Below are 57671 nucleotides of genomic sequence, written 5' to 3' on the forward strand. Positions count from 1 at the left end.
CGGTCGAAGTCACGTTTGCCAATGGCAAGCGGTATCGGGGCAAGGTGATCGGGCGGGACGGGCGCACCGACCTGGCGATCGTCAAGATCGAGCCTGACGGGCCGCTGCCGATACTCAAACTGGCGAAGTCGTCGCGCTTGCCGCTGGGGGCCAAGGTCTTTGCGCTGGGCAATCCGATGGGCAACCGTTTCTCGGTTACTTCCGGGATCATAAGTGGTTATGACCGCGCCTATGACGTCGCATGGCCGGTGAACTTCATCCAGCATGATGCGGCGCTCAATCCGGGTAACAGTGGGGGGCCGCTGATCACCGAGGAGGGGGAAGTGATCGGGATCAATACGGCAACGCCGCCTGAAACCATCTTTGACATCGGTATCGGCCTTGCGATTCCCGCCGAACTCGCGGCGAAGATCGCTGCCCAGCTGGTCGCCGATGGCAAGGTCGTGCGCGGTCGTCTGGGCGTCACCGCCAGCAGCGCGGACGCGGGCATGGCCGAGGCGCTGGGCGCGCCGGGCAAGTCCGGCCTGATCATCGATGCGGTCGGCGACGGCGCAGCGGCGCGCAGCGGCCTCAAGATTGGCGACCTGCTGCTCAGCGTCGGCGGGCGCAAGATGGAGGTGGTGCGCGACCTGTCGATGGCGCTGATCGACAGCAAGCCGGGCGACAAGGTGAAGGTCGAGATCGTTCGCGACGGCAAGCCGCTCGCGCTCGCGGTGGCGCTGGAAGCGGACGACGATCTGGCCGGCGAGCGCGGCAAGGTCGCGGCGCTGGCAATGGACATGAGCGGCACCGCGGGCGGCGCCTATAATCTTGGCTTCGCGCTGCGTGGCGATGGCGGGCGCGTGCTGGTCGGCAAGGTCGATGAGGCCTCGATCGGCCAGATGTACGGCCTGTACGAAGGCGACGAGCTGCTGGCGGTCGACGGCGTGGCGCCGCGCGATGCGGCGGCGGCGATGGCGGCGATCAGGGCATCGAAGCGCGATGTCGCCGTGTTGCGAATTCAGCGCGCGGGGCAGGGCACGCTGCACGTCGCGCTCCCCCTGAGTGCCGAGGCCGCGAAGGCGCGGCGCCCCGGCGTGCCGCGCCGCTTTCCGCGGGGGCCGCTATGACGGAGATGATGACGATGAACCTGTTGAAGCTCGATGCCGAGGCGGCGCAGAATATCGCCGACACCTTTGCCGGGTGCCGCGCGCTGATCCTGGAGGATGAGATCGGCCCCGAGATGAAGGCTGCGCTGGAAGCGGCAGGATGCGAGAGCGTTGATCTGGTCGAGACCGGCGACGCCGCGCTCGCGGCGCTTGAAGTCAATGCCTATGACGTGCTGGTGCTCGATCGGATCAATCCGGGGATCGAGGGGCTGGAGGTGCTGGATCGCGTACGCCGCCGGCCCAATGGCCTCAAGACCGATCCCGATGTTCCGGCGCTCGTCTATTCGCTGCTGGGTGGCGAGGATCAGCGCATCCACGGCCTGATCGCGCGCGGCGCGGACGATTACGTGCCCAAGCCGGCGACGAGCGAGGAACTGGTGGCGCGCGTTGCCGCGCAGCTGCGCCGCCGCAAGCCGACGATGCGCAGCAAGGGCTGGACCTGCGCGCCGCTGGAGGTGGATGCGGATACCAAGGACGTGCGCTGCAACGGGCGGTTGCTCCAGCTAACCAGCCGTGAGGCGGACATCCTGGTCGAGCTTTACAAGGAGCGCGGCAATCCGCTGAGCCAGTCGATGCTGTGGGACCGCTGCTGGATCGGCAAGGGGTGGAGCCACTTCCCCGAGGAGTTCGCCAACACGGTCGATCAGGCGATCAAGCGGCTGCGCAAGTCGCTCAAGCGGCAATGTCCCGACATTCCGGACGATTTCCATCCGCTGGTGACCAATATCTGGGCACAGGGGTTCGCGCTGCGCAACCTGGCCGGCATGGAGGGTGGTCGCTAGCTCGCATGCTCCGCTGGCTTCCGCTTCGTACGACGTTGGTCATCGGCGCGCTTGCCGCCGTGGCGCTGGTCGGGCTGACGCTCGGCCTGCTCCAGATGGTGTCGATGAACGCGCGTGAGGTCGCAATGGTGCGGGCGCAGGCCGATGCTGCGGTGCTGTCGAGCAAGATCGACAGTTTCGCGCCCGGCCTGTCCGCCGAGGAGCGCGACGCCGAAGTGCTGACCATGGTCGCCGCGCGCGCGACCGAGGCGACCGATGGCGGGCGATGCGACAGCGGCGAGCGGGCGCGGGCGCTGTTCCTCTATCGCGCCGCCGACGGCACGCTCACGGGGACGCCGAAGCTCGACTGGCCGGCGGGGCGGGGAGAGGTGCGGTTGCGCGTCCCGGCTGGGACCGCCTGTCAGCGGGCGGAAGCGACCGCAGTCGGCACGATCGTCGATCTTGGCGACGGCCGCGCGTTCCTGAGCGCGCGGGTATTCAGTCCCGATCCCCGCCTGGTGACGCGCGCCTATCTGCTCGCGGCGGGGGTGGGCATCGCGTTCCTGCTGCTTGCCGGGCTGCTCGCCTGGGCGCTGATGCGCGGGTGGCGGTCGCGGCTCGATGCGTTCAACGCCTTGCTTGACCGCGCGGATCGCACCGGCTTTTCCGAGCGCGCTCCGGTCGATGACGGTCAGCCGGAGTTTCGCCTGCTCGCCCAGCATCTCAATGCGCTGCTCGCCCGGTCGGAGGATATGATCGGCGGGCTGCGGCGGCTGCACCGCCATGTCGCCCATGATCTGCGCGGGCCGGTAATGGTGGCGCGCAAGCATCTCGAGGCGCTGGCGGCGAAGGTGCCGGACGAGTCGCTGATCGCCGATGCCGATGCCAAGCTGGTGACGATGGACAAGCGCTGCCGCATGCTGCTCGGCATCATCGACGCAGAAGTGTCGCGGCGGCACGAGGCGGACAGCGTCGACCCCGGCGCGCGCATCCGCCAGCTGATCGACGACATGTTCGTTTATCTCGGCGACGACAAGGATCTGGAGTTCGCGCTTGAGGCGGTCCATGCGCGGGTGCGGGTCGCCGGCGATCTGTTCGACCGGATGGTCGAGAATATCCTGGGCAATGCGGTCAAATTCGCCACGCCCGAATCGACGATCCGCTGCGCCGTGACTCGATCCGGCGACAGCGTGACCGTCGCGGTCGATAATGAGGGGCCGGGGATCGACCCTGCCAAGGTCGAGCGTATCTTCGAGCCGGGCTATTCAAGTGGCGGCGCGGACAGTCACGGCTTGGGGCTCGCCTTTGTGCGCACCGTAGCGCTGCGCGCTGGCGGGAATGTTCAGGCATGCAACCGCGCGGGCGGGTTTCGGATCGAAATCACGCTGCCCGCGCAGGACGATCACAGCGCGAATGACAGGGAAAGGGGACAAGATGAGGTCTAGTATTCACGGGCGGCTGCTCGCCGGAGTGGCGGCGATCGCAATGCTGGGTGCACCGGTGCTGGCGGCGAGCGCGGCGGCGCAGACCGCGCCCTATGACAGCGAGCGGGGCGTCTACAGCTATGCCCGCGACCTGAAGGCGGTCGCGCCGAGCGTGGTCAAGGTGATCGTGCTGGGCCAGAAACAGGCAGAGGGTGAGCGCACCGCGTCGCGCGAAGGACAAGACGACCCGTTCCGCGGTCAGACGACCTCGGCACAGGCGGGTCCGCAGGGCCAGGCACCGCAGGGCGCGCCGCAGCCGATCGGCAGCGGATCGGGCGTGATCATCGATGCCGCGCGCGGCGAGATCCTGTCGAACAACCACGTCGTCGAGAAGGGCACGGCGTTCAAAGTTCAGCTCTATGACGGCCGCGTGGTCGATGCCGAAGTGGTCGGACGTGATCCGCAGACCGACATCGCGCTGCTGCGCATCAAGGCAACCGGGCTGCGCGCGATCGAGGTCGGCGACAGCGGCAGGATCGAGGTCGGCGACCTAGCCTTTGCCATCGGCTATCCTTTCGGGTTCGACCAGACGCTGACGATGGGCGTGATCTCCGGCCTGGGGCGGACGGGCATCGGCGACGGATTGCAGGATTTCATCCAGACCGACGCGGCGGTGAACAGCGGCAATTCGGGCGGCGCGCTGATCGACAGCCGCGGGCGGCTGATCGGCATCAACACCGCGATCTGGTCCAAGTCGGGCGACAATAGCGGCATCGCCTTTGCCGTTCCGATCAACATGGCGATGGCGGTCGCCGACCAGCTGCGCCGCAACGGCAGCGTCAAGCGCGGGCGGATCGGTGTCACTGTCGGCCCGGTCACGGTCGAGGCCGCGGGCAGCGGATCGACGCGCGGCGCGCTGGTCGCCGAAGTTTCGCCCGACAGCCCGGCGGCGCGCGCGGGACTCAAATCGGGCGACATCATCATGTCCGCCGACGGGCGTGCGATCGAGGGGCCGGGCAACCTTACCGCGATCCTCGGCGTGCTCGAACCGGGCAAGACGGTGGCGCTGGGCTATCGCCGCGGCGGCCAGACCGGGACGGCACAGGTGACGGTCGAAGCGCCGCGTCCGGTACAGGTGACGCGCCCGGCCACCGGCGGCGCAGGGCTGGCGGCACTGGGCGCGACCTTCCGCGACGTCAACGCCGGCGACAAGGTGCCCGAGCAGTTGCGCGGGGCGGTCGTCGCCAGCGTCCAGCCGGGTTCGTCGGCGGCGCGGTCGGGGCTTGCGGTCGGCGACATCGTGGTCGGGGTCAACGGCGAACAAGTGCAGAGCGCCGCGGAACTTGCCCGCGCCTTCCAGAATGTTGCCGGTGGTGCAGTATTGTTCGTGGCGCGCGGCAACAGCCTGATCCAGCTCAAGCTGGAACGGTAACGAGGAAGGCGCCGGGGCAGTCCCGGCGCCTTTCTTCATCTTGGGTAACAGCTGTTACCGAGTCCACGTTCGTTACGCGGATAATACGTAAGTAGTCGGCGGATGGGCGCGCAGGATTCGTCAAGAATCAGGGACTTCGCGCCAAGTTAGATATGGAAACGAAGACTGAAACTGTTAGTGTCGCGCGGGCGGGGGCCACATTAAAGACGAACCTGCCTGATCGAGGGATCAGTTCGCGAGGCCGGCTTGGGAGCAGGCCCGGAGAGTGAGGAGACGAAGGTAATGGTTACGCTCAACAAGAAGATGGCGATGGCGCTGGTTGCTGCAAGCATGCTGGCTTCGCCGTCGATCGCGCAGGACAAGAAGGGCACGAACCTGAGCGAGAAGGAAGCTGCGGCGACCGACAGCTCGAAGGCTGTCGATACCCTGGCGCTGGGCTACAAGCTCGCCGACTATGCCCGCACCGCCAAGGATGCGCGCGCGATGATCGTCGCCGCCAAGATGGTCGATTCGGTCACCGTCAAGGAAGGCACCGACAAGGGCAAGATCGAAGGCACCGGCAAGGGCACCGGCACCGCCAAGGTGACGACGTCGGCCGACCTGTTCGCCGAAGCCAAGACGCTGGCAGCTGGTGATGCCGACATCGTCGCTGCGGTCGAGGCGGCGCAGGCCGAGGCCTCGCGCGGTGTCGTCGGCGGCGCAATCCGCACCGTCCAGTATGTCCCGGGCAACACCGTATGGACCGTCCGCTTTGCCGCCCGTGGCGGTGAGCCGCTGGTCGTCGGCGTACGCCGTGACTCGGCGACCCCGGTCGGCCTGAAGATCTTCGACGAGAACGGCAACCTGGTGTGCCAGGACATGTCGGGCAACGTGACGCTGTATTGCCGCGTCAACCCGATCTGGACCGGCCCCTTCTCGGTCCAGACGATCAACTATGGCGCCTATGGCACCGGCGCTGCGCTGGTGACCAACTAAGCGAAATGGCCGACTGCCCCGGGATTCGGACGCATCCCGGGGCGGCGGTTTTTCACGGCGCAGAGGTATCGCAGACGCGCCGATGGGGAGGACATGATGCGCTCCCGGATTACCACCACGTGCAGGTTTTCGATCGCCACAGCGATGCTGGCTGCATCGATTTCCGCCGCCGGAACGACGGCGGCGCAGACCCGGGAAGGCGCGGATTCGGCGCAGAAAATTCTCCCGGACACCGATAATTCCAAAGCCGCCGAAGCACTTTTGCTCGGCTATCGCCTCGCCGACTATGCGCGCGCCACCAAGGATGCGCGCGCGATGATGGTCGCGGCAAAGATCGTCGAAGCGGCTCCGGTCAAGGAGGGGTCGGACAAGGGCACCCTCGATCGCGAAGCGAAACCGGGCGCGACGCCCAAGCCGCTTACCGGCGCGGATCTGTTCGACGAAGCCGCCAAGCTCGCGGCCGGCGACGCGGATCTGGTGGCCGAGATCGAAGCCGCCCGCACCGAAGTGGGCAAGGGCGTCGCGTGCCCATGCAATTCGCTGCGCGTCGTGCAGTATGTGCCGGGCAAGACGACGTGGACGGTCCGCGCATCATTTCGCGGGGGCGAACCCAAGGTGATCGGCGTGCGCCGCGATTCGGCCACGCCGCTGGCGCTCAAGGTCTTCGACGAGAATGGGAGCCTGATCTGCCAGGACATGTCGGGCAATGTGACATTGTACTGCCGGATCAATCCGATCTGGAGCGGCCCATATGTAATTCAGGCGATCAATTATGGCGAACAGGGCACCGGCGTCGCGTTGGTGACGAGCTGATGATGGGGAGCAATTGATGTCGCGCAATCATCGACATGCAAGGTTCAAAAGCGTGCTTGCGCTTCCGCTGGCTGCGGTCCTGCTGTCCGCCCAGACCACGCCCGACATCAAGATCGAACCGGTCCCGTCGCCCGATGTGCTGCGGTCGGAGGCGTTCGAGGCGGCGCAATATGCGCAGATTTCCGGCGCCGCCGCGGCGCTCGACCGTACTACGGCGCGCTTTGCCGCCGGCGGCGGCCCGCTCGCCGTGCTGGAGCAGGAGCGCGACAAGAAGCTCGCCGAGATCGAGGCGGTCGATCGCCAGTTCAGCGCGCTGATCGAGCGCGGCGCGCAAGTGCCCGAAGAAGAACGCCGCGCGCTGACCCAGCGCCGCGCCGCGCTGCGCGCCGAGGTCGAAGCGATCGAGGCCAAGATCGCCAAGGATTTCCCGCAATATTTCGACCTGACGCGCCCGAAGGCGCTGGATATCGCGGCGGTCCAGAAGCTGCTCAATCCCGATGAGGCGATGGTCGTCATCCTCGTTTCGGACGATGCCAGCTACACCTGGGCGGTGACGCGCGAGGGATCGACCTGGTCCCGGTCGGAGGCGATGAAGCAGGATGCGCTCGCCGCCAAGGTCAACACGTTGCGCGCCAGCATGGAGGTGGACGGCGCGCGCGGATCGGGCCGCCAGCCCCCGCCCGGGGCGGGCGCAGCTGCCGTCGCGCCGCAGGGCAAGGCGTTCGACCGCAAGCTCGCGCATGAGATTTACAAGGAACTGATCGCGCCGGTTGAAGGCGTTCTGAAGGGCAAGGAGGTGCTGTTGACCAATGTCAGCGGCCCGCTGACTTCGCTGCCCCTGGCGCTGCTCGTGACCGCGCCGCCGCAGGGGGCCGACACCGATCCGGCGGCCGTCGCGACCAGCCCGTGGCTGATCGACAGATTTGCTCTGGCCGAACTGCCGTCGGTTTCGGCGCTGCGTTCGCTGCGGTGCCTGCTCATCGAAAAGCCCGCCGATGCGCACCCCGGTTGTGACACGAAATCGGGTTCGGCCAGCTACGCACAGGTGCGCGGCGGCGGGGTCGCGCTGGCGGCCTATGGCGCGCCGACACTCGCCGGCGCCTATACGCCCGAAACCGGGCGCAGCGTGACACCGGGACTGGCGGGGCAGATGTACAAGGGCAAGCTTGCCGACCCCGAAAAGCTGCGCGCGCTCGCCTATTTGCCGCAGGCCAAGGCCGAGCTGGAAAGCCTGCAAAAATCGTTCGGCACGCAATCGACGGTCGTGGTCGGGGATGCCGCGACCGAGGCTGCGGTCAAGGCCAGCAAGGCATTGCCGTCGGCGCGGTTCGTGGTGTTTTCGACCCATGGCCTGCTTGCGACCGAAGTGGGCGACAATGCCGAGCCTGGGCTGGTCTTCACGCCGCCCAAGCAGGCGAGCGAGCTGGACGACGGACTGCTGACCGCGTCCGAGGTATCGCAGCTGAAGATCCCGGCCGACCTCGTCGTGCTGTCCGCATGCAATACTGCGGCGGGCGATGGAAAGAGCGCGGACGGCCTGTCCGGCCTTGCCAAGTCGTTCCTGTTCGCGGGCGCACGCTCGCTGCTGGTCAGCCATTGGGCGGTCAGCGACGCTGCGACCTCGCTGCTGATGCAGCAGACCTTCGGCAATATCCAGAAGGGCGATGTCGCGGGGCGCGCGCGTGCGCTGCAGGTCGCGATGCAGACGGTACGCAGCGAAGGCACCGGCCAGTTCGTCAGCCCGAAATATTGGGCGGCGTTCACGCTGGTCGGCGAACCGGGCAAGTGAGGTGTCGGCGCGGCGCTCCCGTCCCACGCTGTTGAGGCAGGTTCGGTCGCCCGTGTCAGAGACTGTCGGTCGCGCCGCAGTGGCGTCGCGTCCACATTGCACTGCATTCGAACCGGCAGGAAACCCGTCTTTGTCATGCGTGTAATGCTTCCCCTTGTCCTCGCCCTTGCCGCCCAACCGACGGCAGCCGCACGACCCGTGCACGACGGCCACGACGCGGTGTCGGCGCCCGATGCGGTGATCGAGCGGGCCGAGCTGGTGCGCGACCTGATCGCGCGGGCGCGGGCGGATCGGGATGTCGACATGATGATCGTCGCCGCGCGGATGCTGGCGACGGGGGATTTCGTACTCGTGCGCGCGGAGAATGCGCCGATGGTGCTGGGCCGCGCACGCACGGGCGAGGAACTGCCCGTCACCGCGCCCTCGGCCTTGCTGATCGAGGCACGCGGCTGGGCCGGTGGCGACGCTGCCCAGCTGGCCGCGATCGAGGAAGCACTGGCGGAGGCGAGCAGGGGCATCCTGCCTGCCGCGATCGTCTACACTCACGACCTGCCCGCCGACCGCGCGCTGACGATGCGCGCGCGGGCCGAGGGCGGACGCCTGGCGCTGGTGCGGGTGCGCGGTGATGGCGATGCGGCGCTGGAACTTGCGGTGACCGATGCCAGCGGGCGCGTGGCGTGCAGCGATCGCCCGGCGGTGACGTCGGGCATCGCGCGCCGCGACCTGATGTGCCGCTGGACGCCGGGGCGCACCGAGGAATTTCGAATCACGCTGAAGAACAAGGGCCGCGTGTGGACGCGCGCCATTTTGGTTTCAAACTGAAGGGGACGGACGGTGCTGCGGCAGATCATGCTCATATTCGGCGCGTTGAGCCTGGTTGCCGCGCCGCTCGTCCCGGCCTCGGCTACCGCGACGCCCCCTGCGCCGGAGGCAAAGGGCCGGATCCGTGCGGTGATCGTCGCGGTCGCGGGCTATCGCGACGGCATCGCCTCGCCGCTCCTCGGCACCTACAATGACGCGGTGCTGATCGCCGAGACGCTGATGCGATCGGGTGCGAAGCGCGACGATATCATCCTGCTCGCGGACAAGCCCTCGCCTGAACTGCTGGCGTCCAAGGGCAATCCGCGACTGCGCGCGACCAGCCTCAAGATCGATGCGCTGGCAACGCGCGAGAACATTCTGGGCGCGCTCAAGCGGGCGGCGATCGACACCAAGCCGGGCGACGAGGTGCTGCTGAGCTTCTCGGGCCATGGCGTTCAACAGGCCGAGGCGGTTGCCGGGTCGGAGCCGGACGGACGCGACGAGGTGTTCCTGCCCTATGACACCGGGGCGCCCGATGCGAACTACACCAAGGTCGAGAACGCTATCCTGGACGATGAGATCGGCGCGGCGATTGACGCGATCCGGTCAAAGGGCGGCAACGTCACCTTCATCGCCGACTTCTGCCACTCGGGCGATTCACAGCGCGACGCGAATGCGCCGCCGCCCGAACCGATCGAGGCGAAGCTCAAGCTCCCTCCGCGCAAATTTATCGCGGTCAGCCAGGCGGGGTTCGTCCGCGATCTGGCGGGGGAGACGAAGAAGGGCGGCACCGGATGGGGCGCTTATGTCGGAATGATGGCCGCGCCATCGGCGGTGCAGGCGCGGCAGGCGATGGCCCCTGCCTTTGCCGACCCCGCCGAACAGGCGCCGCACGGGCTGCTCACCGTTTATGCCATGGCGAACTGGAACAACCCGCGTGTCTATTCCTATCGCGACCTCGCCAACCGCGTGACCGCCGGTACCGACAAGCATCCGAAAGCACCGCGCCCAGAATTTGACGGCGATATCGACCGGCCGCTGATGGGCGGGCTGGTCAAGAGCGGCGCGACCGCCGGAACGGGAAGCTGGGCAGTATACAAGCCCGCGCGCGCATTTACCGCCGAAACCAAGTCGACCGATCCGGTGAAGCTCGACCGGCTGGAGATGAGCGCCGGCCAGTTGCAGGGGGTGGTCGAAGGGACGATCATCGGCTTGGCGCTCGCCGCGCCGACCGGTGACAAGGTGATCCTCTATGGCCGGGTCGAACAGGCCGATGCGTACAAGGCGATCCTGGTGCCGACCGCGTTCGGCGACATCCCGGCAGAGGCATGGAACGACGTCCGCGACATCGACGGCAAGCCGTTGTCGCGCGAGGTGCGGCTGATCGCGACGATCGAGCAGCAGCCGGTCCAGCTCGACTATCGCATCGCACTGCCCGCCGCCCCCGCCAGCCCCAGCGCGGCGCAGGCGGCGGCGCTGGCGGCGTTCAAGGAATTCAAGCCTGCCGATATCGGCGCAACTTTCGTCCAGCCGGGCGAAGCGGCGGATTTGGTACTCACGTTTCAGGGCGACAAGCTGGCGCTGACCCAGCCGCCGGGGCAGGTGACCGCCGATTTTGGATCGATCGATTTGGCCGCCGAAATGGCCAAAGGCGGCAGCACCCCGACGATCCGCGTGCGCTTCGCGATCGGGGGCGCGCTGGTCAAGGCGACGCGGTTCAGTCGACTGCAGCGCGTGCTGGCGAGCCCGGCGCTGGCGAGCGGAGAGCCGGGGGAGGATCCGGCTAAGAATGTCGCGGTCGAATTCTATGTCGCTCGGCCCAAGGCGTTGGCGGCAGGTGCGGCGTGCCCGGATACCACCGCCGACTATTATGCGGTGGCGAAGGATGCACAACGCATCGGTGGCGACGGCAGCGAAGCGGGCGGCTTTCGCTTTCAGCGCTGCGACTGGTTGTTCATCAAGGTGACCAACACCGGCAAGACCGACCTCTATGTCAACCCGCTGATCTTCTCTCCCGATGGCGGTATCCTGTTGTTCGACGGTCAGGATGGGCGGCTCCAGATGAAGGCCGACAATCCGACCCGGCTGCGCGCGGGGGAAAGCGGCGTGCTGCAATACAGCCTGACCGACGCCAGCCCCGGCGGCGCCCTGCGTGACGATCTGGTGCTGTTGGTCAGCGACGTCACCGATGGCGTGCCGCTGAGCTATGCGCGGTTGGCGCAATGCCCGGTGGTGCCGGGGCCGGAGGACGGCGCGGCCTGTGCCGTAGCTGCCGGACCGACGCTGGCGGGAACGCGCATGCGCAACAATGGCGGCGTGGGCACGGGGATCGAGGAACTGATCGATTCCGCGCTGGTCGGATCGACCACGCGCAGCGGACCCACGAAGAAGCCGACCGCCGTGTCAGCGTTGCGGTTCAGCTGGCAGACCGAACTCATGGGCGGGCAATGATTGCACGTGTCGATTGATTAGGGCAGCTTGCCCCCATCACTGGACGGGGGGACGCAGTGGTGAGGGGGAAGTTGGTTTTCGTGGCGCTTGCGCCCGCACTGGTTGCGGTGCCTGCTGCTGCGCGTGACGACGGGCCGAACGGAGCGTCGGCACCGGCCGCCGCCGCGACGATTGCAGTCGATGCGCGCGGGATGCTGATGGCGGAATCGGCAGTACATGGGGGCGACGCTGCGATGCACGCGCGCGGCGTGCCGCGGTTGCCGGGCCTGGACGTGCGTACGCTGCGCGCGCTGATCCCGGCCGACGGTGCCTCGCTGGAACCGCTTTACGCACTGCCCAGCATTTCCGCGCCGCCATCAGACTGGACCGTCATTCTGCAACTGCCGCGCAAATCCCGGCTCGACGCCGCCCCGATCGAGCGGATGTCGCTTGAAGGAACGGCGGATTACAGTCGTTCGCGCGACTTCGGGATGGACGCGCGCCTGGAATTATCCATCGACGGTCGCTCTGATAGCGCGATGGTGCGGCTTGGCGGGCGTGTGGCCGGGATGCTGCGGACGCTGGAACGCCGCTGAAGCATGAGTTCGCCGGATCGGCGGCTACCGCGCAATGTCGGCGCTGCGGTGCCGATTTTGCGCGCTCCCGGCCGCGGGCCGAGCGGGCGCAGGCCTCAATCGGGCCTTGTCCTGCGGCGGCGGATCGGAACCGCGCTGAAGCGCGGTGCCATGGCGCTGGCAAAATTCACGTGCCGTGATAAAAACCTGCCAGGGGCTGTTGCGCGCGCCGTGCCCCGGCTTTGCCGTGCAGATGCCGCGCGATGACCGTTCGTTCGAAGCCCGTTTTTCAGTCAATCGCGAAGTGATGGAATGCCCAAGGCGCTAAAAATCGCCCCGCCCGACGATGTGCTGACGATGCTGGAGGCTGGCGTGGCGGGCGACCGCGTTGCGTTCGACGGCGGGTCCGTGCAGCTGATCGACGCGGTAGAACGCGGTCACAAGGTGGCGCTGCACGCGATCGAGCGCAACGCGCCGGTGCGCAAGTTCGGCTTCCCGATCGGGCGCGCAACCCGTTCCATCGCAGCGGGCGAACATGTCCATGTCCATAACCTGCAAACCGCGCTGGCAGGTCAGCACAGCTACGCGTTTGACACCGGTGCCAATGTCGTAACGCCGCTGCCCTCGACAGCGACTTTCATGGGCTATCGCCGTGCCGATGGCCGTGTGGGCACGCGCAATGAAATCTGGGTCCTGCCGACGGTTGGCTGCGTCGCGCGAACGGCGGAGCGGATCGCGCGCCAGGCGGAGGCGCGCGTCGCGCATCTGGTCGACGGTGTGCATGCCTTTGCGCATCCGCATGGCTGTTCGCAGCTGGGCCATGATCTGGACGGCACGCGGGCAATCCTGGCCAGCCTGGCCTGCCACCCCAATGCCGCAGGCGCGGTGATCGTCGGCCTGGGGTGCGAGGAGAATCAAGTCGCCGCACTGCTGGAGCGAATCCCGCAAGCGCGGCGCGGGTCGATTCGCTTCCTCGTCGCACAGGCAAGCGCCGATGAAATGGCGGAGGGGGTGGCGCTGGTCGAGGAACTGGCACGGGCCGCGATGGCAGTGCGCAGTCCGGCCGGGCTCGACGCGCTTGTGCTGGGCGTCAAATGCGGGGGGTCGGACGGGCTGTCGGGGCTGACCGCCAATCCACTGGTCGGGCGGATGGCGGATCATGTGACGGGCGCGGGCGGCAGTGCGATCCTGACCGAGATACCCGAGATTTTCGGGGCCGAACATCTGTTGATGGCGCGCGCGGCGTCGCGTGCGACGTTCGATGCGATCGTCACCCTGGTGAACGGGTTCAAACAGCATTTCATCGACCATGGCGAGCCGGTGTCGGAAAACCCATCGCCTGGAAACATCGCGGGCGGGATCACCACGCTCGAGGAAAAATCGCTCGGCGCGGTGCAGAAGGGCGGGACGAGCGCTGTGGTCGATGTGATCGATTATGGCGTGCAGGTCAGGGCCCGTGGCCTGACCGTGCTGGAGGCGCCGGGAAACGACGCCGTGTCGTCGACTGCGCTGGCGGCGGCGGGGGCGACCGTGATCCTGTTCACCACCGGGCGCGGGACCCCGCTCGGCTTTCCAGTTCCGACGGTCAAGATTGCGTCCAATCACGACCTTGCCGTGCGCAAGCCCGGCTGGATCGATTTCGACGCCGGCATGGTGCTCGACGCGGGGATGGACGCGGCCGATGCGGCGCTGTTGCAGCGGATCATCGCCATTGCCTCGGGCGAGGAAACCGCCGCCGAACGCAATGGCGAGCGTGAGATCGCGATCTGGAAACGGGGCGTAACGCTGTGACCATCCTGTCCCACGCCAGCCTGTCCAGCCTGCCCGCCATGGTAGAGACACCGGCGGGGCGGCCTGCGCTGGCCACCGGCATTGTCCATTTCGGTCCCGGCGCATTTCATCGCGCGCACCAGGCAGCCTATATCGACCGGCTGCTGGCCGAGGATCCGCGATGGGGGATCGCCGCGGTATCGCTCCGGACGCGCGGCACGATCGATGCGCTGGCGGCGCAGGATGGCCTGTACACGCTGGCGATCCGCGATGCGGTGCCGTCGCTGCGGGTGATCGCTGCCCATAGCGCGTTTCTGGGGCCGGAGGATGCGGTGCAGACCGCTGCGCTGCTGGCCGATCCGCAGGTGCGGCTGGTCACCTCGACCGTCACCGAAAAGGGCTATTGTCTCGCTTCGGATGGCACGCTCGACCTGGCGCATCCGGACATCGTGCACGATCTGGCGGGCGCGGCGGCGCCGCGTTCGGTAGTCGGCTGGATCGTTCAGGGGCTGGCGGCGCGCCGCGCTGCGGGCGTTACCCCGTTTACGGTGATGCCGTGCGACAACCTGGCGGACAATGGCCGCAAGCTGCACGCTGCTCTTATCGCCTATGCCGGGCGGGTCGATGCCAAACTTGCGGCATGGATCGGCGCGGAGGTGGCGGTGCCATGTACCATGGTCGATTCGATCACCCCTGCAAGCGACGCCACTTTCCTGTCCGATCTTAAGAATAAGCTGGGCGTCGAAGATGCGGCGGGGGTGCAGCGCGAGGCCTTTGCGCAATGGGTGGTCGAGGATCTGGGAGTCGATTTCGGTCCGGACCTCAAGGCCGCCGGCGCGATCCTGACGAGTGACGTGTCGGCGTGGGAGCGGGCCAAGCTGCGCATCCTCAATGGCGCGCATTCCAGCGTCGCCTATCTTGGCCTGTTGCGCGGGGCGGCATCGGTGGCGGAGGCGATGCGCGACGCCGCGCTGGCGCGCTTCGCCGAAACCATGGTGCGCGACGAAATCCAGCCCTTTGTCGGCACCGTACCCGGCCTCGATCTCGACCGGTACCATGCCGATGTGATGCAGCGGTTCCGCAACCCGGCGATCCTCCACCGGCTGGAGCAGATCGCGATCGATGGTTCGCAGAAGGTCCCGTATCGGCTGGGCGATTCGCTCGCGGCGAACCGGGCTGCGGGTACGCTCCCAGTCCACATCGTCACCGCGCTCGCCGGGTGGATCGTGTTCCTGCACGCGCGTGCGCGGGCGGGCACCTCGATCGCCGATCCGCATGCCGCGGTGATCGCGGAGCTTGCGGTCGCGCATGACGCCCCGACCTTTGCCCGTGCGCTCGCGGAGCGGGACATCGGCCTGAGCCATGCGATGCTGGCCGACCGCCCACTGGTGGCCGCGCTGGAAATGGCGGTACGCGACGTTGCCGATCGCCGGTGGGAGGCAACGCCGCTGGCTGGCTAGCTCAGCCGGGAACAGGCTGGTCGACCGATCCCGTGCGCGGATACGGCGCACGGCACCCTGCCATCGTTGGAAGCACTTCAGGCAGACCGGCGCTCGCCGACTTCGGTGACGGGGGCGGGATGACCAGCGTCTGGCGTCACCGTCCCGATGTGTCCGGGCTGCCTTAAACAAACAATCTTGACTGCTGGTAAATGCAATAGCACGATGCGCTGGGCTGTCCGCCTGGTCGTCGCGCAAACGTGTCGATCTGAAACAGGAGAGGAATATGACTGCGCTTCGATACGCGCTGCTCGGCGGCATTTGCTCGGGCGCCTTCCACGGTGCCGCCCTGGCGCAGACATCGACGCCCGTCCCTGCCCAGCCTGCGTCGGAAGAGCGCGAGATCGTCGTGACCGGTTCGCGCATCCTCCGCCGCGATTTCACCGCCGAAAGCCCCATCACTACGGTCGATCAGACCTTTATCCAGGACAGCGGCCCCGCAACGGTCGAGCAGACGCTCAATGCGCTGCCGCAATTCCAGGCGTCGCAGAATGCCCAGACGTCGAGCATCAGCACCTTTGGCGCGGGCGCGTCGGGCGCCCGGTCGAGCGCCAACCTGCGTGGCCTGGGGCCGTCGCGTACGCTGGTGCTGTTCGACGGGCGGCGGCTTCAGCCGTCGGATGTACAGGGGACGATCGACCTCAACACGATCGCGCCGGCGCTGATCGGATCGGCCGAAGTCATCACCGGCGGCGCGTCGGCGGTCTATGGCTCCGACGCAGTCGCGGGCGTCGTCAACTTTCGCTTCAACGACCGGTTTCGCGGCCTTGAGCTGCAGGGCGAACTGGGCGTGTCCGAACAGGGCGACGCGAGCAGCCGCAGTGCATCGATCACCTGGGGCGGGAGCCTTGCCGACGACCGCGCCCGCGTCTTCCTGTCGGCGTCCTATCTCGGTCGCGGCACCGCGTCGCGGGATTCGCGGTCGTTCTTCGACAACAGGCTGGGGACCGCAACGCCATCCAACGGCCTGATCGTGCTGGAGGGCGCCAATCGCTTCGGCGGGGGCGCCGCACCGGCAGTCGCGGCGTACCGCAACCTGTTCCTCAACACCTATCGCACGGCGGTCCCGGCGGCGGCGAGCAGCCTGCTCCTCAATCCGGACGGCACGCTGATCGGCAATACTGGCGCCATCAACCTGCGGCCCGATCCCAGCACGGGCTATGTCATCGGAGCGACCGGGACGGTGACCCAGCGAGCGCTGCGCGATGCGACGCTGCAGCTGCCGCTCGAGCGCTATTCGGGCTTTGCACGCGCCGAGTTCGACATTTCCGACGCGGCGACGCTTTACGCGCAGGCGATATACACCTGGTATCAGAGCGACCAGTTGAGCGACGCGGGCGTCACCCAGTCGGTGGTCGATCCGATCCGCATCCGCGCCGACAATCCCTTCGTGACGCCCGACTTGCGTATCGCGCTCAACTCGCGGCCCAATCCGGCGGGGTCGTTCGTCTATTACTTCAACACCTCGCGCATCGGGCTGTTGCAGGTGCAGCAGGAATATGAAGTCGCCCAGGGCATGGTGGGGTTGAAGGGCGGGATCGGCTCGTCCTCGCTCCGCTATGATGTCTATGCCAGCTTCGGTCGCACGCTGGAAGACGAGCGCGCAATCAACTCGGTGAGCCGCAGCCGGCTCAACACCGTGCTCAACGGCGTGGGCGCGAACGGGCTTGCCGATGGCGGCCGATCGCTATGCAGCGGCGGATACGACCCGTTCGCCTTCGGGCCGGTGTCGCCGGAATGCGCCGATTATCTGACGATCGATACGATCAACCGTTACCGGTTCGAGCAAACGGTGGTGCAGGCCAACCTCACCGGCGACCTGTTCGACCTGCCCGGCGGAAGCGCCGCATTCGCAGTGGGCGCCGAGTATCGCAGCAACAGCTATCGCGCCGATATCGATCCGCGCAACAGCCCGACACCGACCGCAACGCCGGGCGTTACGACGTCGCCGGACGCATTGGGCACCTCCGGCGCATTCTCGTCGCGCGGCGACATCAACGTGCGTGAACTCTATGGCGAGCTGGCGCTGCCACTGCTGCGGGATCGCGCGTTCGTTCAGAATCTCGATCTCAGCCTCGCCTATCGCTTCTCCGACTATAACCGCATCGGCGGGACGCATACCTACAAGGCGAGCGGCAACTGGTCCCCGGTCCGGGGCGTGAGCGTGCGCGGCGGCTATTCGCGCGCCATCCGCGCGCCGTCGCTCGGCGACCTGTTCTCGCCGTTGTCGGGGGCGACTGGAGTGATCGGGCTGGCGTCGTCGGGGGCGGGGGATCCCTGCGATTCCACCGGCTTTGCGCGGACCGGCAAGATCGCAGGCGTCGATCCGGCGAAGGTCGCCGCGCTGTGTGTCGCAACCGGCGTCCCGTCCGCGACGCTCGCCACCTACCGCTATAGCGGCACCGCCAATGCGGCGCAGCGCATCGGCAATCTCAACCTCAAGGAGGAGACCGCCGACAGCTACACCGTCGGCCTCGTCGTCGAGCCGGCATTGGCAAAGCCGTTCTTCCGCGCGCTGTCATTCTCGATCGATTATTACGATATAAGGCTCAAGGACGCGATCGGTTATGTCACCAGCCCGATCGCCCTCAACCAATGCTTCAACTTCGGCGGGCTCAATCCGAATTACGAGGCGAGCAATTTCTACTGCCAGCTGATCACGCGCGATTCGGCGGGTGTATTGGCCACGATCCGCGAACCGCTCTTCAACCTTGGCGCGTATCGCACGTCGGGGATCGATCTTCAGGCGAACGCCGCCATCGAGATCAATGGCCTGGGCGCGCTGCTGCTCAACAGCTCGGTCACCTATGTCATCGATTACAAGATCCAGAACCTGTCGACCGAGCCGTTCAACGATTATGCCGGGACCATCGGCAATGCGCAGATCGACGGCTTTTCCTCGACCCATCCGGCCTGGAAGCATGTGACCAGCGCCAGCCTGTCGGGGAAGAATGGCGGGTTGACGCTGCGCTGGCGGTTCATCGGGTCCCAGTCCAACAGCGCGAATGTCGGCAATCCGACCGGCACGGCACCCGGTGTCCCGGCGGTCAATTATTTCGACCTGATCGGTCGCGTGCGCGCGAATGACCGGTTCGAACTGCGCGGAGGGATCACCAATCTCACCAACCGCCAGCCGCCCGAATTCGGCGGCCCCGCGTCCACCGCAACATCGGCCTACGACATTATCGGCCGCCGCTTCTTCATGGGCGTGACCGCGCGCTTCTGATGCCTTTTTGGGGGAACAACGGATGACCATCGATTTGAACGTCTCTCGCCGCGGCGTGCTGGGCGGAATGGCAGGACTGGGAGCGATCGGCATGGTTGGAGGCACGGCACGGCCAGCACGGGGCGCGACGCAGGATCGACCGATCTTCGTGACGGTCGAGACGCGTACCGGCAAGGTCGAGGGGATCGACAATGTCGGGATCAAGCAGTTCAAGGGCATCCCCTATGGCGCGGATACCGGCGGGGCCAATCGCTTCGCCCCGCCGCGCCCGCCCAAACCCTGGGTGGGGGTGCGCAACTGTATCGGCTATGGTCCGATCAACCCGCAATTGCCGGCCGACCTGCGCAGCGACTATGCGATGATGATCATGTGGGATCGCCATGTCGGCGCCGGGTCGATGGGCGAGGATTGCCTGAACCTCAATATCTGGACCCCGGGAGTCAATGACGGCGGCAAGCGCGCCGTGCTGGTCTGTTTCCATGGCGGCGGCTTCGCCAGCGGATCGGGCAATGGTCCCGGCTTCGACGGTGCGCAGCTGGCGCGGTTCGGCGATGTCGTCGTCGTGACCGTCAACCATCGCCTCGGCGCATTCGGTTACACCCACCTCAACCAGCTGACCCGGGCAAGCGACATGGCGGGTGCGGGCAATGCCGGCGTCATGGACATGGTCGCCAGCCTCAATTGGGTGCGCGACAATATCGCGCAGTTCGGCGGCGACCCCAATTGCGTGATGATCTTTGGCCAGTCTGGCGGCGGCGCAAAGACCAGCGTCCTCTATGGCGACCCGCGGGCCAAGGGGCTGTTCCACCGCGCGGCGGTACAGTCGGGATCGATGCTCAGGCTGACCGATCCGGAGGTCGCGACGAAGCAGGCCGTGGCGCTGCTGGAAGAGCTGAATATTGCCAAGGAACGCGCCGGAGATCTGCGCAAGGTGCCGTGGCAGGCGTTGCTGGCGGCGCAGGTGCGCGTGATGCGCCGGCCCGGGATGGCCTGGTCATTTGTGCCGGTGCTCGACAACAGCTATTTCACCGCGCACCCGTTCGATCCGGCGGCACCCGAATTCTCGCGCGACGTTCCGCTGATCGTATCGACGACGCTGGAGGATGGCGCGATCCGCCTGTCCAATCCGGACCTGACCCACGACCAGCTCGCCGAGCAGCTGACCACTCGCTACGGATCGCGCGGACGCGAACTGCTCGCCGCCTACCGCCGCACCTATCCCGACAAGTCGCCTTTTCTGCTGCAGGCGGTAATGACCACCGATGCGAGCGGGCGGAAGATGGCGATCAAGCAGGCGGAGGTGAAGTCCGCGCAGGGTGGCGCGCCCGTCTATATGTACCAGTGGAACTGGGCGACCAGTGCCTATGGCGGGCGCTATGGCGCGATCCATGGACTGGATGTGTCGGCGACCTTCCACAGCTACCGCGACCAGACGCTGGACGTCGGCAGCCCGCGCGGCCGCCGCGTCGCGGATGAACTCGCTTCGGCGTGGGTGGCGTTCGCCAAGACGGGCGATCCCAATAACCAGCAGATCCCGCGCTGGGACCCATATGAACCAGGCCGGCGCGCGACGATGATCTTCGACGACAAGACGCGGTCCGAGAATGATCCGGGCAGCGGGTTCCGCAAGCTATGGGCAGCAATCCCGACACCGACTGCGGGGTGAATCCCGATCGGCTGATGCGGTTCGGCCCCGCATCAGCCCGATCAACCGGATGCGATCGCGGGCGTCGTCGATCGACTACGCCCGCTGCGAACGCCGCGCAGCACCAAGCCCGGCGTTATTGGCCGCGGCTGACGGGAAGGTTTTCGAACAGACGGCGCTCGACCGGATCGGGATCGTTCATCACGCGCGGCGTCGTGTCGAAGATCATCGTCGCGCGCCGCTGAACATCGTAGCGCGGCCAGGTGGGCAGGGCCTTGGTCGCCGGATTGCCGGTTCGGGCAAAGGCGATCCACGCGTCGCTCATCAGGTCAGCCATGCGCTGCTGCGCCGGACCGCTGCCCGAGATCGAGGTCGAGCGGGCGACATTGTCGAACACGAACGCGATGTCGAGCGCGTGCGGCGTGCGCCACTTGCCGCCATCGACCGGCGTTTCCCAGTCGAGCCGGTACATGAAGACCGGCGCGCCGCCCCCCGTAACCTTGCGCTCGGCCTGGGTGATCGCGGTGCGGCGATATTGGCGCTGGGTGGAGATGCGGAAGAAGATGTCGCTGGCACTTTCGGCGGGATAGGCGGCGCGCAGGCCGGCAATGATCGCCGCCGCGTCCCCGCCCGCCAGAAACGGTGCGGCGCGGGCAGGCAGGGCGTCCCAACTGAGGTTGAACACGCCGGGCGCGGCGGCGCCGATCAGCAGCGTCGTTTCGGTGCGGTTGGTACCGACCAGCAGCGGCACGTCGCGGGATACCGGGGTCGCATCGGGATCGAAGGGCTGGCGCGGCATCGACCGGCCATCGGGAACGGGGCGGAAGTTCGCGCCACGGCTGCGCGAAGCGCGCATCGCCGTCATGAAGCTGTCGAGCGGCATGGTGGCGAGCGTGTCGATATCGGTTGGAGAGAGCTTGGCAGTCGCGATCAGGTCGCGTGCAATCGCGGTGCCGACCTCGGGCGTGAATCCGGACAGCGACATCGATCCACTCTGCCCGATCGCCTTGTGGAACAGGCCGCGCGCGCCCGGCATGGCCATCAGCGTCGCGACCTTGGCTGCGCCACCGGACTCGCCGAAGATCGTGACATTGCCTGCGTCGCCGCCGATCGCCGCGGCATTGTCGCGCACCCATTGCAGCGCGCGAATGATGTCGAGGCTCCCGACATTGCCGGCATCGGCATAGCGCGGATCATTGGTGATGCCGGACAGATGCAGATAGCCGAACGCATTGAGCCGGTGGTTGATCGTCACCAGCACCACATCGCCGCGCCGCGCGAGGCGCACGCCATCATAGCCATTGGCCGCGCCCGAGCCGGTGACATAGCCGCCGCCATGCAGCCAGACCATGATCGGCCGCTTTTTCCCGTCGTTCAGACCGCGCGTCCACACGTTGAGGAACAGGCAGTCTTCGCTCGCCGGGCGCTCGTTCTTCCACGACTCGAACAGGTGCGTGTCGCCCCCGGCGACCTGGGGGCATTGTGCTGCATAGTCGGTTGCGGGCAGCGGCTGTGCCCAGCGCGCCGGCGCGGTCGAGGGCTGAAAGCGCCGGCCCTCGGTGCTCGCTGCATAGCGTACCCCCTTGAAGACATAGACCCCCTGGTCGCGCAGACCTGTCACGGGGCCGTAGCTGGTGCGGAGCAACGGGGCGGGGTCCGGCCGCGCGGCTACCGCCGTCATGCCGACCGCCGCCAGGGCAACGCCCACCATCGGTTTCATCCACCACGCCATGCCATCTCTCCCGATCATTTCGATATAAGCTCGGCGACAACTTACCGACAGTCAAGATTGTTTCTTGATCGGACCCGTATCGCTGGTTAGCCTGGGGTCGAACCGGGAGCATCGAATTCCCGGACAGCGATGGAGGATGACGTGGGCGATCATGGCATGAAGGCGAGTCGGCGGGGTGTGCTGGGCATGGGGGCCGCGCTTGGCGCCGGGGTCGCGCTGCCGCGCACCGCGCACGCAGCCGAGCTGTTCCCGGTGATCGAAACGGCCCAGGGCAAGCTGCGCGGCGCGCAGGCCGGGGACGTCGCGACCTTCAAGGGCATCCGCTATGCCGCCCCGGCGAGCGGTCGCAACCGCTTCATGCCGCCGCAGCCGGTGGCGAAATGGGCAGGCGTCCGCGATGCGTTCAGCTATTCCGACGTCAGCCCCCAGGTGCCGGCCGATCGTCGCAGCCCCTATGCCGACCTGATCATGTTCGATGTCCAGCCCGGTGGCCCGGGCGAGGACTGCCTGGCGCTGAACCTGTGGAGCCCGAACCTGTCGCAACAGGCCAGGGTGCCGGTCATCGTCGTGCTGCACGGCGGTGGCTTTTATGGAGGATCCGGCAATTCGGTGGGCATGGACGGGGAGGCAATGGCGCGCTTTTCCAAGAGTGTCGTTATCTCGGTCACGCATCGCCTGGGTGCGTTCGGCTTCCTCCATCTGGCCGAGGCGGGCGGATCGGACTTCGCCAGCTCCGGCACGGTCGGGATGCAGGACATCGTCGCCGCGCTCCGCTGGGTGCGGGAGAATGTCGCCAGTTTCGGCGGCGATCCCGATCGTGTGCTGGTCTACGGCCAGTCGGGCGGCGGCGCCAAGACCAGCATGCTGCTCGCAATGCCATCGGCCAAGGGCCTGATTCATCGCGCCGGGGTGATGAGCGGGTCGGCGCTGCGCGCGATGCCGCCCGAAATCGCGACGCAGCGCGCGTCCGCACTGATGAAGGCGCTCGAGCTCGGGCCGAAGGACGTGCGAAAGCTTCAGGATCTGCCGTGGCTTACCGTGCTCAAGGCGCAGGCGGGGCTTGAAGCAGCTGCCCGTGCGAAGGGCGAGGCGCCGGGATCGTTTGCGCCGGTGGTGGATGGTGTCGCGATTCCGCGGCACCCCTTCGATCCCGATGCGCCGGAAATCTCCGCCGATGTCCCGATGATCATCTCGACCGCGCTGGACGAACGCGCCTATCGCATGATGGACTTCCGCATGGACGAGGCCGGCCTGCTCGCGTTCGCACGACAACGCGCGGGCGCCAAGGCGGAGGAAGCGATCAAGCTTTATCGCGACGAGGATGCGAAATCGCCGCCCTTCCTGATCGCGGCGCGGATGGACAGTGACCTCTACTTCCGCCGCGGCGCCTTTGCGCAGACCGAGCTCAAGGCGAAGCAGGGCAAGGCGCCGGTGTGGTCGTATCTGTGGACCTGGCCGAGCCCGGCTTATGGCGGGCGGTTCGGCGCGGTCCATGGTATCGATGTCGCGCCCAGCCTGTACAGCGTGCGCGGCGGCCTCAACGGGCCGAGCGCGAGCAGCCTGAAGATGGCCGAGCGCATGGCGTCGATCTGGGGTGCGTTTGCGGCAAATGGCGATCCCAACAACGCCAGGATCCCGCAATGGGCGGCCTACACACAGGCACGCCGTACCACGCTGATCCTCGACGACGACACCCGCGTCGCGGAGAATCCACGCCGCCAGTTCCGCGATTTCTGGGCGCAGAACCGCGCAGCGACGCCCATGGCCGAGGGCTGATCCGACCCGGCCCGGCGACGGACTGCGATCGCCGGGCCCGGTCGCTCGGCCCGCTGCGCTGCGATAGCAACCGCGGCACCCCGTCGCGTGGGGAAGGTCGTGTAGAATTGCGCCCCTAGCGGACATCTCCTGACGATTTGTCGCGACCCGGCATGGAACAATAAAACAGGCTGGCCTGATTGTTTCAAGGGAATGCCGCGCGTCAACGCCTTCCGCAGGCTGTGCGAGTGTGCGATATCGCGAGCGATGAACAGTTCGTCCAAGAGTGCCGTTGCGCAGCCCCGTACAGCCCGGGTCCGCCGAAGCCAAGCCGAGCGCCGCGAGGAAACGAGCGGGCGCGCGATAGATGCCGCGATCACCTGCCTCTATCGCGATGGCTATTCCGCGACCACGACCATCTCGGTCGCCAAAGAGGCCGGAATCAGCCGCGGGGCGCTCCTCCACCATTTCCCGACCAAGGTGGACCTCATCCTTGCGGTAGCGCTCGAAGTCGTGCGCCGCTCACAGGAAAAGCGCCGCCGGATCATCATGGCTGAACCGCGCGGCCTGCCACGCTTCGCCGCGATCACCGACGCATCGTGGATCACGCAGCAGGATCCCGAAGCCATGACGCTGCTCGAAATCCTGATGGCATCGCGCGGCGATGCGGAGCTCGCACGCCGGCTCCCCGCAGTGGTCGAAACACTGGAGTCCTGGCAGTTTCAGGGTCTGATGGAGGTGGCCGAAGATATCGGCTTCAACGATCGGGCACAGCTTGAAGCGATGACGATGCTTCACCAGGCGGCGATGCGCGGCCTGTCGATCGAGCTGCTGTTCGCCAAGGACCGCCAACGGATCGATGCAGCGTTTGAACTGCTGCGATGGTACAAGCAGCTGTTTACCGAGCGCTTGCTCGACGCCATGCGGTAGCGGGCATTGCGGCGATCGGGTCGGGAAGGCCCAGACGGCGTCGTCCGCACGGTTCATCGGCTGCGGCAGCCACGCCAATCGGATGACAGACGGTGCCTACGGCAGCATCGCGCTCCGGCTCGATCCAGTTTGCCGAACAGATAGCGCGCGACCATTTCGCTGCGGTCGCTCTTGAGCGTGATCCACGACACATCGCCCTGGGGTTCCTCGCTCATGCCTAAGCCGAGATTGCGCGCGAAGCTGGCATAGCTGATGCGGATCGCCGCACCGACCGCGCCGTCGGGATCGGGGTGCAGGATCGCCGTACGATAGAGCACCCGAACTCTACGCTTCGGGCACCGGGCTGCGGAAGCAGGGCCGTACGGGCCGGGGGTCCGCGGAAGGGGGCGCCGTGACGTTCTTTTCACGTCGTTCTGCACACGACGGGCAAGAGAATCGTAAAACAGCCATCTCAGGCGATTATGCCTGGATGGTGACCCCTACGGGAAACTCTTACCACTTTCAGTGGCACGAGGATCCGCGTTACCCATTGATAACGCGATGACAATCGTTCGGTAGTGTGTGACATGCCTGTGATACATTGAGCGAGTCTACATGCGTCCCAAGTCATTCCGACACGCCTCCCTGCGGGGCGGGGTCTATCAGTATCAGCGCCGAGTGCCAAAGGCCGTCCTCGATCAGCCAGAGGCGCATCAGCGCCTCTTCGGCGGCCAGAAAATCTACCGCAAGTCGTTGGGAACCGGAGTCTATGCCGAAGCTCTGACGAGGGCTGCGGCTGTAGAAATCGAGTTCGACGGATTGGTCGCAGCTGCAAATGGTCGGGCTCCCGCAATTCAAGCGGTGCCGGCGCGGCCGAAGCGGCCATTCGACGCGGCAGGTCTGGCAGAGACGTCGCGACGGGTGCGCGACCGTCTGGTGCGTGACTGGCGTCAAGAGATTGTGAATGCTGATGTGAACCCCGAGGCCGCCGACTACCTCGACTGGCGTATTGAAAATGTGATTGCGGCCCAGAGCGAGCTTGACCGCTCGAGGGCGTGGGGGAGTCAGTTCAGTGTCCACGAGCGGGCGCGACATTTGAATGTCGACCTTGGCTTTTGCGTGGACGAGAAGTCGCAAGAGTTCGCAGAGCTCGTTCGCGCGGTCTCGGACGGCTTGGTGCAAGCGCGGGCCGATGTGCAGACGATGCTTGAGGGCAAATCGCTGCCCGACGCGCCGACGTCCACCTTGATCAGCATGTTCAGCAGCCAGGTGGCCGATCAATCCAAGGCGAAGCGCTTTAGCGAGGTGGTTCGGGAGCAGGTCAGGGTTTCGAACTTCGCGCCAAAGACATTGCAGAGTGCTGGACGTGCTCAACGACTCTTCATCGCAGTCATCGGCGATAAGCCTGTCGACATGGTTACTCGGCAGGACGTGTTTGCATTCATTGACGCGGTGGCAACTCAGGAGGTGGGCAAGGCAAAGGGGGCCGCTCGCGCTATCAGCCGCGGAACTGTCCAGAGCTACCTAACCAAAATCTCGTCGCCGCTCGCATTTGCGATCGGGCGCGGTTGGCGGGATGGGCCAAACCCTGCGGCTGACATTGACCTTGCGAACTGGGTCGGAGAGGCTGACAGGTCGCTTGTTCCAGAGAAGCGCCGCTTTGAGATCGCCGAGTTGAATGCGCTGTTTCAGCATCCATGGTTCGCAGGATGTGCTTCACCGGAGCAGAGCTACGTTCCCGGAACGCACCTGCTCGACGACATGCGATACTGGGCGCCGGTGCTGGCACTCTTCACCGGCGCGCGCGCTGCGGAACTGGGCGGGCTGAAGCTGGCAGAGATCACGCTGACCGGCACTCCGCACATTCTGGTCCAGCCCAACGAATACAGGCGCACGAAGAGCGGCAAGTCGCGGATTGTGCCAATACTCGATGAGTTGATCGCGCTCGGCTTCGATCGATATGTGCACCGTGTCACCGCGAGCGGGAGCGACAGGCTTTTTCCCGACTGGGAATGTCCGCGTGAGCACAGCGCGAATGAGGAGGCTGAGTTGTCGCGGTGGGCAAACAGCAAGTGGATCCGTGCGTTTAACAGGACGGTGGTGCCCAGTGTGATTGATCGTGGCACCAAGGCGACCCGCAGTGCTGTGACCTTTCACAGCTTCAGAGGGGCGTTTAAGAAGCTGCTGATTGATAGCGGTGACCGAACAAAGGCGAACGCCATCGTGGGGCACGTCCAAGACGAGTTGGATCGGCGGTATCTCGGGCACTACAACGCTGACGAGCTCCACGCTGAGTTCCACAAGGCCCGGTTCCGCGGATTAATCTTGCCGGGGCGTGCAGCTGCTAAGGCGGGGTGATCTGCTCAACAACGCAATGTCGGAGCCTCTCCGCGACCATCGCGTCAAGTCGCCTTCACCCATTCAGCCCTGTCCGTCTCCCCGTCTTCGACCGGCCGCAGGAGTTCCAAGGGCTCGACGCCTAGAGGGCTTCCCAGCTCATGCAGCGTCAGGACCGTTGGGTTGCGATGGCCGCGCTCCAGGCCGCTGATATACTGTTGCGACATCCCTGTTTGCTCCGCAGCCTGCTCCTGCGTGAGACCGCGCATCGTCCGCAGCTTGCGAAAATTGAGACCAACGAGCAGGCGGACGTCCATCCGCAGACAGTGACGGAGCGCTGAGCTCTTGATTATCAACTATAATATGTATTTCTCACGGTTCTGTCGGCAGCACGCCGGGGGATTCTGGGAGATCACATTTGTTTCAGGCAGTAGTAGCAGCGTCCATCATCATAGCGCCCGGACCGGTCGCATCGTTCGGTCAGAACGGTAGCCAGCCTCAAGATGCGCACGACCGCGCGTTCGTCGCTTGGCAGATCAAGACACTCCGAGACCCCGACAGCGCCAACTGGCGGCGGATCAAGCAACCCTTTGCGACGACCGTCACTCTCAAGCGCGGCCTCCTGGGCAAGAAGGAATGGTCGGGTGAGCTGGCGTGCTACACGTTGAATGGCAAAAACGCCTATGGCGCCTACGTCGGCTACACGCCGCATGCCGTCCTGATCACCAGTCAGGGCGAAGTCCATGTCTGGGAAGGCATGTCGCCATCAGAGGATCAGTCCACATACCGAAGCTGGGGGCAGCAGATCATCGACAACTATTGTCGGTAAGCGCCTCTGAGATCAAAGATGGGTTCGCCGCGCCGGTGGATGGCTAAGACCCTCAGTGCGCGGCGAATCGCCTCCACCCGGATGCGACCGGTCGGAAAATCGTAGGACTTCTCTCTTTCCTGTGGGACCGCGCAGCGCCCTAGTATGGCATCGCAGCCGTATCCCGGCGCATCTTTGGCATCGTCCCATTCGGTCGTTACCGCACCGAGCTTCGCGGCGACGCCCCGGAATTTTCCAGCGCGAGTTCGATACCCGCGACGATCTCGGCGGCGACCCCGTCGGGGAGCGGCAGGCTGTCGGGGTCGGTGGCGCACGCATCTTTCAGCCAGAAGCTATCGACGTTCAGCTTGTCGCGCTTTGCAAGGCATGGCGGAACCGCTCGCTCTCGACGCGCTCGTGGCGCTGGTGCTTGGTCCCATAGGCTTGGACGAAGTCGTCGACGTTCCTGCGCTTGAGCGGGCGCTCGCGCAGCGTGAAGCACCGGTTGGTGCAAAAGTCGAGAACGCTGCCACGCATTTGGAGTCAGAGCCGGGGCAGGCGCTTCCCGAACTCGGCTAGGCGCCCCTGCCGATCCGCTTCGACCAAGGCGCCGATGAACTTGCCAACACCCGCGACGTGGCGGGCGAAAGCGTCCAAGCGGCGCTCCTCGTCCGCCCATTGCTGCATCCGCCGCGCATGTTGACGCGCATCGATCTCGGCGTTGAGGCGCAGGAGATGCTCATGGATCAGACGACCTTCGACCGCGTCGGCGGCCTTGAGGAAGCGATAGACGACATGGCGACCGACGCCGAGGTGGCGCGCGATCTGGGCGCCGTTCATGAGGCCGTTCTCGAAGAAGTCGAGCGCCTCCTCGCGCTGGCTTTCGGTGAGGGTGGTTTGGGCTGCTGCGCCGGGGGTATTGTGCATCGCATATGATAGCATTTTTCCGGCGTGCCGACGACGCGCAATGTGCCCGCCGCCGACCTCGACGTGGTTGGATCGACAACTGACCCTCAACTTCTCCGGTCGCGATTTTTCTTGGTTTTCTGCGGATCTCGGGCAGCGCCGGTGAATAACAGTTTTCACTGGCAGGCTGATCGACAACATGTGTTGCCCGATCGACCCGTCTGCGGTCTCCGCTGTTCCGATCAGACTGGAGGCTCCGGCGGCGCGATCCCGATAGCAACATACTCGATCGGGAGGATCGTCCAGCCATCGACCGAGCTATAGACGCCGATGCCCTCAACGCACCGCTCACATCCTTCGCGTTCGTGCCACTTACGACCGAACCGCAGCCAGCTTTCGAGTTCGGATCCCAACCAGCCTTTGGGCATCAGCCAGAAGCGCCCGTCGATGGCTTTCCATATCTCCGCTGCGCGCCATTCGTCGGCGGCGAAGATCGCGGCTTGATAGTCCTCGTCGTCGCGGAAGAAGTTGAACACATGCATGCTCAGCCCTCTGGCATGGCGAGCGGCGTTACCGTCCAGCCCTGAGCGGGATCATAGGTCGCCACGCCGGTGATACCCTTTGCCAGCACCTCGTCGACATGCGCCCGGTTGAGCCCCTGCCAGCGCCGGTTGCGCTTGAGCACCTCGAACTCGTCGGGATGCTTGCCATACGTGGCCAGGTGCCAGTCGATGAACACATCCGCAGCCGAGTCATAGTCTTTCGCGCAAGCCGTGATGGTCGCGCCGTCTCCGGCGATGATCTTGAACATGTGCATTGATGACCTCGTCTCTCGTTGTTGACGTGGTCAGCATTGAAGATTGCGCTGTGGGATGCGGGTGGCTTCTGAATGGTTGCGGTGGCGTAGGTCTTTGCCATGAACCGCCTTGCCTCGTCTTGATGCAATGCTCGGAGCCAGCAACGCTACCAAACCTCACCTCGGTTCCGGTGCGCTAGGCTGGAGTAGGAGCCGACGCCGCGGTCGATGACTGCTTGATGCAGCCAGCTGAGAGCGTGCGGAGCGCGTTACTACCCAGCCAATGCTCTATACACGCTGGCGCGACCAATCCCGAGGCGCTTGGCGATCTCACTGCCCCCTAGACCTTCGTCACGCAGCGCTCGCACCGCGGAGGTGTCGACGGTGGGTTTGCGACCCTTGTAGATGCCAGCCGCTTTGGCGCGATCGATGCCTTCACGCTGGCGCTCGCGGCGAATGTCAGCCTCGAACTCGGCGATCGACGCGAGCACGCCGAGGAGCAGCTTTCCCGTTGAACTGGTAGTGTCCATGCCTCTCTGTTGCAGGCATTGGAACGAGACCTGCTTCGCAGTCAGCTGCTTGACGATGCTGTGCAGATCCCCGGCAGATCGAGCGAGGCGGTCAAGTCGCGTCACGACCAGGATGTCTCCTTCGCGCACGAATGACAGCGCGTCCGCTAGAGCATCCCTACCAGAGGTGCTGGTTCCGCTTCGCTTCTCCGAGAAAACCTTGTCGCACCCAGCTGCGGTCAGCGCTTCCAGCTGAACCTCAAGCGACTGACCGACTGAACTAACTCGCGCATAACCGACCAACATGACGAACTCTGTCTCAATAGCTTCCAGATCATGATCTCATGATGTCCCAAAAGTTTGAAGTCAACTCTATTGAGACATTCACGGTCGAGTGGTCGCAGTCTCTTCTTGGTGTCTCGCTGGCGTATACCCTTGGGAGGCAATCTTTGGATAATACCTCCTTGGGCTGCAGACCCTAATTGAGGGCGCTTCGCCCGCATGGTGAATCGCCAGGATTGCCTCGCGCTGCATATCACTGATATGCCCTCCGAGCACCTCGCGGCATACCGAGAATAGGGGAATTAATGAGTTCGCTGGTCCGACCGTCAACGAAGGATCTCGGAGCCTATTACACCCCGGATGCGATTGCCGACGTCTTGGCCGCGTGGGTGGTGCAGACTGGTCGAGAACGACTTCTCGAACCGAGCATTGGGAATGGCGCATTACTGCGGGCTTCGCTCGCTGCTGGCCAAAAGAATCTCACTGGAGCGAAGCACTTGCGCTTCGTTGGCTGCGATCTCGATAATGACGCGATTTCTGGTGTGCGAGATTGGTTACCAGATGAGCACACGCTCTTGCTCGGCGACTTTCTCGACTTCGACCCATCCAACCTCGGCAGTTTTGATGGTGTAATTTCGAACCCGCCCTTTACCCGTAATCATGCGCTCCCCAAGGTGCGACGAGACGAGCTTCGCCGGCGCTTTGCGATAAAAGGGGCAGCGGGCCTTTGGGTAGCATTTCTCCTCCACTCGATCCGATTTTTGGCAAACGGAGGGCGGTTGGCGGCGGTCGTTCCTGCGGCGTCGATTTTCACAACCTACGGCCGCGATGCCATAGATCGGATTTGTGGGCAGTTCTCGTATGTCGAGATCAGGAAGATCGTCGATAAGCCTTTATGGTCCAGTCACGCCGAGGAACGCGGTGTGATTGTGCTTGCGAAAGGGTATCGCTGGGGTTCGTGCCAGCGCCCTGAAACATCACGATGGCTTGCCTCTGGTGACCGGGTAGCGGACGTCTACCATAGCAACCCAGCCTGCTTTCGAGATGCGCTCGAGGAGTCAGTGCCGCTCGGCTCCCTAGCTACATTGTCGATCGGTGCCGTGACAGGCGCGAACAAGACATTTCTCTTGACGGAAGAGGAACGTGTTGCGGCTGAAATTGCGACTGAAGATTTGCGACTTGTAGCTGCAAGAAGCCGCCACATAACGGGCCTCCAGATTTCCACGGATCAGCTTCGTGACCTTGCCTTGGCAGGGGAGAAGACATGGCTTCTCACGCCGCGAGACATTTCCAAAGAGCGCGCCGGCGTCCGTGCTAGGCTTGCCACGATCCCGGCAGAGAAACGTCGGACAGTGGTGTGGCTGAACAAGCGGTCGCCATGGTGGGCAGTCGATATAGGCAGCGGCTGCGATGCGATTTTCACTTACATGAATGATCGCGGTCCGCGTATCGTTCTCGCTGACGAAGGCGTGCTATGCACGAATACACTTCATCAGATGCGGTTTGGGCCGAAGACGACTCTGACCCAAAGGATGATCGTGTCGCTCAGTATGATTTCGAGTTTTGGTCAGTTGGCGGCTGAGCGCGTTGGGCGTGCTTATGGCGGTGGCCTGCTGAAATTCGAGCTTACAGATGCGCGACGGCTTCCCGTCCTCGTGGGCGCTCGGAGCGGGACAAAGAGCGCATTTGCTCGGGCAAACGCAGCTATGGAAGCAGGCGACGCTGAGCTTGCGCGGAATATTGCGGACGCTCATCTGCTGCCCTCAGTATTCGGAGTGTCTTGGAAAAATGCAGCGGCACAGATGATGGTCGAAGCACTTCAAATGCGATCTGCGCGGCGTGTCGGTGGCGGCGCATGAGTGAAAAGCTGCGCTTCACCACTGACGCGGGGCTGATCGATCGGCTCGGTCGCGAACTGGTGGGTCGTCAGGAAACCGCGCTGATTGAGCTGGTGAAGAACAGCTTTGACGCAGATGCGTGGGAGGTGAAGGTAACGCTGGAAACAGATGCTATCGTCATTGCAGATAACGGCACAGGGATGACACGCGAAGAGCTGATCGCTGGTTTCCTCCGCTTGGCGAGCACGTTGAAGGTAAAGGAGCCTCGATCTCGCATATTCAATCGCCAACGCGCAGGACGTAAGGGCATCGGTCGCTTTGCTACCCAACGGCTTGGGAAGGCACTGCGGTTGAGCACTTGGATCAATGATGATGATCCGGGCCTCGAGCTCGTCGTGGACTGGCGGAAATTCGAGAGCGGTCGAGACCTTAACGAAGTCCCGGTCTATCTCGGCGAAGAGCCACCTTCCAAGATGGGCACCGTCATTCGGATCGAAGATCTTCGTGATGAATGGTCGGACTCACAAATACGACGCTGCTGGCGAGGCTTGTTGGCGTTACAACAACCGTTCCCTGTCGCACCTGTAGAACGGCGACCCGGCAATGACCCAGGTTTTAATGTCACGTTCTTGCGGGACGGGGGATTGTTCGACGATCCTCAACTGGTTGTGGATTTCCAAAGTGAAATTCTGGATCATCATCACGCGCTGATTGAGTTTAGGGTCAGCGAGGAAGGTGTGGCCGAGTGGCGCCTGTCCCAAAATAGGTTTGGACCGGATCGTGGATGGTCGCGTATTCATCACGACCATCGAGATAGTGCAGACCCACCGCCATACGCGTCGCTGCGTGATGTCGCGATGAAGACCCACTACTTCATATTAGCGCCGGATCTCCTGCCTAGCCTGATATACTCCCGCGTGCGCGATGCGTTGCGCGAAGAGGGGGGCGTGCGGCTTTATCGTAATGGCTTTCGCGTTGTTCCATACGGCGAGCCAGGAAACGATTGGCTGCGCTTAGACCAGATATACTCTCAGCGCGGCGTCGTTCTGGCTCCAATAGCCAATCGCAATTTCTTCGGGGTTATTGAGGTTCAAGACCCTGAAGGAAGGCAATTTGAAGAACATACCTCTCGTGAAGGTCTGATTGAGACCAACTCGTTCCGAGAGTTGACCGGCTTGGCTACCGCGGTTCTGGTGACTGCAGTCAATCGCATTTCGGAAGATCGAGGCAGGAAGACAAGCGCCGGAGGATCAACGCAGCAGAAGGCGACCGACACGCTAGATAGGCTTCGTAACGTTGCCCGCGCTACGAAGGCCGCTGAGGAAGCTCGCGACAGCGAAAACGATGCTTCAAAGGCAACGCAGGGCCCGGACGCAGCGCGCGAAGGAAACGAGTCGAGCGGTGGAGAGGAAGGCAACGCCTCAAACCTGATCGAAGAGTCGATCGCTCTCATTGAAAAGCAACGCGCCGAACTCGCGGATGAGGCCGCCTTGCTCAGGCTGCTCGCCACCTTGGGTCTGACGACATCGGAGTTCAGTCATGAAACGGGCATGACATTTGAAGCCGTTCGGATGGACTTTCAGTCAGTGTTCGAGGCAGCGCTCGCCGCGAGGGCGGGCGATGATGAGTTTGCCGGCCAAGCAGAGCGCGCAAATGCCATGCTTTCGCGCCTCGATGCGTTAACCGCCTACCTAAATGAACTAGCCTCCGCCCGCTCGGTTCGGGAATTGTCTCCGGTGAGCGTCAGCAAGGCCATTGGTGAATTTGAAATTGGCGTGAAGAAGCTCGCTGAAAAGGCGGGTATCGATCTAACAATCGACACGCCGGAATATGATCCCTTATACACAAGGCCGATGCATGCCGCCGAGGTGTCATCGGTGCTTCTGAATTTCTTTTCAAATTCACTGAAAGCTCTTCGTCGCACCGAAGGTGCTAGATGCATTCATGTTGCGGCTGGCCGGGGCGTGGGGGGGCAGATTCTCATCCGCTTCAATGATACAGGTGACGGTATTCCGGTCGAGAGTCGCGAAAAGGTGTTTGACCTTTTCTTTACTACTCGGATCGCGGCGCCTGCAGATGCGAGTAATGCTGAGCAGTTTTCCGGGACTGGCCTTGGGCTATGGATCGTGCATCAAATAGTCTCGAAGGCTGGGGGTGACGCGGAAGTAGGTGAACCAGACGTGGGGTTCACGACCTGTCTTGAGGTCCGGTTGCCCGCTGAGGAAGAGGACTAGGTTATGCCAAAGTGGCTACTCGTTGACGACAGCCCGGACGAGGCCAAGGCATTTTCCGCTGGGCTCTCGAGCGGCGACAGGATCGCTGTCGAATACATCAGTGCAGCCGATGCTTGTGCAGCGTTGGGTGAGGCAAACTTTAGCGCTGCCGGTGTTCTTATGGACGTAGATCTCTCCAATGAACTCGGTCGCCAGCAGACGGGACCGGGAATGTCCCAAGACATTCGGGTGGCGCAACACAAGCAGACGATCCCGTCCTTCCCAGTCGTTCGTTTCTCGCTCCGCGATAAGATTATTGAGAATATTGGGCGGGACTCCAGTTCTGACGATATTTTTGATCTCAAAATAGAGAAGGATGGGCTGAGCAACGAGACCCTACGGGAAGCAGCGCGACATAAGCTCATTGGCGTCCAGCAGGTCTATGAGATTCTCGAGCAGAGCCACGCGGACCTTCTTTCCATCGTTGGTCTTTCAGCAGACGCATGGACGCGATGGGGTAGTTCGTCTTTCCAATCCGACTTCGAGCTCGGCGACCGAACCTACCTTCGGGCAGGCCCACTAGTTCGCATGCTTGTCCATCCCGGTCTTCTCATCGACGAGGCATTTCTCGCTTTTCGCCTCGGAATTGATCGCGACGAGTCTGCGGGCTGGAGCGACCTTATCGAAGCCTTGGCTGAATATGCATATCGCGGCGCGGCTGGCGGTTGCTTCGTCAGGTGGTGGGCGCGTGGCATTGAGGAATGGTGGCAGGACAAGCTTGGATCTGACGCGCCGCTCGCTGGGTGCGACATATCGCGTCGCGTCGAGACGCTGAGCCAAACCTTCGGAAATCTGGTGGCGCTCAACATGCCCAAGGGCAGTCTCGGTGCGCGACCGTGGCGTTACTGCCTCTTGACCAAAGAACAGCGTGACGAAGTTATTCCGGTCGATCCGGCAAGGGCGATTAAAGTGCGGCCGCGGAGCCCGATGCCATCTTGGCTCGACCCCCTTTATGCATCTCTTGGCGTAGCCTTGCAGAATAGAGATGACCCGAGGTTGGACAAGGACGACATGAAGAGGTTGCAACTATATGCCCGGAGCAGCGATGCCGCCGGCGCTGCCTGAAGAGCTCGAGCGGCTGGCGGCAGCTCTCCAGCAAGATTCTGCCACAGCCGAGACTGCGGCCTCTATCTTCACAAATAGCGGTCGCTTCCGCAGTGATTGGGCAAGTCGCCATCAACTCCGAGCAGATTCGCTCTCATTGCCGATCCCTCGGAACCAAGGACTTCATCCAACGGGTTGCGACCTGCAATCAGCAAATCTTGCCTTTCAATTTGAATGGCGTGAGGGTCACTCTGTGCCTTGGCGCGCCGAATATCAGGTCCGCGTCGAAGGCGTTCTCGACGCAGACAACGCGCTCTTTGAGTTGCAAGATCACTGGCGGCTCGACACCGACATGTATGGGCCCGATCGCCGGCAGCACGAGGACCCTCCGGCTACTGCCTCGAGAGAGCCGCACCCTCTCTTTCACTTTCAGCGCGGTGGGCATGCGCAGACAGCATTCGCCGCGGCTGAATTTCTACCCGGAGCACCATGCACGATACAAGGAGTTTGGAGGGGCTTAATGCAGAGCCCTGGTCCCAGAATTCCAGTGCTGCCGCTCGATCCAATCTTGGCGATCGATTTCTGTCTCAGCCAGAATGATGGCGTCATCTGGCGCAGGCTTCACAATATCCCCGAATACTACACTGTCGTGGAGGATGCCCAGGAAAGGCTGTGGCGGCCCTTCTTCAACAGCTTGCAAGATGCAGCGTTTCGTCGAGCATGGTTCGGCCCCTCACTTTTGATCTAACATCCAGACTGAAGCGCACGACCTCGCCCGTCCTCATTCTGGCGAGATGCTCTCATCCCACCGACACCGAATTTCGCCCGGTGATCTCGTGCCAGAAGTCGCGGGTAGCATCGACGATTGAGCGCGACATCGTCAAGCGCCTCTCGAACAGTCGCGGATCAGCCTTGCGCACGCTCTTCAGCAGGTAGTTTACATACCTGGGGCCTGATCGCGTGAACAACGCGCCGTGCCTAGCTCGATGGGTGACCGGCCGTCCACGTTGGCCCTGACCCGCAGCACGCATCGCAGCATCGACGATGCGCTCGCCGTCCTCACCAGGGTCGATAAGCGCTGCGCCATGGATATGTAGTCTCGTTGGAGCCTTCGTCAGCATGCTCCAGCCTTCCACGACGAAGAAGTGTTCTAAGTCCGGTCGGATGCTGGCCAGTTCTTTGCGCAAGCGATCACGGACCTGCGCCCTCACGTCGCGTCCCTCGCTCACCCATTTTGATTCGAGGCCAGGGTGGATGTGTATTGAGAAGGTCTGGAGGACCCACTCGTCCATGAGCATAATCGCGAGCTGAACCTTGAGCCAAAGCGTCAGATCGTTCCAGTGGGGCATCGCACGCCCATTGTCTTGCTTGCGTTTGGGGAACGGGGCGAGGACTTTGTTGAACTTCGCCTTCGGTCCAGTAGTTCCCATATAGACTGATAGCGGCTCAACTGGGACCTGCATGCTGCCATGCCAGCCCAAGCCTCGGGCGCGCAAACGCCGCAGAACTCTGTAGATTTCGACGTCCCTCCGCAGCTTCCGCGCGTTGCGTCTGCGAGGCGGCAAAGTTCTACTTTTTCGACGAGATGTCATTTGAAGCCGGGCCAAAATACCTGTGATACACAGCTGTGATACAATGGCGTCGAACAAATCACTAAACCATTGAAATTCAATGGTTGGTGACCCCTACGGGAATCGAACCCGTGTTTCAGCCGTGAAAGGGCCGCGTCCTAACCGCTAGACGAAGGGGCCGTGAAGGCGAGGGGGCCGGTTAGGCAAAGCGCGGCCCGCGGTCAAGGGGTTTTCAGTCGGCCCAAGCGGCATCGTCGAGATGAATTTCTGCGGCAGGGCGCGGGCCCCAGTCGTCGATCTTCGCGCGGCCGGCGATCCACAGGCGGCGGTCGCGCGGGGCGCCGAGTAGGGCGAGGCCGAGCGGGGTGTCGGCGGCGCGGAAGGCCATCGCCTTGATGCTGCGCCCGTCATCGCCCGCGACGATCGCGCGGACATGGCCGTTGCCGACCACGTCGCACTTGATGAGGCGCACGGGGCCGGCGACGACGCGCGGCGCGGGCCAGCCCATGCCATAGGGACCGCCCGCCTCCATCGCCTCGACCAGCTGCGGATTGACCCCGCCGGGCGCGAGCACTGCGTCGAGCAGCAGCGCGCGCGATTCGGAGGCGCGCTCGACCGCTTCGGCCAGCTTGGCGTTGAGGAAGGCGATGAAGGAGGGGATGTGATCCTCCGCGACGGTCACGCCCGCCGCCATCGCATGGCCGCCGCCCGCGATTAGCAGGCCCGCTTCCTTCGCCGCGATGATCGCCGCGCCGAGATCGACGCCGGAGATCGAGCGGCCCGAACCCTTGCCGATGCCGTCCTCTCCGATCGCGATGACGATGGCCGGACGGCTGTGCTTTTCCTTGAGTCGTCCGGCGACGATGCCGATCACGCCGGGGTGCCAGCCGCGCGCGGCGACGACAGCGACCGCGCCGTCGCAGTCCATCGCTTCGGCGGATTGCTGGACCTCCGCCTCGATCGCGCGGCGTTCCTCGTTCAGCCGGTCGAGCTCCTGCGCGATGCCGCGCGCCTCGTCCATATCCTCGGTCGTGAGCAGGCGGACGCCGAGGTCCGACTTGCCGACGCGACCGCCGGCATTGATGCGCGGGCCGAGCGCAAAGCCGAGATCGGTGCAGGTCGGGGCGCGGGTCAGGCGGCTCGCCTCGATCAGCGCGTTCATGCCGATGTTGCGGCGCTGGGCCATGACTTTGAGCCCCTGCGCGACAAAGGCGCGGTTAAGGCCCTTGAGCTGCGCGACGTCGGCGACGGTTCCCAGCGCGACCAGATCAAGCAGGTCGAGCAGACGCGGTTCGGTGCGGCTGGCGAAGAAGCCACGCGCGCGGAGCACGCGGACCAGCGCGGCGCCGAGCAGCCAGGCGACCCCGACGGCGGCAAGGTGGCCGTGCGCGCGTCCTTCATCCTCGTCGAGGCGGTTGGGGTTGACCAGTGCGAGTGCGACCGGGAGGTCGGAGGCGCATTTATGGTGGTCGACGACGATCACCTCGGCGCCGACCTCCTTGGCCTCGGCCAGCGCGTCATAGGCCATCGCGCCGCAATCGACCGTGACGATCAGGTCGGCGCCGTCGCGCTTCAGCCGCACCAGCGCCTCGCCCGAGGGGCCATAGCCCTCCATCAGCCGGTCGGGGATATAGGCTTTGGGATCGAGGCCGAGATCGCGCAGCAGGCGGATCAGCAACGCAGCAGACGTCGCGCCGTCGACGTCGTAATCGCCGAACACCGTGACCTGCTCACCGCGCTGCACCGCATCGGCGAGCCGTTCGGCGGCGCGGTCCATGTCCCGGAAGATCGAGGGGTCGGGCATGAAGGCGCGGATGCTAGGGTTGCGATGCGCCTCCAGCTCCTCACGCGGGCAGCCGCGGGTGAGCAGCAGCTGGGTAACGAGATCGTCGGGAGCGAAGGAGGGGTCGCGCGCATCCGCCGCCAATCCCCGCCAGCGCCATGCCTGGCCGAGGATCGAACTATGGACATTGAGCACGGGAGTCATCGGGGGGCTGTAGCGTGGTTTGGCAGTGGAGGGAATCAATCCTCCAGGATCTTCGAATGCACTCGCGTGTCGCGCATCAGCAGATAGGTGACCAGCGACACGCCGATCATCGCGGTGACATACCAGTAGAAGCCGCGCTCCATCCCCTGATCCTTGAACCACAGCGCCACATAGGGCGCGGTGCCGCCGAAGACCGCGTTGGCCAGCGCGTAAGGCAGAGCGACGCCGAGCGTGCGGATATGCGCGGGGAACAGCTCCGCCTTCACCACCGCGTTGATCGATGTGTAGCCGGTGACGATCACCAGCGCGCCGGACATGATGAGGAAGGCGGCGAGCGGCGTCTGCACGCTCTCCAGCGTGGTGAAGATCGGCCAGGTGAAGACGACGCCGAGCACCCCGAAGCCGACCATCAGCGGCTTGCGCCCGATCCGGTCGGATAGCGCCCCGGCGAGCGGCTGGAGACACATGAACACGAACAGGGCCGCGGCGCTGATCTGGGTCGAGACCTGCTTGGTGAAGGCGCCGGTACCGCTGAGGAAGGTGAGCAGGTAGACGGAGTAGGCGTAGAAGGCGAGCGTGCCGCCGGCGGTGAGCAGCATCACCAGAGCCGCTTCGCGCGGGTGGCGCAGGAACAGGCCGCCGAAGCTGGATTTGTCCTCCGCCGCCGTGCTGCGGTTGGCGAAGCTCTGCGTCTCGGGCAAGTTGCGGCGGAGCCAGAACACGCCGACCGCCAGCGCGCCGCCGATGAAGAAGGGAATGCGCCAGCCCCACTCCGCGAGATCGGTGTCGGCCATTGCCGCCTGCAACGCGAGCAGCACGGCAAGCGCGACGAGGTGGCCGGAGATCAGCGTCACATATTGGAAGCTGGAATAGAAACCGCGCCGCTCCCGGCCCGCCATTTCGGACAGATAGGTCGCGCTCGCGCCATATTCGCCGCCGACCGACAGCCCCTGCATCAGCCGCGCGACCACCAGCGATACCGTCGCCCATGTGCCAATACTGTCATAGCTCGGCGTCACCGCGATCAGCATCGACCCGCCGCACATCAGCGTGACCGAGAGCGTGAGGCCAGCCTTGCGCCCGCGGCGGTCGCCGTAAATGCCCATCAGCCACGCGCCAATCGGGCGCATGAAGAAGCCGACCGCAAAGATCGCCCAGACATTGAGTGCCTGTGCCAGCGGATCGCCCTTGGGGAAGAAATGCGGGGCGAGATAGGAGCTGAACGCGGCATAGGCGTACCAGTCATACCATTCGACCAGATTGCCCGCCGATCCGCCGAAGATCGACTTGAGCCGCTGCCGGGAGCCGCGCGCCGCGCTCATCGCTGGAATGCCTGAGCGAGCTTGCGTCGCGCGAAGCGGCCGGCCAGGCCAAGCGGGGCGGTCCAGGGCCGCCACCAGGGGGCGTCGGGGGTGTAGGATGAAGCCTCGGCAAGCATCAGGCGCAACTCCTCACGGCGATAGGCGAAATCCGGCATGAAGCGCAATTTGTCGAGATAGACGACGAGGCTGCGGTCCCAGTCGACCTCACGCAATGTTGCGCGATGCGGCGCGGTCAGGTCGCGCAGCCCCGCCGCCATGAGGCGATGCGCCTGACGCGAGAGCATGGGAGGCGGAGGCACCGCGGAGTCGCCGAACAGAACGGCGGCAAGCGCAAGTGCGCTGTCGTATATGTCCTGCGCGCGAAGGCGCATCGCACAGGCGCGCGCGGCGGCGCGTTGCGCATCGCTGCTGCACCACGTCAGCGCGGCGAAATCGGCGATCCACTTCAGCCGGTGCCAGTTGGTGTTCGCGCCATGGACGGCAAGATAGACAAGCTGTTCGGGGCGGGCGAGCGTGGGCAGCGACTGGCCCGTGCCCACCGCCACGGATTCGGGCGGCGAACCCAGCCCGAGCGCGGGAACGAGCGCACGATTGATGAACAGGCGGGTGTGAAGTTCGACCGTCACCCTGTCGGCCGGATCACGCCAGTGGCTATCCTTGCGCACATGGTCGAGCGAACCCGGGGCGGTGCGGTCCTGTCCGTCCATCGACACATAGCCCATTGCCCGCATCGCCGCGAATGCATCGGTGCGCGCGTCGGGATCGATCAGCAGGTCGATGTCATGGGACGGTTTGACCGCGACATTGCCATAAGCGAGCATCGCCAGCGCCGGACCCTTGATCGTGATCCAGTCGATGCCGCGCGCGTCCAGCGCGGCACCGATGCGGCACAGTTCGACGGTCTGGGCCATGGCGAGCATGCCGTCCCGGCGCGCGATCGCGCTGCTGCGCGCGGCAACGGCGTCCGGCACGCCCGGTGTGCCACGCATGGCCGCTGCGACCAAAGGCATGACGCGGTGTTGGGCCGCATCGACGAACACTGTGTCCCAGTCCGTGATGCGCGCTGCTGCGGCGGCGATGGCAGCGCGTCGCACGGCATGGTCGGGCCAGCGGCATGCCGCAGCGATAAAGGCGAAAGCGCCCGTTGCGTTACGCTCAGGCTGCCATTGGTGCACCCTTGATCCCCCGTATTGCGGTGCGTCCCGGCCCCCGCCTGCGCATTCTGCTGTCAGACCGGTCTGGCGTCAGAACGATCCCGGCACCTCACGCTGCGCCGTGCTCGGACGGTCCGGGCTCAGCAGGTCCAGTCGGCTCGACTGGATCGGCGTCCGATCCGCCGACAGCGTGGCCGCAGCACCGATCGGGGTGCAGGCGCGACCGCCCAGGAAATTCAGCGCGGCCCGGACCGATGCTTCCTGCGGATCGCCCAGCGGCCGGCTGAGATCGTCGCTGGCCTGGCACGTGGCCCCCATGAACCCGGCCAGCCCGTTGTAATAGGCGCCCTGTCGCGCGCTGTTCTCCGTCGCGAACGCGATCACGCGCAGGCGGTCGTCGCACGCGCTGCGATCGATCGCGATCTGCCCGACCGGCTTGCCATAGGTGTTGGTGCCGACCAGCGCAGCGCGGTTGCCGAGATAGGGGATGAAGGTGTTCATCACCAACTCGCTCGCCGATGCGCTGCCGCCGGTACCGATGAACGCGATTCGCGTCGGTGCGATCGATTCGGGCTGGGGACTGAAGAAGGTCGTTTCGTTGTTCGCCGACTTGGATGCCCGGAACGTCGTATAATTCGCCACCTGGCTGGTCGTCTTGTCGCGGGCGAGCAGATTGTTGATCAGCGTGGCGATCGAGACGAGCCCGCCGCCATTGTAGCGCAGGTCGATGATGACCTCGGTCACGCCCTGCGCCCGGAAATCGGCGAAGGCGGCGCGCAACGGCGCTTCTGCGGTGTTGATGAAGGTGCGCAGGTTGACATAGCCAACCTTCTTGCCCCCGTCATCGAGCACCCGGGCGCCATAGCGCGCCGACACCGGGTTTAGCGTGTAATCCGCCTTGGTGATCGTCGCCACCTGCTCGGAGCCGCCCGCAGGGCGGAAGCGGAATGCGCGGGTGTTGCCGTCCAGCACGGCGTTGAGCCCGGCCGTGCCCTCGGCCGCGACGATATCGCTGACGGTCCGCAAGGATGCCGTGGTCGCCCCGATCGCCAGAATCTCCGTGCCGCGATCGATCCCCGCGGACAGCGCCGGGGTGTTTTCGAACGACTCGGCGATGAAGAGCCGCCGTGCCGACGAATCGAACGACAGGCGAAAGCCGAATCCGGCATTGGATCCGGAGTTGTAATAGGCATTCTCTTCGGCGATCGACGTGATGTAGGTGAAATACCGGTCCTTGTTCTGCGCGCGCGCGGTGGCGGTGAGCGCATCGATATAATCCTGCACCGTGGTGTAGGGTGTCGCGCTGAGGTTCGTAGGCAGCGTCTCGGGGAAGAGATACCATTCGTTGAGCTGCTGGGCGACCCAGGACTGGCGAGCGCTCAGCGAACAGGTGCCAGTCGGTGTGGGCGTCGATCCACCGCCGCCGCTGCTGATCGATCCGCTGCTCCCGCCGCCGCCGCCGCCACAGGCAGACAGCAGGGCAAGGGTGGCGACGGCCGCCGTAAGGCGTTGCGAATGAAACGAAAACCTGGACATCATGGGGAGAGATTATCGTAATCGCGTGCGCGCGTCATGCGGTAAATGTGGCGCGTTTGCCGCACTCCGTCAGGATTGCGGGGCGGAATCGTGCTGCGATCGTCGAAACCGCCGCATCGCCTTGTCTTTCCGCCCGCCCTTTGCTAGGGGCGCGTCCCAACGCCCGGGGCAGGTGCTTCGGCGATCCCTGTTCTGTTGAATTCGAATCTGGAGTTGAGACGGCTTTATGCAAATCATCGTTCGCGACAATAACGTCGACCAGGCGCTGCGGGCGCTCAAGAAGAAGCTGCAGCGTGAGGGCGTCTACCGCGAGATGAAGCTGCGCCGTCACTACGAGAAGCCGAGCGAAAAGCGCGCCCGCGAGCGTGCTGCTGCGGTCCGTCGTGCGCGCAAGCTCGAGCGCAAGCGCATGGAGCGCGACGGCGCCCGTTAAGGCCCGATTCGCTGTCGGCGCGCCGTGCGTGCCGACAGCGTGACGTTTGTGATCGTTCGCCGCGCCGCGGGCCGGCCATTTCAGGATAGCTGAGCCATGTCGTCCGTCACCGCCGTGCCGATCACACCGACCAAGCGCAGCGCGCTTGTCTGGCTGTGGCTCGGCATCATCGTTGCGATCGCGGGCGCGGTGGCGTTGGCGTGGGTCGGGACCGAGAAGGTCGTGACTGAACGTGCCGACAATGCGAGCTTCCTGGCCCGCAACAAGACGCAGACCGGCGTGACCGAGACTGCGTCGGGGCTGCAAATCCAGACGATCACCGAAGGAACCGGCGCTAGCCCGACGGACAGCGACGTTGCGCTGGTCAATTACAAGGGCACGCTGCGCAACGGCGAAACGTTCGATGCCAGCCAGCAGCCGACCCCGCTGCCGGTTGCGGGCATGATCCCCGGCTTCACCGAAGCGCTCAAGCTGATGAAGAAGGGCGGCAAGTACCGCATCTGGATCAAACCCGAACTGGGCTATGGCAGCGAGCCGAAGACCGATCCGCGCAGCGGGCGTGAGGTGATCCCGGCAGATTCGCTGCTGATCTTTGAGGTCGAGCTGCTCGAATTCCTGCCGATGAGCGTCTATCAGCAGATGATGCAGCAGCAGATGGGCGGCGCGCCGGGCGGAGCGGCTCCGCCACCGCCGGGCAACTGATCCGCGCATCCGTGTAAGCGCATGAAAAAGGGCGAGGCCGCTGGCCTCGCCTTTTTTGTATCTGGCCATCACTGGTCTGGGCAGGACAAGGCATCGATCTATCCTCCCGCGACAAGGGGAGGTGGCAACGAAGGTCGAAGGGGGAGGACGGCTGTGCCCTTTCGGCTCATGCCGTCGTGCTTCCTACCCCTCCGTCAGCATCGCTGACACTCGCCTTGGTGGGGGGGTGAAGGCAGGTAGGCCCCTTAAAGCGTCCAGCGGCCCGTCGCGGCACCCGCGCCCGGGACGGCGTTCTTGGGGTCGGCGAACAGTCCGCCCGGCGCGACCAGCGCGGACAGCTTGTCAGCCCCCATCGCGACATAGTCGTCATGCGTCACGGCGAGCAGGACGAGGTCATATTGTTCGGCCAGCGCAGCGTCGCCAGCCAGCACCAGCCCATATTCATGGCGCGCCTCGTCCGCATCGGCGAGTGGGTCGTGGACGGTGACGGCATGGCCCAGCGCGGCGAGGCGTGCGATCATGTCGGCGACCTTGGAGTTGCGCAGGTCGGGGACATTCTCCTTGAACGTCAGCCCCAGCACCAGCGCACGCCCGGCGACGTCGCCGCGCAGCCCGTGCAGCCGCTCCGCAATCCAGCCTGCCATGGCATCGTTGGTGCTGCGTCCGGCCAGGATCACCTGCGGGTTATGGCCCAGCATCTCGGCCTTGTGGCTGAGGTAGAAGGGATCGACGCCGATGCAGTGGCCGCCGACGAGTCCCGGATGGAAGGGCAAGAAATTCCACTTGGTCCGCGCCGCTGCGAGCACGTCCCAGATCGACAGGTCCATTGCCGAGAAGATGCGCGTAATCTCGTTCATGAAGGCGATGTTGATGTCGCGCTGGGCGTTCTCGATCACCTTGGCGGCTTCGGCGGCGCGAATCGATGCGGCGCGGAACACGCCGCCGCTCGTCACCTGTTCGTACAGCGCGGCAACTCGGTCGAGCACCTCGGGGGTCTGGCCGGACACGACCTTGGTGATCTTGTCGATCGTATGCTCGCGATCGCCCGGATTGATGCGTTCGGGCGAGTAGCCGAGGAAGAAGTCCCTGCCGCTGACCAGGCCCGTGATCCGCTCGATCTCCGGCCCGCACAGTTCCTCGGTCACGCCGGGATAGACGGTGCTTTCATAGACGATGATGGGCGCGCGCGCGGGGTCGATCATGCCCGCAACGGTGCGGGTCGCGGCCATGACGATGCGCAGGTCCGGCTTGTTGTCGGCATCGACCGGGGTCGGCACGGTGACGATGATGAAGTCCGCCGGCGGACATTCCGCCGGATCGCTGGTCAGCCTCAGGCTGCTCGCGCCCAGGCGATCGGCGTCGATCTCGCCGGTACGGTCGTGCCCGGCGCGCAGCTCGGCGATGCGGTCCGCGTCGATGTCCAGCCCGATCGTCTCGAAACGCTTCGCCAGCGCGACCGCGAGCGGCAGCCCGACATAACCGAGACCGACGACGACAATTCGGTTCTCGTGCGACATCATCATTCCCCGCTATGCCCAACGGGGCAAGTCCGCGCGCCCTTTCGCAAAGAGCGAGGAGCGAGGCAAGCGCGATCAGGAATTGGACGACTCCGCATGGCGGCCGCCCCGGTGTCCGGGCAAACTGCGCCGGACAGGCACATGCTGCGCTGCAGCACGTCTGGCCATTCGACGCGGTTGCGGTTAGGAGCAGCGCATTCGTACGCCGGATTCGCCGTGAGTCGCGCAGCGCGATTCGATTGCGCGATGCCGGCGGCACGATGCGCGCGGCTTTGGATGGTCTCGACATGGTCGGCTTCGACGGAAATGCGATGGCGACGGGGCCCGGCTGGCGCGTGCAAGGGGGACGAGAATGCTGAAAATGTACGCCGAGCTGACGCATCGGTCGCGCTACAGCCTGTTCGAATCGCTGCGGGTCGAAGCATTGCTGCTGGTCGTACTGGCGGTAATGGTGCCCGCATTGCTGTTCGACCGCGGCGTGCTGCCGATCCGGTCGCCGGGCGTGGATTATGCGGTGGTGGCGGCGGGCTTCGGCGTCGTGTTCGGCCTGATCCTGCTGCGTCGCGTGTCGGCGTTTCCGGGGACCACGATCTTCGGCTACATCCTGCCTTCCTTTGCCAGCTCCTATGGCATCGCTCTCGCCGCGCTGTTCCTGACGCGTGAAAATTACAGCCGCGCCTATCTTGCCGCCTCCTTCGTGATCGCGGTGGCAGTCGCCTTTGCGCTGCGCTTCCACCTGGCCAAGACCACGGTTCAGCGTTTCTATTACGTCCCCGCCGGGCAGATGTCCGTGGTCGATCAGACGCCGGAGGTCGAGTGGATTCCGCTGCTCACTCCCGAAGTGCCCACAGTGCGACGCGCCGTCATCGTCGCCGATTTGCGCCACGACCATGAGGACGCGTGGGAACGGATGCTGGCCGAGGCGGTGATCCGGGGCCATGTCGTCTACCACGCCAAGCAGATCACCGAGTCGCTGACCGGTCGGGTGGCGATTGAACATCTGTCGGAAAACAGCTTTGGCTCGCTGATGCCCAACCTCGCTTATGTGAAGGTCAAGCGGGTGCTGGATGTGATCGGCACGCTGGCGATGCTGCCGCTGCTGCTGCCGCTGCTCGCCGTGATCGCGATCGCCATCCGGCTCGATTCGCGCGGATCGGTGCTGTTCACCCAACAGCGCATGGGGTTTCGGGGCGAGCCGTTCACAGTCATCAAATTCCGCACTATGCGCCCGCGCGATCCGGGCGCGGACCGCGACGATTGCGTGACCCAGGATGACGATGACCGCATCACCCGGCTCGGCCGGTTCCTGCGGCGTTCGCGTCTGGACGAGCTGCCCCAGGCATTCAACGTGCTGCGCGGCGAGATGAGCTGGATCGGCCCGCGCCCGGAGGCGATTCCGCTTTCGCATTGGTATGAGGCGGAAATTCCGCATTACCGCTATCGCCATATCGTCCGGCCCGGCATCAGCGGGTGGGCACAGGTCAATCAGGGGCATGTTGCCGACCTCAAGTCGGTCAACCTGAAGCTCCATTACGACTTTTTCTACATCAAGAACTTCTCGGCCTGGCTCGATCTGCTGATCCTGTTCCGGACGGTCGGCACGGTGATCAGCGGGTTCGGCGCCAAATAGCGCCGATCAGTCGACAAACGCCCGGCACCAGAGCTCGACCGCCATCACCGCCAGCAGCGCGTAATGGCCGTCGACCCGCCCGCTCAGCGTCGCGTCGCGCAGCGCGGTGACGGCGGCGGCGTCGAACAGGCCGCGTCGCGCCAGCGTATCGGGCGCGAGCACGTCGGCCATCATCGGCTGCAACTCGCGCCGCATCCATGACCGCAGCGGAACGCCGAATCCGGTCTTGGGGCGATAGATCACCTCATGCGGCAGCATCGGCTCCATCGCCTTGCGCAGCGCCCATTTGGTCTGGCCGCCGCGCAGCTTGAACCGGGTCGGCAGCCGCGCGGCAAAGGCCATCAGATCGGGGTCGAGGAACGGCACCCGGATCTCCACGCCCACCGCCATGCCGGTCTTGTCGGTGTAGTTGAGATTATGGTCGGTCAGGAAGAACAGCTGTTCCAGCCGCAGCGCACGTTCGACGGGATCGCGCACGGCATAGGCGTCGAGGGCGTCGCGCATCGGCGCGCGTGCGCCCGCGACATGGGCGGCGCCGTCTCCCGCCATCAGTCCCGCCGCATCCTCCAGCCGCAGCCATTCGAAATGCGCCATCAGCCGCGAATCGGCCGACTCACCCATCGGTGAGAGCAATTTGGCGATACGACGCAGCCTGGTATTGCCGGTCGGCAGCGCCCGGCCCAGCGCGCCGAGCCCGGCACGCATTGGACCAGGAACATGGTTCAGCGTCCGGTCGAGCGCCGCCGCCTGGTGCCGGCGATAGCCAGTGAACAGATCGTCGCCCCCGGCGCCGCCCAGCAGCACCTTGATCCCCTGTTGCCGGGCGAGCGCCGCGATCTTGAGATTGTTGATCGCCGCCGGATCGGCCTGCGGTTCGTCCAGCGTGTAGACCAGCGATTCGAATTCGCTGGCAATTCGCGCGTCCACGCTCACCTCGTGCAGCGTGACGCCGAGATGCCGGGCGGCGGCGCGGGCATAGGGAAGGTCGGCGATCAGCTCGTCGCCATCGCCGTCGCCCGCCCGATAGCCGATGGTGAAACAGTTCATCGGCTGCGACACATGCTCGCGCGCCAGCGCGACGATCGCGCTCGAATCGAGCCCGCCGGACAGGAACGCTCCGACCTCGACATCCGCGACCATCTGGCGGCCGACCGCCGTGCGCAGCGCGTCGTGCGTGCCCGCGATCGCCGCTGCCTCGTCCATCGGGGCGGGGTCGTAGTCGGGCAGGGTATAGAAACGCCCGGTCGTCTCCGCACCGGCCGCGTCGATGCGCAGCCAGCTGCCGGGGGTCAGCTTGCGCACTTGTGCGAACATCGTCCGCTCGCCCGGCGAATAGAGATAGCCGAGATAGGCGAGCAGCGCGGTGCGATCGATCGTCCGGTCGAGGTCCGGAAGCGCCAGAAGTGCCTTCAGCTCGCTGGCAAAGGCGATGCCGGAGGGGGTGCGGGCGAGGTAGAGCGGCTTGACCCCGACCCCGTCGCGCGCAAGCCAAAGCACCCGATCGCGCCGGTCCCAGATCGCCAGCGCGAAAATGCCGTTGAGCCGTGCCAGCGCCGCCGGCCCCGAATCGGCGAACAGCTCGACCAGCACTTCGGTGTCGGAATGCCCGCGCAGGCTGCGCCCTGCGGCGATCAGCTCGGCGCGCAAGGCCGCGTAATTATAGATCTCGCCATTATAGCTGAGCACGAACCGGCCCGATGCATCGGCCATCGGTTGATGCCCGGCGGGCGACAGGTCGATGATCGACAGGCGCCGATGGGCAAGCGCGATACCCGCGTCGCGGTCCTCGAACAGCCCGTCGCTATCCGGTCCGCGCGCCGCCAGCCGGGCGCTCATCGCCGCGATCGTTCCTTCCGCGAACGACCCGCGCAGCCCGGCGATCCCGCACATCGTTCAGCCGCCCGTGCTGATGACGGCGCGGGCTTCGGTCCAGATGCCGCGGCTGTCATGGACCAGCTTGCCAGCGCGCTGCGCCGGGCTCACCGCCTTAAATGCGTCATGATCGACCAGCAGGACCAGCACGTCGCATTCGGCCAGCGCCGCGTCGAGCGGGGCCAACTGCGCGCCCGTCCCTTCGAACGCGCGCGGCAGCGTGTCGATATGCGGCTCGACCAGGCGCACGCGCTCTCCGAACCGCTCGGCAAGCAATTGTGCGACGCGGAGCGCCGGGCTTTCGCGCAGATCGTCGATATTGGGTTTGAAGGCGAGGCCGAGGCAGGCGATCTTTGCCCCCGGTGCCGACTCCGCCAGAGCGGCGGCGCGGTCGAAGCTGTAGTCGATCTTCCCGTCATTCACTTCACGCGCGGTGCGGATCAGCCGGGCATTGGCCGGATCGCTATGCACGATGAACCACGGATCGACCGCGATACAATGGCCCCCGACGCCGGGGCCGGGCTGAAGAATATTGACGCGCGGATGGCGGTTGGCGAGGCGGATCACTTCCCACACATCCAGCTTCAGCGTGTCGCAGACGATCGACAATTCATTGGCAAAGGCGATGTTTACGTCGCGGAATGAATTTTCGACCAGCTTGCACATCTCTGCGGTCCGGGCGGTGGTCACGATGCACTCGCCCTCGACGAAATGGCGGTAGAAGGCGACCGCGCGATCGGCGCAGCTGCGCCCGATCCCGCCGATCGACCGGTCATTGGCGACCAGTTCGTGCAGGATTTTCCCGGGCAACACCCGTTCGGGGCAATAGGCGATGGCGACGTCCGCGGCATCGTCCCAGCCGTGCGGAAAGCTGAGATCGGGGCGCGCGGCGGCAAGGCGGTCGCGCATCCCCTCGGTCGTGCCAACGGGAGAGGTGGATTCGAGTATCACCAGATCGCCGCGTTTCAGGACCGGAGCGATCGCGTCGGCCGCCGCCAGCACATAGCTGATATCCGGGCGGTGATCGTCATGGAACGGGGTCGGCACGGCGATCACGAAAACATCGCACGGCTCGGGCGTCCGCGCGGCGGTCAGGTGGCCCGACGACACGACCTGATGCACGAGTGCGTCGAGATTGGCTTCCTCGATATGAATCTCGCCCCGGTTGATCGTGTCGACCACGCGCTGGCTGACATCGACGCCGATCACGCGCGCGCCGGTCCGCGCGATCACCGCGGCGGTGGGCAGGCCGATATAGCCGAGGCCGATCACCCCGACGCGCAATTGGGCTTCAGCGGGCATTGATGATGGTCCGTGCGATTCGATCACTGCTCTTCCCATCTCCGAACGGGTTGTGCGCGCGCGCCATGGCGGCATAGGCATCCTCGTCGTCGAGCAGCTCGAGCGTCGCGGCGACGATGGTTTCCTCATCGCTCCCGACCAGCCGAGCGGTGCCGGCGGCGACCCCCTCGGGCCGCTCGGTCGTCTCGCGCATCACCAGGACCGGCTTGGCCAGGGCCGGAGCCTCTTCCTGCACCCCGCCGCTGTCGGTGAGCACAAGGTGACAGCGCGCGAGCAGCGCGACGAAATTGGGATAGTCGAGCGGGTCGATCATCGCGACATTGTCCAGTCCGCCCAGCACGGCCTGCATCGGGCCGCGGACATTGGGGTTGGGGTGGACCGGGAAGATCACCGCGACATCCGGACGCTGGGCAATGCGGCCCACGGCGCGGGCCATCGCTTCGAGCCCGGTTCCGAAATTCTCGCGGCGATGCGTCGTCACGGCGATGATCCGCTTGTCCGCGAACGGGGCAAGGATCGGATCGATCAGCGCCGCAAGCGCGGGATCGCGTTCGATCGCCTCCAGGGTCGTGTGAAGCGCGTCGATGACGGTGTTTCCGGTCACCTCGACGCGTTCCGCGGGCACATTTTCTGCCAGCAGGGCGTCGCGTGCGGTGTCGGTGGGTGCAAAATGCTGGTCGGCGATGGTGCCGATGATCTTGCGGTTGACCTCTTCGGGCCAGGGATGGTGGATATTGCCGCTGCGCAGGCCGGCCTCGACATGCGATACCGGGATTTTGCGATAATAGGCGGCAAGGGCGCCGACCATCGCGGTTGCGGTGTCGCCCTGCACCACCACGCGATCGGGCTGCTCCGCGTCGAGCACGCGGCCGATCTCGCGCAGCAACCGCGCGGTGAGTTCGTCGAGCGACTGGTTGGGCAGCATGATGTCGAGATCATGGTCCGGCACGATGCCGGCAATCGCCAGCACCTGATCGAGCATCTGCCGATGCTGTGCGGTCACGCAGACGCGCAGATCGACCGCAGGGTCGTCCCGCAGCCGCTGAACCAGCGGATAGAGCTTGATCGCCTCTGGCCGGGTCCCGAACACGATGAGAACGCGTTGTCGCGGTGCATTGGCCATGCCGGTCCCCTTTCAGATCAGCAATTTCGAGGCAAGTGATTATTCGGAATGCGTCAGGCGTTTCAGCGTTGGCGGCGTCATGGAACGCGCGTCAACGTGAGTGCATCGACCCAGAGATTGGCGCTTTCGATCGTCTCGCTCTTTCCGCCGATCAGGCTGAGCCTGGGTCCGATGCAGCCGGGCGGGACGTCGAAGGTGAGGGTGAAACGATCCGGAAGATCGATGCCCGGCGACAAGGGTTGCTTGGCAATTTCGCTCTCCTTGGCGCCGCTTCCGCAGCGTAGCGACCAGTAGACCTGCCCGGCGGGCAGGTCGGCATCGGTGGTCGTGCGTCCGGCCAGACGGTAGCGCCCGGCGCCAAGCACCAGCTGCTGTTCCGCAAAGGTCACCTGTCGGTCGCCCGGATAGGAGACATAGAGCGCGCTGCCCTGGCCCGGGATGAGGCTTTCGCCCCGTTCCACGATCACGCCATCCTCGGGCCGGAAACGCCACCCGAACGGTGGGGGGATATCCGGTGCGGCAAAGTCGCCGTCGCGCAGCAGTCCGGCCGCCTTGATCCGGGTGGCTCGGGGAAGCAGCGCCATCCAGCGGCGGTGGAGAAGCGGCAGCCGGGTCTCGGTCACGGCGCGCTGGAAATAGGGAGATGCTTCCTCGATCGTCGGCGGGCTGCCGAGGGCCGCAAGCCGCGCGAGCAGGGCATGCCCGGCTTCCAGATCGACCTTCTCGTCAGCCAGATTGTGGAGCAGCATGCCGCGCCAGCTGGGATTGGTGGCGAGAATATCCGCCATCGGGGCGATCAGGCGCTTGTCCTTGAGGCGCTGCGCCAGCATCGGCACGATCACCTCCCAATTGGTCGACCGCTGCCGCAATAGGATGTCGGCTTCCGAAAAGGCTTCGGCATACCGGCCGTTGGCCAGGCGGTTTTCCAACAGCCAGGCATGGGTAAACAGGTCGCGCAGCGAGAATCTGGCCGACATGCTGAACAGCCGTTCCGCCTGCGCATCCTTTTTGTCGAACGCTGCGAACAGGCCCAGCGTGCGCAGCGCGGTCGGGTTATAGGCTTCGGCCCGCAACGCGCGAAGGCTGAGGTCGGTGAGGGCCGCCTGATCCTCGCGCTTGGCGCGCATCAGCCGGTAGTCGATATTGCCCCGCAACGCTTCCGGATTGGTCGGCGCGATCGCGAGCGCGGCGTCGGGCTGGATCCGCGCCAGCATGAACCCGACCCGCGACTGGAACAGCAGCCCGATGAACAGCAGGGCAATGACCACGGCGCCGATGCGCGCCGGCCAGCTGCCGGTGGGCAGCTGCACCGGTTTGGTCCCAAACAGCGTCATGACACGCCCGTTCAGCCGCGCAGGATCCGGCTCGCCAACGACTTGCCCTGCCGGCCGCGGCGATCGCCATATTCATAGCTATAGGCGTAGCTGTAGCCAGAGGTCTTGGCGTCGAACTTGGTCAGCACGGCACCGACGATCCGCGCATTGACGTCGGCCAGACGGCGCAGGGAGACGCGCACGACCTTGGTCCGGGTCTGCTTCGACGCGATCACGAACACCGTCGCCTCGGCATAATTCGCGATCAGCGGGGCGTCGGCCAGGCCGAGCACCGGCGGACCGTCGATCACGATATGGTCGAAGGTCTTGAGCAGCGTTTCAAACGCCAGCGGCAGGTTGGGGCCCGCCAGCAGCTCGGCCGGGTTGGGCGGGATCGGGCCGGCGGTCATCACTGCCATCTTCTCGTGCGGTCCCGGCTGGATATAGCGCTGAAGGTCCTCCGCACCGGCGAGCACGTTGGTCAGGCCGCCGCTGTTGGCCAGCTTGAGCATATGGTGGATCGACGGGTCGCGCATGTCGGCATCGATCAGCAGCACCTTCTTGCCCAGCTGGGCGAAGTTGCGGGCAAGGGCGACCGAGCTGGTCGACTTGCCTTCCGCTGCGCGCGAGCTGGTCATGAAGATCACGCGCGGCGCCCCATGGCTGGTCGTGAAGCGCAATGCCGTGAACAGCGACAGATAGGATTCGGCCAGCGGCGTGCGGCGGTCCTCCAGCGCGTCGAGCAGATTTTCCGAGTCGGGAAGGCGCGGAATGCTGCCGAGCAGCGGGATGCCGAGCTTCCACTCCAGGTCGTCCGGCGCCATGATCGACTGATCGAGCTGTTCGACGATGAAGGCGAGTGCGGCGCCCAGGAACAGGCCGAGCATCGTCGCCAGCAACAGGTTCATGGTCGTGCGCGGCTTGATCGGCCCGCGCGCCGGCAGCGCGACATCGACGATCGAAACGTTGTTGGTTCCGACGCCACCGGCAACGCCGATCTCCTTGTAGCGCTGCAGCAGCGCATCGTAGAGCGAGCGGTTGGTATCGGCGTCGCGCTGGTAGATATTGTACTGGATCGACCGGCTGCGCAGGTCGAGCACGCCTTCCTTGAGCCCGTCGACCTGGGTCTGCAGCTGCGCTTCGCGCGCGGCTGCCGCTTCATAGTTCGACCGGAGCGAAGCGAGGACGTTGCCGCCCTGAGCACGCAGCTGCCGATCGATCTCGTCGATCTGGCGTTTCAGCGCCTGTGCGGCGGGGTATTCCGGCTCGAACCGGGCGAGCAGCTTCGAATACTCGCCCATCAGCTGGGCGCGAGACCCGCGCAACGCGGTGATCGTGTTGTCGGACAGGCCTTCGGCGGCGGCCAGCGGACCGCTCTGACGGGCCTGATTGTAGCGGGCCTCGGCGGCGATACGCTCGGCCTTGGCCGTGTTCAACGCGGTGCTCAGCGCCCCGAGTTCCGATCCTACCAGACTTGGCGAGGCGGTCGTGCCGCCACCTTCGCGCTGGCTCGGCGCATCGAGGTTGATGATCCGCTGGCTGCGCGCATAGTCCACGATCTTGCGTTCGGACTCTTCAAGCCGTGCGCGCGTCTGCGCGATCCGGTCTTCCAGATATTTGCGCGCATAGCTGGATGCGGCAAAGCGACGGGCCAGATTCTGTTCGATAAACGATTCGGACAGCGTGTTGACGATCCGCGCCGACAGCTCGGGATCTGGGCTGTCAAAGCTGATCGACACCAGGCTCGACGAACGGGTCGGCTCGATGGTCAGGTTGGCCATCAATATTCCGGCAGCGGCCCGTTCGAGCGACCTGCGCTGATCGGCGCCCAATGCGCGCGAGCGTTGCTCCGGGTCGCGACCTGAATAGCCGTACATGAAGGTCTGATTGTTGGTCAGGTTCAGCTTGCGCACCACCAACTCGGCAAGCGCGCGGCTTTTCAGCAGGCCATATTGGGTCTGGTAGAATTCTTGCGAAAAAAAGGCCGGTTTGGCGGAGCCGTCATCCGCGTCGATGACGCGCGCCGTCTCACGCGCGATTTCGATCGAGCCGGTCGAGCGATACAGGCGGATCGTCGTCGCGTTGATGTAAACCGCTACCGTGATCGCAAGCAGCACCGTGGCGACGATGAACCAGCGCCGGCGCACCAAAATCTGCAGGTAATGGGTCAGTGGGCTTTCGCGCCGCTCATCCTGTGCGAGCGCACTCAGCGTCGGGTCGGAACTCCCGTTCGCACCAAGCTGGCGCCCCTCGGGGGAGCGGGGCTGCGCGGTGATGTCGTTCATGGAAGGTCGGACCCTTACTTTAGGATGTAGAAGAGGCTGAGCAGCGGGGCGGCCTGAATCGCGTCTTTGAACAGCGACCGGTTCGAATCGCTGCCCACCACGATGACATCGTTGCCGAACACCGCGGGATCTTCGGCACGGGCGCCGCGGATGTCGTTCATGTCGAACCGCGCGACCATGCGCTTCCCCTCGACCGTCCGGAAGATCAGCACCTCGCGCTTCAGCGCATCCTCGGTCAGGCCACCCGAAATGGCGATGGCCCGCATGAGTGTCGTTTCGCCGGATACCTGATAGATGCCGGGACGCGTGACGCTGCCGTCGATCGTTATCTGCTGGCTCACAGCCTCGTCGATGACGACATTGACCTGCGGATTGCGGACATAGCGGGCAAAGCGCTGGCGCAAGTCGGCGGCCAGCTCGGCGGAGGTCAGACCCTCCACCGGCACCGACCCGATCAGGGGCAGATTGAACGTCCCGCTGGCATCCACCGCCGCGGTGGTTGTCAGTTCGGGTACACCGAACACGGTCACGGTCAACTTGTCGAACGCGCCGATCCGCGGTGCCCGCTGACGCGGCGAGGAATCGGCCGCCGTGGGTGCGGGAAGTCCTTCGGACACTTGCGCTACCGTGGCCAGCTCCGGCTTGAAATTGGGCTTCGACGCACATGCCGAAACGGCACAGGCCATCGTGATAAGGGTAAGGAACCGGGCGTTAATAACGGCCTCCATCAATCGGTGTCGAGCTGCGCGCCGCATACCCCTGCGACGCACATCTTTAAGGGTGGGATTACGAATAGGAAAGCCCCGGGATCGTGTTGCCGATACGGGGGCCCGACGCGCGGCCGATCCGCCCGCCGCCCTGCCGTCGGGGGACGCTCGGCGGGGTGAGCAGGGCGCAGAGCAAGGCAAAATAGACGGCAAAACCATCGGTGCGCAGCGGATAATCACCCGCCGAATGCACGATCGCGAACAGGATCACCATCGCGGCGGCGCGCTGTTGCCGGTTGATCGTCAAACTTTCCGGCTCGCCCCGGAACGCCTGCCATGCGCGGCGCGCATACCAGATCAGGCAGGCAATCAGCGCGGCAACCCCGAAGATGCCGAATTCGATCGGGATTTGCAGATATTCATTATGCGCCTGGTTCAGATAGCCGAACTGCAGGCCGTCGCGCGTCTCGTAGCTGCGATAGATCGAATCGAAACTGCCGACCCCGGTGCCAAAGGGAAGGAAATCGCGCGCAATCCTGAGCAGTTCCGGGACCAGAGAAACGCGGCTCTCTTCGCCTTCGGCAAAGCCGAACTCGCCGCTGGCCAGCGTGCCGGTAAACAACAGCGCCAAAACGCTCGCGCCAACCGCGAGCACGCCGCCGCCACCGATCAGAGCCACGCGGCGATTGATTCCGATTTGGCGCAGCGGCAACTGCATGAACGCAAAGCCGAGCGCGATCAGCGCAAAGATCGCCCCGGCGCGCGACTTGGTGGTGTAGATCGCCACAAGCAGCAGCAGAAGCGCGAGCCCCGCGACGAACAGCTCTCCGGTTGCGGGCGCACGCCGTTCCGCCACACGCTCGGCCAGCCACCATCCGATCAGCACGATCCCGCCACTCAGGAAATTGGCCAGGTGGTTTGCGTTCGAAAAAAAGCCCACCCCGGAATCGCTGTTGGTGATGGCGTACAAATAGAGCGAACTCTGCGGCCCCGCCCCGAACTGGGCGATGGCCAGCAACGCGCTGGCGACCATCAGTCCCAGAATCACGGTCAGCAGGGTGGAGCGTCCGGCCGCGTCGAGCTGGGCGCCGAGCACATAGGCGGTGAACGCGCACAGCAGCATCAGCAGCGTATCGACCGTTCGCATCGGGGTCAGGCTGATCGCGCCCCATGGCTGTTCGCCGACCAGATCCAGTGCCGCTTTCGCCAGCTCGCGGCCCGGCAGCGTCGTCCACAGCGCAAAGGGAAGTGGGATCAGTTGGATCAGGACCAATGCGATCAGTGCGAACCATAGCAACCCGGCGGGCCGCTCGATCCGGACCGGGGTCGATCCGCGACGCCACACGAGCCAGATAAAGGCCCCGAGCGTCACCAGCCTCGTGAGAAATGCGCCCCCAGTCTCAATCCGCGACGCTCCGCCGAACAGGATCGCCGCGACAAGGACGGCCAAGGCAGCATTTCGCATACCTGGTCGACTGGTACTGAACAAAACTCCGTATCCCCCTGTTCGACGGTACCGGGCGGTCCTTAACCGTCGTCACCAGCGTTGCCAAGCGCGCCGCCGGTCCAGCGCTTGCAATTCACCGCAAGCGGGTTAGGTGGCGACGCGGCCACGCGCGGGCCGGATCGCAGAGGAGTTGCACTTGGCCGATCACCCCCGCCGCGGATTGCGCGTGCTGTATCTCGCCACCGACGCCTATGGCGAGCATGGCGGGATCGCATTGTTCAGCCGCAACCTGA

Annotated in this window: 47 protein-coding genes and 1 tRNA gene (2 of these 48 only partly in view); 26 read left to right on the plus strand and 22 right to left on the minus strand. The window is 65.0% G+C overall.

The features are described from left to right. From ACO05N_RS07090 to ACO05N_RS07155, 14 genes are all read left to right on the plus strand, one after another. A protein-coding gene (locus tag ACO05N_RS07090; RefSeq protein ID WP_422056460.1) for a trypsin-like peptidase domain-containing protein crosses the window boundary here: on the plus strand, positions 1-1109 show its 3' portion. It extends 295 nt beyond the left edge of the window; only the last 1109 of its 1404 coding nucleotides appear in the window; its start codon lies off the left edge, out of view; the stop codon is at positions 1107-1109. Further along, complete coding sequence (locus ACO05N_RS07095) at positions 1106-1930, plus strand: response regulator transcription factor (RefSeq protein WP_422056461.1); 825 nt, start codon at positions 1106-1108, stop codon at positions 1928-1930. The genes ACO05N_RS07090 and ACO05N_RS07095 overlap by 4 nt, the downstream gene beginning before the upstream one ends. 5 nt (positions 1931-1935) lie before the next feature. Further along, positions 1936-3354, plus strand: a complete 1419-nt coding sequence (locus ACO05N_RS07100) for a sensor histidine kinase (RefSeq protein WP_422056462.1) — start codon at positions 1936-1938, stop codon at positions 3352-3354. Further along, positions 3344-4765: a trypsin-like peptidase domain-containing protein gene (locus tag ACO05N_RS07105; RefSeq protein WP_422056463.1), complete on the plus strand. Its 1422-nt coding sequence runs from the start codon at positions 3344-3346 to the stop codon at positions 4763-4765. Before ACO05N_RS07100 ends, ACO05N_RS07105 begins: the two co-directional genes overlap by 11 nt. A 282-nt stretch (positions 4766-5047) precedes the next feature. Continuing rightward, entirely contained in the window at positions 5048-5740 is a 693-nt protein-coding gene (locus tag ACO05N_RS07110; protein WP_422056464.1) for a hypothetical protein, read from the plus strand. Between the two features lie 144 nt (positions 5741-5884). Beyond that, complete coding sequence (locus tag ACO05N_RS07115; RefSeq protein WP_422056465.1) at positions 5885-6553, plus strand: hypothetical protein; 669 nt, start codon at positions 5885-5887, stop codon at positions 6551-6553. A gap of 52 nt (positions 6554-6605) precedes the next feature. After that, the gene (locus ACO05N_RS07120) at positions 6606-8342 is read left to right on the plus strand and encodes a CHAT domain-containing protein (RefSeq protein WP_422056466.1); all 1737 of its coding nucleotides are present in this window, start codon (positions 6606-6608) and stop codon (positions 8340-8342) included. Positions 8343-8540: 198 nt separating this feature from the next. Beyond that, positions 8541-9164, plus strand: coding sequence for a hypothetical protein (locus tag ACO05N_RS07125; RefSeq protein WP_422056467.1), 624 nt, complete (start codon positions 8541-8543; stop codon positions 9162-9164). A 12-nt stretch (positions 9165-9176) separates the two neighbouring features. Beyond that, positions 9177-11594: a caspase family protein gene (locus ACO05N_RS07130; protein ID WP_422056468.1), complete on the plus strand. Its 2418-nt coding sequence runs from the start codon at positions 9177-9179 to the stop codon at positions 11592-11594. Between the two features lie 80 nt (positions 11595-11674). Next, entirely contained in the window at positions 11675-12169 is a 495-nt protein-coding gene (locus tag ACO05N_RS07135; RefSeq protein WP_422056469.1) for a hypothetical protein, read from the plus strand. Between the two features lie 291 nt (positions 12170-12460). Beyond that, a complete protein-coding gene (locus tag ACO05N_RS07140; protein WP_422056470.1) occupies positions 12461-13939 on the plus strand; it encodes a UxaA family hydrolase in 1479 nt (492 codons plus the stop codon). Then, the gene (locus ACO05N_RS07145; protein WP_422056471.1) at positions 13936-15378 is read left to right on the plus strand and encodes a mannitol dehydrogenase family protein; all 1443 of its coding nucleotides are present in this window, start codon (positions 13936-13938) and stop codon (positions 15376-15378) included. Before ACO05N_RS07140 ends, ACO05N_RS07145 begins: the two co-directional genes overlap by 4 nt. A gap of 265 nt (positions 15379-15643) precedes the next feature. After that, entirely contained in the window at positions 15644-18643 is a 3000-nt protein-coding gene (locus ACO05N_RS07150; protein ID WP_422056472.1) for a TonB-dependent receptor domain-containing protein, read from the plus strand. 22 nt (positions 18644-18665) lie between these two features. Further along, the gene (locus ACO05N_RS07155; protein WP_422056473.1) at positions 18666-20309 is read left to right on the plus strand and encodes a carboxylesterase/lipase family protein; all 1644 of its coding nucleotides are present in this window, start codon (positions 18666-18668) and stop codon (positions 20307-20309) included. Between the two features lie 115 nt (positions 20310-20424). On the opposite strand, the gene ACO05N_RS07160 is transcribed toward ACO05N_RS07155, so the two are convergent. Beyond that, the gene (locus ACO05N_RS07160) at positions 20425-22008 is read right to left on the minus strand and encodes a carboxylesterase/lipase family protein (RefSeq protein ID WP_422056474.1); all 1584 of its coding nucleotides are present in this window, start codon (positions 22006-22008) and stop codon (positions 20425-20427) included. Between the two features lie 141 nt (positions 22009-22149). On the opposite strand from ACO05N_RS07160, the gene ACO05N_RS07165 reads away from it, so the two are divergent. Together ACO05N_RS07165 and ACO05N_RS07170 are read left to right on the plus strand one after the other, a co-directional pair. Then, positions 22150-23796 (plus strand): carboxylesterase/lipase family protein, encoded by a 1647-nt coding sequence (locus ACO05N_RS07165; protein ID WP_422056475.1) that lies wholly within the window; start codon positions 22150-22152, stop codon positions 23794-23796. 246 nt (positions 23797-24042) lie between these two features. After that, the gene (locus ACO05N_RS07170; RefSeq protein WP_422056476.1) at positions 24043-24705 is read left to right on the plus strand and encodes a TetR/AcrR family transcriptional regulator; all 663 of its coding nucleotides are present in this window, start codon (positions 24043-24045) and stop codon (positions 24703-24705) included. Positions 24706-24758: 53 nt separating this feature from the next. Here the strand turns inward: ACO05N_RS07170 and ACO05N_RS07175 are convergent, their stop codons facing one another. After that, on the minus strand, positions 24759-25022 hold the full coding sequence (locus tag ACO05N_RS07175) for a hypothetical protein (protein WP_422056477.1): 264 nt from the start codon (positions 25020-25022) through the stop codon (positions 24759-24761). A gap of 277 nt (positions 25023-25299) precedes the next feature. Here ACO05N_RS07175 and ACO05N_RS07180 point away from each other — a divergent pair, with 277 nt between their 5' ends. Further along, a complete protein-coding gene (locus ACO05N_RS07180; protein ID WP_422056478.1) occupies positions 25300-27042 on the plus strand; it encodes a DUF6538 domain-containing protein in 1743 nt (580 codons plus the stop codon). A gap of 44 nt (positions 27043-27086) precedes the next feature. Here ACO05N_RS07180 and ACO05N_RS07185 read toward each other — a convergent pair whose 3' ends face one another. After that, a complete protein-coding gene (locus tag ACO05N_RS07185; protein WP_422056479.1) occupies positions 27087-27338 on the minus strand; it encodes a helix-turn-helix domain-containing protein in 252 nt (83 codons plus the stop codon). Between the two features lie 101 nt (positions 27339-27439). Here ACO05N_RS07185 and ACO05N_RS07190 point away from each other — a divergent pair, with 101 nt between their 5' ends. Then, entirely contained in the window at positions 27440-27850 is a 411-nt protein-coding gene (locus tag ACO05N_RS07190; RefSeq protein WP_422056480.1) for a hypothetical protein, read from the plus strand. 342 nt (positions 27851-28192) lie between these two features. Here the strand turns inward: ACO05N_RS07190 and ACO05N_RS07195 are convergent, their stop codons facing one another. From ACO05N_RS07195 to ACO05N_RS07215, 5 genes are all read right to left on the minus strand, one after another. After that, a complete protein-coding gene (locus tag ACO05N_RS07195; RefSeq protein ID WP_422056481.1) occupies positions 28193-28366 on the minus strand; it encodes a hypothetical protein in 174 nt (57 codons plus the stop codon). A gap of 6 nt (positions 28367-28372) precedes the next feature. Continuing rightward, the gene (locus ACO05N_RS07200; protein ID WP_422056482.1) at positions 28373-28936 is read right to left on the minus strand and encodes a hypothetical protein; all 564 of its coding nucleotides are present in this window, start codon (positions 28934-28936) and stop codon (positions 28373-28375) included. A 41-nt stretch (positions 28937-28977) separates the two neighbouring features. Further along, a complete protein-coding gene (locus tag ACO05N_RS07205; RefSeq protein WP_422056483.1) occupies positions 28978-29277 on the minus strand; it encodes a hypothetical protein in 300 nt (99 codons plus the stop codon). A 2-nt stretch (positions 29278-29279) separates the two neighbouring features. Next, positions 29280-29552, minus strand: a complete 273-nt coding sequence (locus tag ACO05N_RS07210; protein ID WP_422056484.1) for a hypothetical protein — start codon at positions 29550-29552, stop codon at positions 29280-29282. 251 nt (positions 29553-29803) lie between these two features. Continuing rightward, positions 29804-30346, minus strand: a complete 543-nt coding sequence (locus tag ACO05N_RS07215; RefSeq protein WP_422056485.1) for a recombinase family protein — start codon at positions 30344-30346, stop codon at positions 29804-29806. A 281-nt stretch (positions 30347-30627) separates the two neighbouring features. Here ACO05N_RS07215 and ACO05N_RS07220 point away from each other — a divergent pair, with 281 nt between their 5' ends. Genes ACO05N_RS07220 through ACO05N_RS07235 form a run of 4 tightly spaced genes read left to right on the plus strand, consistent with a single transcriptional unit; the run spans position 30628 to position 36225 of the window. After that, the gene (locus ACO05N_RS07220) at positions 30628-32181 is read left to right on the plus strand and encodes an HsdM family class I SAM-dependent methyltransferase (protein WP_422056486.1); all 1554 of its coding nucleotides are present in this window, start codon (positions 30628-30630) and stop codon (positions 32179-32181) included. Beyond that, positions 32178-34394, plus strand: coding sequence for a sensor histidine kinase (locus tag ACO05N_RS07225; RefSeq protein ID WP_422056487.1), 2217 nt, complete (start codon positions 32178-32180; stop codon positions 34392-34394). The genes ACO05N_RS07220 and ACO05N_RS07225 overlap by 4 nt, the downstream gene beginning before the upstream one ends. A gap of 3 nt (positions 34395-34397) precedes the next feature. Continuing rightward, on the plus strand, positions 34398-35498 hold the full coding sequence (locus tag ACO05N_RS07230; protein ID WP_422056488.1) for a hypothetical protein: 1101 nt from the start codon (positions 34398-34400) through the stop codon (positions 35496-35498). Then, a complete protein-coding gene (locus ACO05N_RS07235; RefSeq protein WP_422056489.1) occupies positions 35479-36225 on the plus strand; it encodes a hypothetical protein in 747 nt (248 codons plus the stop codon). The genes ACO05N_RS07230 and ACO05N_RS07235 overlap by 20 nt, the downstream gene beginning before the upstream one ends. A 52-nt stretch (positions 36226-36277) precedes the next feature. Here the strand turns inward: ACO05N_RS07235 and ACO05N_RS07240 are convergent, their stop codons facing one another. The 6 genes from ACO05N_RS07240 to ACO05N_RS07265 form a co-directional block, all read right to left on the minus strand. Further along, positions 36278-36940, minus strand: a complete 663-nt coding sequence (locus ACO05N_RS07240) for a hypothetical protein (protein ID WP_422056490.1) — start codon at positions 36938-36940, stop codon at positions 36278-36280. A gap of 213 nt (positions 36941-37153) precedes the next feature. Continuing rightward, a tRNA-Glu gene (locus tag ACO05N_RS07245) sits at positions 37154-37228 on the minus strand. 52 nt (positions 37229-37280) lie between these two features. Continuing rightward, on the minus strand, positions 37281-39035 hold the full coding sequence (recJ, locus tag ACO05N_RS07250) for a single-stranded-DNA-specific exonuclease RecJ (protein ID WP_422056491.1): 1755 nt from the start codon (positions 39033-39035) through the stop codon (positions 37281-37283). A 35-nt stretch (positions 39036-39070) separates the two neighbouring features. After that, complete coding sequence (locus ACO05N_RS07255; RefSeq protein WP_422056492.1) at positions 39071-40357, minus strand: MFS transporter; 1287 nt, start codon at positions 40355-40357, stop codon at positions 39071-39073. Beyond that, positions 40354-41451, minus strand: a complete 1098-nt coding sequence (locus ACO05N_RS07260; RefSeq protein ID WP_422056493.1) for a nucleotidyltransferase family protein — start codon at positions 41449-41451, stop codon at positions 40354-40356. Before ACO05N_RS07260 ends, ACO05N_RS07255 begins: the two co-directional genes overlap by 4 nt. Positions 41452-41601: 150 nt before the next feature. Beyond that, positions 41602-43050, minus strand: a complete 1449-nt coding sequence (locus ACO05N_RS07265; protein ID WP_422056494.1) for a S41 family peptidase — start codon at positions 43048-43050, stop codon at positions 41602-41604. A 223-nt stretch (positions 43051-43273) separates the two neighbouring features. On the opposite strand from ACO05N_RS07265, the gene rpsU reads away from it, so the two are divergent. Both rpsU and ACO05N_RS07275 read left to right on the plus strand, forming a co-directional pair. Continuing rightward, positions 43274-43480 (plus strand): 30S ribosomal protein S21, encoded by a 207-nt coding sequence (gene rpsU / locus ACO05N_RS07270; protein ID WP_010162663.1) that lies wholly within the window; start codon positions 43274-43276, stop codon positions 43478-43480. A 96-nt stretch (positions 43481-43576) separates the two neighbouring features. Continuing rightward, positions 43577-44182 (plus strand): FKBP-type peptidyl-prolyl cis-trans isomerase, encoded by a 606-nt coding sequence (locus ACO05N_RS07275; RefSeq protein WP_422056495.1) that lies wholly within the window; start codon positions 43577-43579, stop codon positions 44180-44182. 245 nt (positions 44183-44427) lie between these two features. On the opposite strand, the gene ACO05N_RS07280 is transcribed toward ACO05N_RS07275, so the two are convergent. Continuing rightward, a complete protein-coding gene (locus ACO05N_RS07280; RefSeq protein WP_422056496.1) occupies positions 44428-45702 on the minus strand; it encodes a nucleotide sugar dehydrogenase in 1275 nt (424 codons plus the stop codon). A 349-nt stretch (positions 45703-46051) separates the two neighbouring features. Here ACO05N_RS07280 and ACO05N_RS07285 point away from each other — a divergent pair, with 349 nt between their 5' ends. Beyond that, a complete protein-coding gene (locus ACO05N_RS07285) occupies positions 46052-47329 on the plus strand; it encodes a sugar transferase (RefSeq protein WP_422056497.1) in 1278 nt (425 codons plus the stop codon). Between the two features lie 6 nt (positions 47330-47335). Here ACO05N_RS07285 and asnB read toward each other — a convergent pair whose 3' ends face one another. The 7 genes from asnB to ACO05N_RS07320 form a co-directional block, all read right to left on the minus strand. Next, positions 47336-49219 carry an asparagine synthase (glutamine-hydrolyzing) gene (asnB, locus tag ACO05N_RS07290; RefSeq protein WP_422056498.1) on the minus strand — a complete coding sequence of 628 codons (1884 nt, stop codon included), beginning with the start codon at positions 49217-49219 and terminating at the stop codon, positions 47336-47338. Positions 49220-49222: 3 nt separating this feature from the next. Further along, positions 49223-50503 (minus strand): UDP-N-acetyl-D-mannosamine dehydrogenase, encoded by a 1281-nt coding sequence (gene wecC, locus ACO05N_RS07295; RefSeq protein ID WP_422056499.1) that lies wholly within the window; start codon positions 50501-50503, stop codon positions 49223-49225. Further along, positions 50493-51626 (minus strand): non-hydrolyzing UDP-N-acetylglucosamine 2-epimerase, encoded by a 1134-nt coding sequence (gene wecB / locus ACO05N_RS07300; protein ID WP_422056500.1) that lies wholly within the window; start codon positions 51624-51626, stop codon positions 50493-50495. Before wecB ends, wecC begins: the two co-directional genes overlap by 11 nt. 77 nt (positions 51627-51703) lie before the next feature. Beyond that, on the minus strand, positions 51704-52960 hold the full coding sequence (locus ACO05N_RS07305) for a hypothetical protein (protein ID WP_422056501.1): 1257 nt from the start codon (positions 52958-52960) through the stop codon (positions 51704-51706). An 11-nt stretch (positions 52961-52971) separates the two neighbouring features. Continuing rightward, positions 52972-55224, minus strand: a complete 2253-nt coding sequence (locus ACO05N_RS07310; RefSeq protein ID WP_422056502.1) for a GumC family protein — start codon at positions 55222-55224, stop codon at positions 52972-52974. 14 nt (positions 55225-55238) lie between these two features. Then, positions 55239-55952 (minus strand): polysaccharide biosynthesis/export family protein, encoded by a 714-nt coding sequence (locus ACO05N_RS07315; RefSeq protein WP_422056503.1) that lies wholly within the window; start codon positions 55950-55952, stop codon positions 55239-55241. Positions 55953-56010: 58 nt separating this feature from the next. After that, entirely contained in the window at positions 56011-57303 is a 1293-nt protein-coding gene (locus ACO05N_RS07320) for an O-antigen ligase family protein (protein ID WP_422056504.1), read from the minus strand. Between the two features lie 271 nt (positions 57304-57574). Here ACO05N_RS07320 and ACO05N_RS07325 point away from each other — a divergent pair, with 271 nt between their 5' ends. Further along, a protein-coding gene (locus ACO05N_RS07325; protein WP_422056505.1) for a glycosyltransferase family 4 protein crosses the window boundary here: on the plus strand, positions 57575-57671 show its 5' portion. It continues 1001 nt past the right edge of the window; the window shows 97 of its 1098 coding nt (coding positions 1-97); it begins with the start codon at positions 57575-57577; its stop codon lies beyond the right edge, outside the window.

The sequence above is a fragment of the Sphingomonas sp. genome, assembly GCF_965227385.1.
In the GTDB taxonomy this organism is placed as follows: domain Bacteria; phylum Pseudomonadota; class Alphaproteobacteria; order Sphingomonadales; family Sphingomonadaceae; genus Sphingomonas.

What these genes read in the sequence shown, in the direction of transcription:
- recJ (WP_422056491.1), bottom strand. Translation starts at nt 39,035, where the DNA reads ATGACTCCCGTGCTCAATGTCCATAGTTCGATCCTCGGCCAGGCATGG.
- ACO05N_RS07315 (WP_422056503.1), bottom strand. Translation starts at nt 55,952, where the DNA reads ATGGAGGCCGTTATTAACGCCCGGTTCCTTACCCTTATCACGATGGCC.
- ACO05N_RS07115 (WP_422056465.1), top strand. Translation starts at nt 5,885, where the DNA reads ATGCTGGCTGCATCGATTTCCGCCGCCGGAACGACGGCGGCGCAGACC.
- asnB (WP_422056498.1), bottom strand. Translation starts at nt 49,219, where the DNA reads ATGTGCGGGATCGCCGGGCTGCGCGGGTCGTTCGCGGAAGGAACGATC.
- ACO05N_RS07240 (WP_422056490.1), bottom strand. Translation starts at nt 36,940, where the DNA reads ATGCAGGTCCCAGTTGAGCCGCTATCAGTCTATATGGGAACTACTGGA.
- ACO05N_RS07195 (WP_422056481.1), bottom strand. Translation starts at nt 28,366, where the DNA reads ATGCGTGGCAGCGTTCTCGACTTTTGCACCAACCGGTGCTTCACGCTG.
- ACO05N_RS07235 (WP_422056489.1), top strand. Translation starts at nt 35,479, where the DNA reads ATGCCGCCGGCGCTGCCTGAAGAGCTCGAGCGGCTGGCGGCAGCTCTC.
- rpsU (WP_010162663.1), top strand. Translation starts at nt 43,274, where the DNA reads ATGCAAATCATCGTTCGCGACAATAACGTCGACCAGGCGCTGCGGGCG.
- ACO05N_RS07210 (WP_422056484.1), bottom strand. Translation starts at nt 29,552, where the DNA reads ATGCACATGTTCAAGATCATCGCCGGAGACGGCGCGACCATCACGGCT.
- ACO05N_RS07225 (WP_422056487.1), top strand. Translation starts at nt 32,178, where the DNA reads ATGAGTGAAAAGCTGCGCTTCACCACTGACGCGGGGCTGATCGATCGG.
- ACO05N_RS07280 (WP_422056496.1), bottom strand. Translation starts at nt 45,702, where the DNA reads ATGATGTCGCACGAGAACCGAATTGTCGTCGTCGGTCTCGGTTATGTC.
- ACO05N_RS07095 (WP_422056461.1), top strand. Translation starts at nt 1,106, where the DNA reads ATGACGGAGATGATGACGATGAACCTGTTGAAGCTCGATGCCGAGGCG.
- ACO05N_RS07255 (WP_422056492.1), bottom strand. Translation starts at nt 40,357, where the DNA reads ATGAGCGCGGCGCGCGGCTCCCGGCAGCGGCTCAAGTCGATCTTCGGC.
- ACO05N_RS07170 (WP_422056476.1), top strand. Translation starts at nt 24,043, where the DNA reads ATGAACAGTTCGTCCAAGAGTGCCGTTGCGCAGCCCCGTACAGCCCGG.
- ACO05N_RS07155 (WP_422056473.1), top strand. Translation starts at nt 18,666, where the DNA reads ATGACCATCGATTTGAACGTCTCTCGCCGCGGCGTGCTGGGCGGAATG.
- ACO05N_RS07230 (WP_422056488.1), top strand. Translation starts at nt 34,398, where the DNA reads ATGCCAAAGTGGCTACTCGTTGACGACAGCCCGGACGAGGCCAAGGCA.
- ACO05N_RS07185 (WP_422056479.1), bottom strand. Translation starts at nt 27,338, where the DNA reads ATGGACGTCCGCCTGCTCGTTGGTCTCAATTTTCGCAAGCTGCGGACG.
- ACO05N_RS07305 (WP_422056501.1), bottom strand. Translation starts at nt 52,960, where the DNA reads ATGACGCTGTTTGGGACCAAACCGGTGCAGCTGCCCACCGGCAGCTGG.
- ACO05N_RS07100 (WP_422056462.1), top strand. Translation starts at nt 1,936, where the DNA reads ATGCTCCGCTGGCTTCCGCTTCGTACGACGTTGGTCATCGGCGCGCTT.
- ACO05N_RS07205 (WP_422056483.1), bottom strand. Translation starts at nt 29,277, where the DNA reads ATGCATGTGTTCAACTTCTTCCGCGACGACGAGGACTATCAAGCCGCG.
- ACO05N_RS07310 (WP_422056502.1), bottom strand. Translation starts at nt 55,224, where the DNA reads ATGAACGACATCACCGCGCAGCCCCGCTCCCCCGAGGGGCGCCAGCTT.
- ACO05N_RS07150 (WP_422056472.1), top strand. Translation starts at nt 15,644, where the DNA reads ATGACTGCGCTTCGATACGCGCTGCTCGGCGGCATTTGCTCGGGCGCC.
- ACO05N_RS07275 (WP_422056495.1), top strand. Translation starts at nt 43,577, where the DNA reads ATGTCGTCCGTCACCGCCGTGCCGATCACACCGACCAAGCGCAGCGCG.
- ACO05N_RS07160 (WP_422056474.1), bottom strand. Translation starts at nt 22,008, where the DNA reads ATGAAACCGATGGTGGGCGTTGCCCTGGCGGCGGTCGGCATGACGGCG.
- ACO05N_RS07105 (WP_422056463.1), top strand. Translation starts at nt 3,344, where the DNA reads ATGAGGTCTAGTATTCACGGGCGGCTGCTCGCCGGAGTGGCGGCGATC.
- ACO05N_RS07180 (WP_422056478.1), top strand. Translation starts at nt 25,300, where the DNA reads ATGCGTCCCAAGTCATTCCGACACGCCTCCCTGCGGGGCGGGGTCTAT.
- ACO05N_RS07285 (WP_422056497.1), top strand. Translation starts at nt 46,052, where the DNA reads ATGCTGAAAATGTACGCCGAGCTGACGCATCGGTCGCGCTACAGCCTG.
- ACO05N_RS07165 (WP_422056475.1), top strand. Translation starts at nt 22,150, where the DNA reads ATGGAGGATGACGTGGGCGATCATGGCATGAAGGCGAGTCGGCGGGGT.
- ACO05N_RS07265 (WP_422056494.1), bottom strand. Translation starts at nt 43,050, where the DNA reads ATGATGTCCAGGTTTTCGTTTCATTCGCAACGCCTTACGGCGGCCGTC.
- ACO05N_RS07110 (WP_422056464.1), top strand. Translation starts at nt 5,048, where the DNA reads ATGGTTACGCTCAACAAGAAGATGGCGATGGCGCTGGTTGCTGCAAGC.
- ACO05N_RS07215 (WP_422056485.1), bottom strand. Translation starts at nt 30,346, where the DNA reads ATGTTGGTCGGTTATGCGCGAGTTAGTTCAGTCGGTCAGTCGCTTGAG.
- wecB (WP_422056500.1), bottom strand. Translation starts at nt 51,626, where the DNA reads ATGGCCAATGCACCGCGACAACGCGTTCTCATCGTGTTCGGGACCCGG.
- ACO05N_RS07200 (WP_422056482.1), bottom strand. Translation starts at nt 28,936, where the DNA reads ATGTTGTCGATCAGCCTGCCAGTGAAAACTGTTATTCACCGGCGCTGC.
- ACO05N_RS07140 (WP_422056470.1), top strand. Translation starts at nt 12,461, where the DNA reads ATGCCCAAGGCGCTAAAAATCGCCCCGCCCGACGATGTGCTGACGATG.
- wecC (WP_422056499.1), bottom strand. Translation starts at nt 50,503, where the DNA reads ATGCCCGCTGAAGCCCAATTGCGCGTCGGGGTGATCGGCCTCGGCTAT.
- ACO05N_RS07220 (WP_422056486.1), top strand. Translation starts at nt 30,628, where the DNA reads ATGAGTTCGCTGGTCCGACCGTCAACGAAGGATCTCGGAGCCTATTAC.